The 57,671-nt window shown below is 43.8% G+C and carries 53 protein-coding genes and 1 tRNA gene (2 of these 54 cut by a window edge); 31 read left to right on the plus strand and 23 right to left on the minus strand.

All coding sequences use genetic code 11. The annotated features are described in order from the left end of the window. From MHN32_RS08345 to elbB, 3 genes are all read right to left on the minus strand, one after another. Positions 1 to 903, minus strand: partial view of a diguanylate cyclase gene (locus MHN32_RS08345; RefSeq protein WP_211867561.1) — the beginning only. 1,668 nt of this gene lie to the left of the window's left edge; the window shows 903 of its 2,571 coding nt (coding positions 1–903); its start codon is at positions 901 to 903; its stop codon lies beyond the left edge, outside the window. 222 nt (positions 904 to 1,125) lie between these two features. Further along, entirely contained in the window at positions 1,126 to 1,518 is a 393-nt protein-coding gene (locus tag MHN32_RS08350) for a cytochrome c5 family protein (protein ID WP_239421490.1), read from the minus strand. A 244-nt stretch (positions 1,519 to 1,762) separates the two neighbouring features. Further along, positions 1,763 to 2,413 (minus strand): isoprenoid biosynthesis glyoxalase ElbB, encoded by a 651-nt coding sequence (gene elbB / locus MHN32_RS08355; protein ID WP_239421491.1) that lies wholly within the window; start codon positions 2,411 to 2,413, stop codon positions 1,763 to 1,765. A 432-nt stretch (positions 2,414 to 2,845) separates the two neighbouring features. On the opposite strand from elbB, the gene polA reads away from it, so the two are divergent. From polA to MHN32_RS08370, 3 genes are all read left to right on the plus strand, one after another. Continuing rightward, positions 2,846 to 5,602, plus strand: coding sequence for a DNA polymerase I (polA, locus tag MHN32_RS08360; protein ID WP_239421492.1), 2,757 nt, complete (start codon positions 2,846 to 2,848; stop codon positions 5,600 to 5,602). A 658-nt stretch (positions 5,603 to 6,260) separates the two neighbouring features. After that, positions 6,261 to 6,830, plus strand: a complete 570-nt coding sequence (locus MHN32_RS08365; protein WP_010607779.1) for a YceI family protein — start codon at positions 6,261 to 6,263, stop codon at positions 6,828 to 6,830. Then, on the plus strand, positions 6,817 to 7,347 hold the full coding sequence (locus MHN32_RS08370) for a DUF1285 domain-containing protein (protein WP_010607780.1): 531 nt from the start codon (positions 6,817 to 6,819) through the stop codon (positions 7,345 to 7,347). Before MHN32_RS08365 ends, MHN32_RS08370 begins: the two co-directional genes overlap by 14 nt. 17 nt (positions 7,348 to 7,364) lie before the next feature. Here MHN32_RS08370 and yihA read toward each other — a convergent pair whose 3' ends face one another. After that, the gene (gene yihA / locus MHN32_RS08375; protein WP_239421493.1) at positions 7,365 to 8,003 is read right to left on the minus strand and encodes a ribosome biogenesis GTP-binding protein YihA/YsxC; all 639 of its coding nucleotides are present in this window, start codon (positions 8,001 to 8,003) and stop codon (positions 7,365 to 7,367) included. A gap of 453 nt (positions 8,004 to 8,456) precedes the next feature. Here yihA and MHN32_RS08380 point away from each other — a divergent pair, with 453 nt between their 5' ends. The 4 genes from MHN32_RS08380 (at position 8,457) to MHN32_RS08395 (ending at position 11,506) form a co-directional block, all read left to right on the plus strand. Further along, positions 8,457 to 9,089, plus strand: a complete 633-nt coding sequence (locus MHN32_RS08380) for a c-type cytochrome (RefSeq protein ID WP_010607782.1) — start codon at positions 8,457 to 8,459, stop codon at positions 9,087 to 9,089. 636 nt (positions 9,090 to 9,725) lie between these two features. Then, positions 9,726 to 10,379 (plus strand): class I SAM-dependent methyltransferase, encoded by a 654-nt coding sequence (locus MHN32_RS08385; RefSeq protein ID WP_102055924.1) that lies wholly within the window; start codon positions 9,726 to 9,728, stop codon positions 10,377 to 10,379. 24 nt (positions 10,380 to 10,403) lie between these two features. After that, positions 10,404 to 10,991, plus strand: coding sequence for a Der GTPase-activating protein YihI (gene yihI / locus MHN32_RS08390; RefSeq protein WP_239421494.1), 588 nt, complete (start codon positions 10,404 to 10,406; stop codon positions 10,989 to 10,991). Then, positions 10,991 to 11,506: a DUF2489 domain-containing protein gene (locus MHN32_RS08395; RefSeq protein WP_010376294.1), complete on the plus strand. Its 516-nt coding sequence runs from the start codon at positions 10,991 to 10,993 to the stop codon at positions 11,504 to 11,506. The genes yihI and MHN32_RS08395 overlap by 1 nt, the downstream gene beginning before the upstream one ends. A gap of 156 nt (positions 11,507 to 11,662) precedes the next feature. Here the strand turns inward: MHN32_RS08395 and MHN32_RS08400 are convergent, their stop codons facing one another. Further along, positions 11,663 to 12,349 carry a 4'-phosphopantetheinyl transferase superfamily protein gene (locus tag MHN32_RS08400; protein ID WP_239421495.1) on the minus strand — a complete coding sequence of 229 codons (687 nt, stop codon included), beginning with the start codon at positions 12,347 to 12,349 and terminating at the stop codon, positions 11,663 to 11,665. Between the two features lie 121 nt (positions 12,350 to 12,470). After that, positions 12,471 to 13,037 (minus strand): NAD(P)H-dependent oxidoreductase, encoded by a 567-nt coding sequence (locus MHN32_RS08405; protein WP_010607787.1) that lies wholly within the window; start codon positions 13,035 to 13,037, stop codon positions 12,471 to 12,473. A 107-nt stretch (positions 13,038 to 13,144) separates the two neighbouring features. Between MHN32_RS08405 and MHN32_RS08410 the strand changes: the two genes are divergently transcribed. After that, entirely contained in the window at positions 13,145 to 14,032 is an 888-nt protein-coding gene (locus MHN32_RS08410; protein WP_239421496.1) for a LysR family transcriptional regulator, read from the plus strand. Between the two features lie 23 nt (positions 14,033 to 14,055). Here MHN32_RS08410 and MHN32_RS08415 read toward each other — a convergent pair whose 3' ends face one another. The 4 genes from MHN32_RS08415 to MHN32_RS08430 all read right to left on the minus strand — a co-directional run bounded on the left by MHN32_RS08415 (position 14,056) and on the right by MHN32_RS08430 (position 17,514). Next, the gene (locus MHN32_RS08415; RefSeq protein ID WP_239421497.1) at positions 14,056 to 14,442 is read right to left on the minus strand and encodes a hypothetical protein; all 387 of its coding nucleotides are present in this window, start codon (positions 14,440 to 14,442) and stop codon (positions 14,056 to 14,058) included. Beyond that, a complete protein-coding gene (locus tag MHN32_RS08420) occupies positions 14,442 to 16,034 on the minus strand; it encodes a S41 family peptidase (RefSeq protein ID WP_239421498.1) in 1,593 nt (530 codons plus the stop codon). The genes MHN32_RS08415 and MHN32_RS08420 overlap by 1 nt, the downstream gene beginning before the upstream one ends. A gap of 63 nt (positions 16,035 to 16,097) precedes the next feature. Then, complete coding sequence (locus MHN32_RS08425) at positions 16,098 to 16,718, minus strand: endonuclease (RefSeq protein ID WP_239421499.1); 621 nt, start codon at positions 16,716 to 16,718, stop codon at positions 16,098 to 16,100. 85 nt (positions 16,719 to 16,803) lie between these two features. Further along, entirely contained in the window at positions 16,804 to 17,514 is a 711-nt protein-coding gene (locus MHN32_RS08430; protein WP_239421513.1) for a hypothetical protein, read from the minus strand. A gap of 155 nt (positions 17,515 to 17,669) precedes the next feature. Here MHN32_RS08430 and MHN32_RS08435 point away from each other — a divergent pair, with 155 nt between their 5' ends. Together MHN32_RS08435 and MHN32_RS08440 are read left to right on the plus strand one after the other, a co-directional pair. Next, complete coding sequence (locus tag MHN32_RS08435; protein ID WP_010376275.1) at positions 17,670 to 18,050, plus strand: hypothetical protein; 381 nt, start codon at positions 17,670 to 17,672, stop codon at positions 18,048 to 18,050. 118 nt (positions 18,051 to 18,168) lie between these two features. Then, complete coding sequence (locus MHN32_RS08440; protein WP_235368572.1) at positions 18,169 to 19,338, plus strand: DUF3103 family protein; 1,170 nt, start codon at positions 18,169 to 18,171, stop codon at positions 19,336 to 19,338. 67 nt (positions 19,339 to 19,405) lie between these two features. Here the strand turns inward: MHN32_RS08440 and MHN32_RS08445 are convergent, their stop codons facing one another. Beyond that, on the minus strand, positions 19,406 to 21,016 hold the full coding sequence (locus tag MHN32_RS08445; RefSeq protein WP_239421500.1) for an endonuclease: 1,611 nt from the start codon (positions 21,014 to 21,016) through the stop codon (positions 19,406 to 19,408). A 300-nt stretch (positions 21,017 to 21,316) separates the two neighbouring features. Between MHN32_RS08445 and MHN32_RS08450 the strand changes: the two genes are divergently transcribed. From MHN32_RS08450 to MHN32_RS08470, 5 genes are all read left to right on the plus strand, one after another. Continuing rightward, complete coding sequence (locus MHN32_RS08450) at positions 21,317 to 23,134, plus strand: assimilatory sulfite reductase (NADPH) flavoprotein subunit (protein WP_239421514.1); 1,818 nt, start codon at positions 21,317 to 21,319, stop codon at positions 23,132 to 23,134. 44 nt (positions 23,135 to 23,178) lie between these two features. Next, complete coding sequence (gene cysI, locus MHN32_RS08455) at positions 23,179 to 24,900, plus strand: assimilatory sulfite reductase (NADPH) hemoprotein subunit (protein ID WP_239421501.1); 1,722 nt, start codon at positions 23,179 to 23,181, stop codon at positions 24,898 to 24,900. Positions 24,901 to 24,938: 38 nt separating this feature from the next. Continuing rightward, the gene (locus tag MHN32_RS08460) at positions 24,939 to 25,679 is read left to right on the plus strand and encodes a phosphoadenylyl-sulfate reductase (RefSeq protein ID WP_010607797.1); all 741 of its coding nucleotides are present in this window, start codon (positions 24,939 to 24,941) and stop codon (positions 25,677 to 25,679) included. 104 nt (positions 25,680 to 25,783) lie between these two features. Then, a complete protein-coding gene (locus MHN32_RS08465; RefSeq protein ID WP_102055933.1) occupies positions 25,784 to 26,548 on the plus strand; it encodes an amino acid ABC transporter substrate-binding protein in 765 nt (254 codons plus the stop codon). A gap of 13 nt (positions 26,549 to 26,561) precedes the next feature. Beyond that, positions 26,562 to 27,101 (plus strand): DUF4124 domain-containing protein, encoded by a 540-nt coding sequence (locus MHN32_RS08470; RefSeq protein WP_239421502.1) that lies wholly within the window; start codon positions 26,562 to 26,564, stop codon positions 27,099 to 27,101. Here the strand turns inward: MHN32_RS08470 and MHN32_RS08475 are convergent. The 3 genes from MHN32_RS08475 to MHN32_RS08485 all read right to left on the minus strand — a co-directional run bounded on the left by MHN32_RS08475 (position 27,098) and on the right by MHN32_RS08485 (position 28,988). Next, positions 27,098 to 28,183: an NAD(P)/FAD-dependent oxidoreductase gene (locus MHN32_RS08475; RefSeq protein ID WP_239421503.1), complete on the minus strand. Its 1,086-nt coding sequence runs from the start codon at positions 28,181 to 28,183 to the stop codon at positions 27,098 to 27,100. The two genes, MHN32_RS08470 and MHN32_RS08475, sit on opposite strands and share 4 nt — an antisense overlap. A 71-nt stretch (positions 28,184 to 28,254) precedes the next feature. After that, positions 28,255 to 28,473, minus strand: a complete 219-nt coding sequence (locus tag MHN32_RS08480; protein ID WP_010607801.1) for a hypothetical protein — start codon at positions 28,471 to 28,473, stop codon at positions 28,255 to 28,257. A 77-nt stretch (positions 28,474 to 28,550) separates the two neighbouring features. Further along, positions 28,551 to 28,988, minus strand: coding sequence for a hotdog fold thioesterase (locus MHN32_RS08485; RefSeq protein WP_010607802.1), 438 nt, complete (start codon positions 28,986 to 28,988; stop codon positions 28,551 to 28,553). 95 nt (positions 28,989 to 29,083) lie between these two features. On the opposite strand from MHN32_RS08485, the gene MHN32_RS08490 reads away from it, so the two are divergent. Then, on the plus strand, positions 29,084 to 29,845 hold the full coding sequence (locus MHN32_RS08490; protein ID WP_239421504.1) for a hypothetical protein: 762 nt from the start codon (positions 29,084 to 29,086) through the stop codon (positions 29,843 to 29,845). A gap of 49 nt (positions 29,846 to 29,894) precedes the next feature. Here the strand turns inward: MHN32_RS08490 and acnA are convergent, their stop codons facing one another. Next, the gene (gene acnA, locus MHN32_RS08495) at positions 29,895 to 32,630 is read right to left on the minus strand and encodes an aconitate hydratase AcnA (protein WP_239421505.1); all 2,736 of its coding nucleotides are present in this window, start codon (positions 32,628 to 32,630) and stop codon (positions 29,895 to 29,897) included. Positions 32,631 to 32,898: 268 nt separating this feature from the next. Then, on the minus strand, positions 32,899 to 33,267 hold the full coding sequence (locus MHN32_RS08500; RefSeq protein ID WP_045962213.1) for an RNA-binding S4 domain-containing protein: 369 nt from the start codon (positions 33,265 to 33,267) through the stop codon (positions 32,899 to 32,901). Positions 33,268 to 33,465: 198 nt separating this feature from the next. Between MHN32_RS08500 and MHN32_RS08505 the strand changes: the two genes are divergently transcribed. Then, positions 33,466 to 33,735 carry a hypothetical protein gene (locus tag MHN32_RS08505; RefSeq protein ID WP_222242179.1) on the plus strand — a complete coding sequence of 90 codons (270 nt, stop codon included), beginning with the start codon at positions 33,466 to 33,468 and terminating at the stop codon, positions 33,733 to 33,735. An 84-nt stretch (positions 33,736 to 33,819) separates the two neighbouring features. Continuing rightward, on the plus strand, positions 33,820 to 34,482 hold the full coding sequence (locus MHN32_RS08510; RefSeq protein ID WP_239421506.1) for a hypothetical protein: 663 nt from the start codon (positions 33,820 to 33,822) through the stop codon (positions 34,480 to 34,482). On the opposite strand, the gene MHN32_RS08515 is transcribed toward MHN32_RS08510, so the two are convergent. Continuing rightward, positions 34,459 to 35,439, minus strand: coding sequence for an extracellular solute-binding protein (locus MHN32_RS08515; protein WP_239421507.1), 981 nt, complete (start codon positions 35,437 to 35,439; stop codon positions 34,459 to 34,461). The genes MHN32_RS08510 and MHN32_RS08515 overlap by 24 nt on opposite strands. Positions 35,440 to 35,595: 156 nt before the next feature. Here MHN32_RS08515 and MHN32_RS08520 point away from each other — a divergent pair, with 156 nt between their 5' ends. Together MHN32_RS08520 and MHN32_RS08525 are read left to right on the plus strand one after the other, a co-directional pair. Further along, complete coding sequence (locus MHN32_RS08520) at positions 35,596 to 38,253, plus strand: EAL domain-containing protein (RefSeq protein WP_239421508.1); 2,658 nt, start codon at positions 35,596 to 35,598, stop codon at positions 38,251 to 38,253. Positions 38,254 to 38,386: 133 nt separating this feature from the next. Further along, on the plus strand, positions 38,387 to 39,217 hold the full coding sequence (locus tag MHN32_RS08525; RefSeq protein ID WP_239421509.1) for an arylamine N-acetyltransferase: 831 nt from the start codon (positions 38,387 to 38,389) through the stop codon (positions 39,215 to 39,217). A 48-nt stretch (positions 39,218 to 39,265) separates the two neighbouring features. Here MHN32_RS08525 and cysQ read toward each other — a convergent pair whose 3' ends face one another. Genes cysQ through cysG form a run of 6 tightly spaced genes read right to left on the minus strand, consistent with a single transcriptional unit; the run spans position 39,266 to position 46,184 of the window. After that, positions 39,266 to 40,036: a 3'(2'),5'-bisphosphate nucleotidase CysQ gene (gene cysQ, locus MHN32_RS08530; protein WP_039494571.1), complete on the minus strand. Its 771-nt coding sequence runs from the start codon at positions 40,034 to 40,036 to the stop codon at positions 39,266 to 39,268. Positions 40,037 to 40,039: 3 nt separating this feature from the next. Then, positions 40,040 to 40,636: an adenylyl-sulfate kinase gene (gene cysC, locus MHN32_RS08535; protein ID WP_010607813.1), complete on the minus strand. Its 597-nt coding sequence runs from the start codon at positions 40,634 to 40,636 to the stop codon at positions 40,040 to 40,042. An 11-nt stretch (positions 40,637 to 40,647) separates the two neighbouring features. After that, positions 40,648 to 42,372 (minus strand): SLC13 family permease, encoded by a 1,725-nt coding sequence (locus MHN32_RS08540; RefSeq protein WP_029215936.1) that lies wholly within the window; start codon positions 42,370 to 42,372, stop codon positions 40,648 to 40,650. Positions 42,373 to 42,405: 33 nt separating this feature from the next. Beyond that, entirely contained in the window at positions 42,406 to 43,821 is a 1,416-nt protein-coding gene (gene cysN, locus MHN32_RS08545) for a sulfate adenylyltransferase subunit CysN (protein WP_239421510.1), read from the minus strand. Next, entirely contained in the window at positions 43,821 to 44,720 is a 900-nt protein-coding gene (gene cysD, locus MHN32_RS08550; RefSeq protein WP_010376235.1) for a sulfate adenylyltransferase subunit CysD, read from the minus strand. The genes cysN and cysD overlap by 1 nt, the downstream gene beginning before the upstream one ends. 42 nt (positions 44,721 to 44,762) lie before the next feature. Then, positions 44,763 to 46,184: a siroheme synthase CysG gene (gene cysG, locus MHN32_RS08555; RefSeq protein WP_239421511.1), complete on the minus strand. Its 1,422-nt coding sequence runs from the start codon at positions 46,182 to 46,184 to the stop codon at positions 44,763 to 44,765. 664 nt (positions 46,185 to 46,848) lie between these two features. On the opposite strand from cysG, the gene deoC reads away from it, so the two are divergent. The 11 genes from deoC to rpoC all read left to right on the plus strand — a co-directional run. Continuing rightward, entirely contained in the window at positions 46,849 to 47,598 is a 750-nt protein-coding gene (gene deoC / locus MHN32_RS08560) for a deoxyribose-phosphate aldolase (protein WP_010607817.1), read from the plus strand. Then, positions 47,582 to 48,082, plus strand: coding sequence for a hypothetical protein (locus MHN32_RS08565; protein WP_010607818.1), 501 nt, complete (start codon positions 47,582 to 47,584; stop codon positions 48,080 to 48,082). The genes deoC and MHN32_RS08565 overlap by 17 nt, the downstream gene beginning before the upstream one ends. Before the next feature lie 96 nt (positions 48,083 to 48,178). Then, positions 48,179 to 48,255, plus strand: a tRNA-Trp gene (locus tag MHN32_RS08570). Positions 48,256 to 48,388: 133 nt separating this feature from the next. Continuing rightward, complete coding sequence (gene secE / locus MHN32_RS08575) at positions 48,389 to 48,766, plus strand: preprotein translocase subunit SecE (RefSeq protein WP_010376231.1); 378 nt, start codon at positions 48,389 to 48,391, stop codon at positions 48,764 to 48,766. Positions 48,767 to 48,770: 4 nt separating this feature from the next. Continuing rightward, the gene (gene nusG, locus MHN32_RS08580) at positions 48,771 to 49,328 is read left to right on the plus strand and encodes a transcription termination/antitermination protein NusG (protein WP_010376230.1); all 558 of its coding nucleotides are present in this window, start codon (positions 48,771 to 48,773) and stop codon (positions 49,326 to 49,328) included. A 167-nt stretch (positions 49,329 to 49,495) separates the two neighbouring features. Continuing rightward, a complete protein-coding gene (gene rplK / locus MHN32_RS08585) occupies positions 49,496 to 49,924 on the plus strand; it encodes a 50S ribosomal protein L11 (RefSeq protein ID WP_010376229.1) in 429 nt (142 codons plus the stop codon). Positions 49,925 to 49,930: 6 nt separating this feature from the next. After that, a complete protein-coding gene (rplA, locus tag MHN32_RS08590) occupies positions 49,931 to 50,635 on the plus strand; it encodes a 50S ribosomal protein L1 (RefSeq protein ID WP_239421512.1) in 705 nt (234 codons plus the stop codon). 337 nt (positions 50,636 to 50,972) lie between these two features. Beyond that, positions 50,973 to 51,467 (plus strand): 50S ribosomal protein L10, encoded by a 495-nt coding sequence (gene rplJ, locus MHN32_RS08595; RefSeq protein ID WP_010376227.1) that lies wholly within the window; start codon positions 50,973 to 50,975, stop codon positions 51,465 to 51,467. A gap of 71 nt (positions 51,468 to 51,538) precedes the next feature. After that, positions 51,539 to 51,901 (plus strand): 50S ribosomal protein L7/L12, encoded by a 363-nt coding sequence (gene rplL, locus MHN32_RS08600; RefSeq protein WP_070982798.1) that lies wholly within the window; start codon positions 51,539 to 51,541, stop codon positions 51,899 to 51,901. A gap of 350 nt (positions 51,902 to 52,251) precedes the next feature. Continuing rightward, positions 52,252 to 56,277 (plus strand): DNA-directed RNA polymerase subunit beta, encoded by a 4,026-nt coding sequence (gene rpoB / locus MHN32_RS08605; protein ID WP_102055954.1) that lies wholly within the window; start codon positions 52,252 to 52,254, stop codon positions 56,275 to 56,277. A gap of 109 nt (positions 56,278 to 56,386) precedes the next feature. After that, positions 56,387 to 57,671, plus strand: partial view of a DNA-directed RNA polymerase subunit beta' gene (gene rpoC / locus MHN32_RS08610; RefSeq protein ID WP_039494556.1) — the 5' portion only. The gene runs 2,897 nt beyond the window's last position; 1,285 of the gene's 4,182 nt are visible here — the first part of the coding sequence; the start codon lies at positions 56,387 to 56,389; the stop codon falls past the right edge of the window.

Here is a 57,671-nt window from a genome sequence, read left to right on the forward strand (position 1 = left end):
CAGCTCACTATACCCTTTTGCAAATGGGCGAGGGTTGTAACTGGTTTTTTCATCAACGCTATACGGGAAGGTGAGCCAATTCGTCTCTTTATCGTAAAGCGCTATGTAGAGGTTGTCGGCAAAAGTAATAGAACGAATAATGTCGTGAACTTGTTGGTAAACATCGTCAATATCGGAGAACTGGGTTGCTAATTCAGAGATCTTGAATAAGATTTGCTGTCTTTCTAGCGCACGCTTACGGTTTTCTATTTCTTTATTAAGTGCTTCATTACTTTGCATTAGTGCCCGCGTGCGAATTTTCACTTCAGACTCTAGTAACTCACGCTTTTTAACGCGTTCAATCGCTGTGGCCAAATATAATGACATCACTTCAAGCAATTCAACTTGATGATCGCTATAGGATTGTTCCGCTTCGTAGCTTTGCGACACCATAACGCCAATGATTGCGCCATCGCGATAGATAGGTACACCTACCCAATGCTCTGCTTGACTACCCATTATCTTAAAATCGCCAGCATTGGCTCGCGATAGCATGTCGTCTTTGGTGAGGTAAACAGTTTCACCGGTTTTAAATACAAACCCAGTTACACCATCTTTGAAGTGATGTGCTTCATGAAGAGGGACAGAAATACCATCTTTCTCATCAACAAAATACGATAGCTCAAGCGCTTGAGTAAAGCGATTTTGCAGGACAACATAAAAGCTTTTGCTAGGTAAATATTGAGACAGAATATTGTGGATTGCGGGATACAACAAGGTAAGCTCAGCAACAGTACTAGCCTGTTCTGATAACTGAATTAGTGTGTATTGAAGTTGAGACTTTCTTTTATACTTTTTAAGTAAAGACTCTAATCTGGCGGTTCGCCGAGATAGTCTCCTAACCTGCTGTTGTGGCTCTTCCAATGACGAAACCAGTTCTTATTGTTGTTTAATTATTGAGCTTAATAGTTTCACTTTTAGCCGAAGCGGTCAAGTGTAAATTTCTCATTCCTGCTCGCTTTATAGAGCGATATCAAGCTAGGGTTAATCATGGCTTTTATGGCACTATATTGAGACGAAAATGCAGCGATAAACGCTGCACTGTCCAATAAGTCTTTTTACCCTAATATAGAGAAGTTGAAATATTTATTTGCTTGTCATGAAATCAATTGCTGCTGCAATCTCATCATCCGAGCAGTTCATACAAGTACCACGAGGAGGCATTGCATTGAAGCCATTGATCGCATGGTCTATTAATACGTCTTTACCTTTGGCAATGCGAGGCGCCCAATCGTCAGCTGTTTTTGGTGCACCTAGTGCGCCTGTGCCGTGACAAGCAAAACATGCTGCTTGATAAACCTGCTCACCTGAACGAGGTCCTGATGGCTCGGCTTCTGCAGCACTTTCAGCACCAGCTAAATATACTGAGCCGATAGGCTGAAGACGTTTCTTAATCGCTTCTTCAGTTAAAGAATTGTCGTATGGTTGCGCAACTGCGGCTGTTGATAGCAATAAAAGTGCTGCTGAAAGTTTTTTCATTTACCTTGCTCACTTCGTTTGAACGTGTTCAATCACGATAATGGATGACGGAATTATTGGGATTATAACGTCACCTGTTCATTTATAAAACGTAAACTTGAGTATAAATGGTTAAAACCATTAATTTATTGCGTTAGGGCAAGCTTTTTCGCCTAAATTTGCAATAACGTTAGGCCGAAATGTGAATCGATCGGCTCTAACGTTTTCCTTTACTATTACGAATGGGTAGGAGAAGCGATCGCTTTTATGCCATTTCGATTAGCTTCGTCACCGCCTTTTCGATACCTGTCGCGGCTTCAAGGATGGATGACGCCAGCATGTATGCCGGTGTACTAATCACTTTTTCATTATCATCAACGACGATCTCGGTCACTTCACAATCCACGTGCTTTGCACCAAGCGTATTAACTGCCGCTGCGGTATCAACATCATTACCTATGGTCGCGAGTGTACCCGGTGTATGGATATGGGCGATGAGTGCTGGTGCAATACATAAATAAGCAATAGGCTTTTGCTGATGATTGAACTCACGACATACGCGCTTTACGCTTTCAAGAATCGTAGAGTCTGCGCCTTTAAAAGCAAAATCGGAAAGGTTCTTTGCTACACCAAAACCTCCTGGTAATACCAAAGCATCGAATTCGTCAGCACTTAATGTTTCCAGATCTGCAATTTCTCCGCGTGCAATGCGGGCGGCTTCAACAAGAACATTACGACGTTCATCTTGTTCTTCACCGGTGATGTGATTGATCACATGGAATTGATCAATATTAGGTGCAAAGCACCGATAGCTTGCCCCTGCTTTTTCAAGATTGAGTAGTGTTAATACTGACTCGTGGATCTCGGCACCGTCGAATACACCACAGCCACTTAAAATTACCGCTACTTTTTTCATTCATTTCTCCCTTCAATGTCACATCATGCGCGCTATATGCATAAAAAGAATTATGCACGAATTAAAAAATTATAAAGGATCTTCTATGATCTTTGATCAATTGTGTTAGTATACTCCTCCGCTTGAGAAAATCAGGCTATTTTTTACTCACCTAGTTTGTTAAGCGTGACTAAAAAAATTCTTTATCCACAAAGCGGTAAAGATAATAACAATAAAAAAGGCACAAAAAACGCAAGTAAATCAAAGTTTTAATTTACACTCTGACTTTTAAAACAAAGTTCCGGAGCGATTTTTCGTGTTTGTCTACAAAGTTATCCACAGGTGCAGCACGATTTATCTAAATGATGAGATAACGCGAAACTCGTTTTATCTTGTGCCTTGTGGCATCCTTACATTCTACTCCACAAAAGACTAATTTAGGATCCAATATTTATGTCTCAGATCCCTCAAAATCCGTTGATCTTGGTTGATGGTTCTTCCTATTTATTTCGTGCTTATCATGCGCCACCACATTTAACAAATTCGAAAGGTGAAGCAACTGGTGCGATCTACGGTGTGATCAATATGCTTAAGAGTTTGCTTAAGCAATATCAACCAAGTCATATGGTAGTAGTCTTTGACGCTAAAGGGCCAACTTTCCGCAACGAAATGTATAGCGAGTATAAAGCGCATCGTCCGCCTATGCCGGATGATCTGAGAACGCAAATTGAGCCGATCCACGAAATAATTAAAGCAATGGGCCTGCCACTGGTAAGTATAAGTGGTGTCGAGGCCGATGACGTGATTGGTACATTCTCTAAAATAGCGTCAGAGCAAAGTCGCCATGTGCTAATCAGCACTGGTGATAAGGATATGGCGCAATTGGTCAATGAACATGTCACGTTGATCAACACAATGACGAATACGATCTTAGACCCTGAAGGGGTAGTGGATAAGTTTGGTATTGGTCCTGACTTGATCATCGACTATCTCGCGTTAATGGGAGATAAGGTCGATAATATTCCGGGCGTACCTGGCGTTGGTGAAAAAACGGCATTGGCGATGCTGCAGGGATTAGGCTCTATTGACTCGCTTTACGAAAACTTAGACAAAATTGCTGATTTAGGTTTTCGTGGCTCAAAAACCATGGCGAAAAAACTAGAGGAACACCAAGCGCAGCTAAAACTGTCGTATGAATTAGCCACCATTAAGCTGGATTGTGAAGTAGAGCAAGACTTAGAGCAATTTAAGATAGCTGAGATGGATAAAGATCGCTTAATCGAGCTATATGGTCAGTGTGAATTTAAGCGTTGGTTAGCTGAATTGCTGGATGGTCAGTCACAAGCTGATATCGTTGATGTGGAGGCTGAAGGGTCGGCGCCTGCGGCGGCGCAGGTCGACACCCAGTACGAGACCATTTTGACAAGAGCACAGCTTGATGACTGGGTAACTAAGTTAAAAGCAGCCCAGCTCATCGCTTTTGATACTGAAACCACCAGCGTTAACTATATGCAGGCGGATCTAGTTGGAATGAGCTTTGCGGTTGCACCGGGCGAAGCGGCTTACTTACCGATCAATCACGACTATGTGGGAGCACCTGAGCAGCTTTCTCAAGATATAGTGTTCGAGATCATGGCACCGCTACTTGCAGATCCTCAGCTCAAAAAAGTGGGTCAAAATTTAAAATATGATCAAAGTGTGCTTGCTCGTGCCGGGCTTGAACTGCAGGGGATCGCTTTTGATACCATGTTGGAGTCTTACGTATTTAACAGCGTAGGAACTCGCCACGATATGGACTCCTTGGCGCTAAAATATTTAGGCCATAAAACCATTAGCTTTGAAGACATCGCAGGCAAAGGTAAGAACCAACTGACCTTTAATCAAATTGAGCTAGAAAAGGCGGCACCTTATGCAGCGGAAGACGCAGACATTACGCTGAGATTGCATCAACATCTCTGGCCGTTAATTGAAAAAGAAAATCGCCTTAAGCAGGTATTTACAGAGATTGAATTACCGCTGCTGAGCGTACTTTCTCGCATTGAACGCACTGGTGTGCACATCGATGGCGATATGCTAGCGCAGCAAAGTATCGAGATTGAAAAACGCTTAGGTGAGCTTGAACAACAAGCCTTTGAAATTGCAGGTGAGGAGTTCAACCTGAGTTCAACAAAGCAACTACAAGCGATACTGTTCGACAAACTTGAGCTGCCAGTGATTAAGAAAACGCCAAAAGGCGCGCCTTCAACGGCCGAAGAAGTGCTACAAGAGTTGGCGCATGATTATCCACTGCCAAAACTTATTATTGAGCACCGTGGCTTGGCTAAGCTGAAATCAACCTATACCGACAAATTACCAAAATTGGTTAATGCGGATACCGGTCGCGTGCACACTTCTTATCATCAAGCCGTTACCGCAACGGGCCGTTTAAGCTCAAGTGATCCTAACTTGCAAAATATTCCGATCCGTAATGAAGCGGGACGTCGTATTCGTCAGGCATTTGTTGCCGACAATAATAAACAAATCGTTGCGGCGGATTACAGCCAAATCGAGCTTAGGATCATGGCACATTTGTCACAAGACAAAGGGTTGTTGAGTGCCTTTGCTGAAGGTAAAGATGTACACAGTGCGACGGCGTCTGAAGTGTTTTCCGTGCCGCTTGAGGAAGTGACTTCTGATATGCGCCGCAAAGCCAAAGCGGTTAACTTTGGTCTGATCTATGGCATGAGTGCGTTTGGTCTGTCACGTCAGTTAGATATTCCAAGAAATGAAGCGCAACATTATATGGATATGTACTTTGAACGCTTCCCTGGTGTATTAGAGTATATGGAGCGTACGCGTGAAGAGGCTGCTGATAAAGGGTATGTAGAAACCTTATTCGGTCGCCGCTTGTATCTTCCGGATATCAATGCGCGTAATGGCGCTCGCAGAAAAGCAGCAGAACGTGCAGCTATCAACGCTCCGATGCAGGGCACTGCGGCGGATATCATCAAAAAAGCGATGATTAAAGTGGATGAATGGCTACAAAGCTGTGATAGCAATGATATCCAGTTGCTCATGCAAGTGCACGATGAATTGGTGTTTGAAGTACACAGCGATAAAGTTGCTGAATACAGTGAAAAAATCTGTGAGTTGATGAGCGCTGCGGCAGTACTTGATGTACCGTTATTAGTTGAAGCTGACAGTGGTGACAACTGGGAACAAGCACACTAGTCGATATTAAAATCTACCCGAGTTGCACTATGCGTTTAGATTAGTGCAACTTCATTCATCTTTGTTTGCAAGTATACACTAGCAGCATAGCGTCTTAATTTTGTAGCTTCTGTTAATCCCTAGTAACAAAAAATAAATTAACGTTGAAAGTTTATCAAATTGGCTCAAGTTTTGCTTTTTGGTGTTTATTTCTGGACGTCTATTTGTTAGAGTTCGCGCCGTCCTCATCCTGTAGGACATCCTGTTGATGATGTATCTCTCGAAAGAGGATACAGTGTATTGATAGCTTCTCCCCAGATTGCTATAGCGGCTCGTAATTTTTACGGGCCGTCTTTTTCTTCTCTTATCAAAGATGATAGCAATTGATGTAATTCCCCAATCAATGTGAAGGTGAAATACCCTATTCTCTAAAAATTTTCGCCGTATTATTGGCAAAGTTTTATCGCCTAAAATTGATCATTTAATTAAGCGAATGGGTATAAATCACAAAATTTTTGCTTGGCTACTAAAGCTATTTTCCCGCTGTAAAATGATTACAATGAGCGTAAAAGTATTCCAACATAGCGACGAGTTTATGATTAAAGGTTTATTTAATTTGCACTGCGTTTTACACTGAGCGCTCAAATGCAATTCACTCTCATTTCATAAGGAAGTCGTCATGCTAAAGTACCTTCTTTTAGGTAGTGCACTTATTTCTTCTCAGGCGTTCGCTGCTTGGCAATTTAATCAACAACAAAGCGATGTTAGCTTTGTGTCTGTGAAACAGACTAGCGTTGCAGAAGTACATCATTTTAAAACGATAGATAGTACATTATCTGCTAAAGGCGAGCTTGAGGTTAATATTGACTTGGCAAGCGTTGAAACGATGATCCCGATCCGTAATGAACGCATGCAAAAGATGCTGTTCAATGTAGCGCAACACCCAAAGGCGAAAGTTAACGCTGATGTTTCTGAAGTGCTTGCTAAACTTAAAGCAGGTACACAAAAAATCAATGATGTAACAGCAACATTGACACTGCATGGTCAGATCCAAAAGATCAGCCTAGACTTATTGGTAACGAAAAGTGCTAATGGCTTGGTGGTTACACCGGTAAATGCATTTATTCTCGATTCTAAGCAGTTTGGGTTAGATAAGGGGATTGAAGCACTACGAGAAATTGCGGGCCTGAAGACTATCGCGACTAGCGTGCCTGTTAGCTTCAACTTGGTTTTCGATGAACAAAATTGATTCGTTAATCAAACAGTATGTTACGACTCATGCGCCGACCGAAAATTGGTCGGCGCCGTCGTGCGGTTTTTCTGACATAAAAATTGCTGCGGATGGTCGTTGGTTTCATCAAGGGCGTGAAATTAAACGGCAATCACTTGTTGCCTTGTTTGCTAGTGTTTTAACCTTTGATGGTCAACAGTATTGGTTAAAAACACCAGCAGAAAGTTGTGAGATTGAGGTGCTTGCTCATCCTTTTATTATCGAGCAATGGCGTTATTGTGATGAAGCATCGGCTTTGGAGTTATCACCTTGTATTATCGCGATAGATAATTTAGGCCGTGAGTGGCCCATTTGTGATGTGTTTCCACTAGCCCTTGAGCATGTTAATGGAGGAGATATTCCATTTCTCACACTCAATTATGGTTTAACCGCTAGAATTTCACGAAATGTCTATTATCAGTGGGCTGAATTGCTCGAGGAAGATGAAAAAGGTCTTTATCTGATGTCGGCAAAGACGCGCTTTTATCTTAGCTAAGCGCGCCCTACGTTTGATTATTCGCTCGCTTCTTCTTGAGCTTCTTTCACAAACGGACCTAAGTACCAATCATCCAGTTTCCACGCCAATTCGTTCAATCCGATACCTTTCAAAGAAGAAAACGCGTGAACGGTGATATCACCGTCTATTTCAGCTAGCGCTCGACGTACTTGTAGTACTTCTGCTTTGCGCTTACCTTGTTTTAGCTTATCGGCTTTGGTCAACAACGCTAATACCGGTATATTGCTGCCAGTCGCCCAGTTGATGAGATCCATATCGAGGTCTTTAAGAGGGTGACGAATATCCATTAATACCACAATCCCTTTAAGACATTTGCGGCGTTGTAAATATTCACCTAATGCTTTTTGCCATTTCTTTTTCATCTCTAATGGGACTTTCGCAAAGCCATAGCCAGGTAAATCAATCAAACGCTGATTTTCACCTAGAGAAAAAGTATTAATAAGCTGAGTCCGGCCAGGTGTTTTACTGGTGCGTGCCAGCTTTTGGTCTGTAAGCGTATTGAGCGCGCTCGACTTACCAGCGTTAGAACGACCCGCAAAAGCAACTTCAATTCCAGTGTCTGGTGGCAGTTTACTGATATCTGGGGCACTTGTGATAAATTGTGCCTGATTGTATTTAACGCGAGATTTTAGCACGCTGACTCCTAACTGATTAAACTTTCGCGGATGGAATTGCGTATTTTATAACAGTATGACGGAAACCAAAAGCATTGTGAGATTTGTTCTAAACGCCGCTTTTGTCGCTAATTGACCAAACCGTCGTCCCAATATTAATTAATCTAGGTCAAGTCCCTATAAATTATAAGCTTAATATGGGCAGAAAACGTGCCAGAGAAAGTAATATCGTGTAGAATGTAGAAATTGCAATGTCAATCTAAAGTGTATACCTATCAGTAGTCACTACTGAGCAAGGCGTATTTAGATGGATCGGTGCTGTTTGGCGTTATATTTGCTAAGTTTGCATGTATGATTCATCTGATTAACATAACAACCTAATTAGTACTGATTGGTATTATTTGCCCGAGCAATAAAGAGAGCGACTTTGTTCGCGAGGGTACAAATTACAGGGTCGGAAACAGAGAATTTACCATGAAAAAAATAGCATTAACTTTAACAATGTTGCTTGGTACGTTGTCAGCAAGCAACGCATCGGCATTCGATGGTGACGCGGAAGCAGGTAAAGCAAAGTCTGCAACGTGTGCAGCATGTCACGGTCCAGATGGCAATGCCCCTGTGACTATGTATCCTAAAATCGCAGGTCAGCATGCAGATTATATCTATAAGCAGCTACAAGAGTTTAAGCTAGGTATGACGTCTGGTGGTAAAGAAGGGCGTATGGATCCTGTGATGAGTGGTATGGCTATGCCGCTGTCAGATCAAGATATGAAAGATTTAGCTGTATATTTCTCTTCTTTACCTATGTCTGCGGGTTCAACGCCTGAAGATGTTGTTGCTTTAGGTCAAAAGCTATACAAAGCGGGTGATGCTGAGCGTGGTATTCCAGCTTGTGCTGCGTGTCACGGTCCTCGTGGTAATGGTACTTCTTTAGCTAAGTTCCCGAAAGTGTCATTCCAGCACCCTGAGTACATCAAATCACAGCTTGAGAAGTTCCGTGATGGCACTCGTAACAATGACATGAATGGTATGATGCGTGATATCGCGAAGAAGCTTACGGATAAAGACATCGAAGTATTATCTAAGTACTTAGGTGGTCTACACTAAAGTCGTATAGTGAGTTTACCTCTCTCAGTGTAAACTCCTACTATTGAAAAAAGGGCAGCATAGGCTGCCTTTTTTTGTTGTTGAAGTTGTGAGACATATCTCACTTTTAATGTGAGATATTTGCTCGTGCAACATGTGAGTTTTAGCTTATTTTTAAGCTGTTGTTCAGTGTAAGTTTATGTAATTCATCTTTTTTCTGTTTAATTAAAAAAATTAAGGTAAGAAATTTGTTATTAAACAGTTGTAACTCAAGCTCAGGAGCGTAGATTATTCGTTGTCGCCAAGCAATACAAAAAAAGGGACAATTCGATACGGAAGCGTAGGTGGCAAAGTTATGTATCTAGTTAGATACGAAGGACTATCAAGAAAGCGTCAGGAAGGCCGAGAATAAGAAAATCACGGAAGTCTCATAATAAAAACAATATGGAAAGTGTCACGGAAGTCTAAAATAAAAACAATACGGACGACAATAAAATAAAAAGAATAATAATAAGACTTAAAAGTCGAAGGGAGAAGTGTCCAGTTGTGACGCTCAGATTAGTAGGCGGTAGAGAGTGATCTCTGCCGCCTTTTTATTTGGTTGCCTCTATTATACCTGATACAATAGCCGCCTTATTAAGCAATCACTGTTGACCATTGCAAGATTCAACTCTATTCAGTTGTGGCCTGTGCCAAGGTAATCAGCTTGAAGCCTACCATCAAGACAAGTATCGACTGTACTGGCAATGTCAAACCTGCCAGTTGGTGATGGTTGATCCCAAGTCGAGATTAACACCAGCTCAAGAAAAGGCCATTTATGATAGCCATGAAAACGATCTGGCTGATGAAGGCTATCGTCGCTTTCTAGCACGAGTGGCGGATCCACTGTTGGCACGTTTGGTGATACCAAGCCAAGGCTTAGATTTTGGCTGTGGGCCAGGGCCGCTGCTTGCGAAAATGCTTGAAGAAGCTGGGCATCAAGTTGCTTTGTTTGACCTGTACTATGCTAATGATGCCAGTGTACTGACTCGTCAGTACGACTTTATCGTCAGTACAGAAGTGGTGGAACATTTAGCAGAACCTGCAAAAGTATTAACGCAATTGTTAGCATGCTTAAAAGTGGGAAAGCCGCTAGCCTTGATGACCAAGCTCGTCATTGATAAAGCACGCTTTGCGAATTGGCACTATAAAAATGACCTGACACATATTTCATTTTTTAGTCGGGAAAGCTTTGCGTATTTTGCCGCGCAGCAGGATTGTGAATTAGAATTTATTGGGAATGATGTCATCATTCTCACCAAGCGTAGTTAACGCGAGAATTTTGGATAACCAATTATGACCAGAAAGAAAAAGACACGTAAAGTTGCAGCCAATGGAACACCAAGGCTGAGTAAAGAAAAGCTACAAGCGTTACGAGCACTCAAAGAGCAGCGTAGCAAAAAAACCAAAGGTAAAAAGCCGGGTTCTAGAAATGCACCAGAGATCCTAGTGAAAGAGCAATCAAAAACGACGACCAATAAAGATCCGCGTGTTGGTAGCAAAAAGCCCATTTCTTTGGTTGCAGAGCCACAACCGACTAAGTCGAATACACAACCAGAGATGAAGCGTCATCTACAGCCGCAAGTTAAGTTAACTACAGCGGTTGAGACGTTAACTCCAGAGCAAGAACTTGAGCAGTTAGAAAATGATGAACGCTTGATGGCGCTACTTGAACGCCATGAGCGCGGTGAACTGCTAACAGGTAAAGATGCGAAATACTTCAATCTCGGCATTGCACGTCATCAGGAGCTATGTGAGATCTTAGGAATTGATGATGAGTTTGAAGAAGGTGATATGCTAGAAGATGATCCAATGGATCAGTTTATGAGTAATGATCTAGCAAATGAATGGTTAGACGACGACTTTGAGGAAGATGATAAGTAATGAATACTGCATGGATCATCGCAATCATTATTGGTGCCCTGATTATTGCTGGACTGGCGTTTTACGCGGGTAAATTACTATGGCAGCTGAAGGTACAAAAAGAGCAGATTGCCAAACATCGCGAGCAAAAGGCTGCTGAGCTTGAAAAGTCACGGCAGCAGCGCAATGGAAAAATTGCGGATAGCGTTAACTTGATCGCGCGTGCGATGAAGGAAAAACAATGTGAATATTCTGAAGGGTGTTTACGAGTTTGGGTACTCATCTCGCAATATAGCTTTGACGAGGAAGTTGACTTACAACAGAGCTATCCTGGTGTTTATCAGATGTATGATGAAGTCAAAGAAATGCCAACTCATGACGCGCGTAAGAAGTATTCTAAAAAAGAGATTTTCAAAATGGATAGCCAGCGTTGGCGTGCTGAAGAGCGCCTAGAAGCGGAGATCTTACAGGACTGTGAAAAGCTGATAGCGCGCTTTAAAGCGGCTGCTGGCAGTGAAAATGTTGTGTTTCAGTAAGTTGGCTTTGGAAAACGGCTGAGTGAATCTTTATCCAAACTTCAGATTAAACGCCCCAAGTGGGCGTTTTTAGTTCCAAATGAGAAATTCTTAACTCACCTTGGGTCAGGTTTACTCCTTCAAGTTGAGTAAGTATTAAGTCAAATAGGCATGATTTTACTGTGCGATGTATTCACACTCGGTCAGCACTAAGGCGTCTTTGCATTGGTAATATACTTCCACTTGTTGTCCTTTGCTTAAATTCTTGTGTAGTGTTTCCATCAAAGTGAAAATAAGTTTCTTGTCATCAAACTGAGTCAGCTTGACAGCATCAAAACCAAAGAACTTTTGCACCGTGCTATAAAGTGCCTTAAATATGCTCTCTTTGGCCGAGAAAATAACAGTCAACGGGCAGTGCACTTGCTCGCCGAATAGTGTAAAAATTTCAGCTTCTTCAGGATGTAGAATTTGTCGTTGTAGTTCGACTTCTTGCTTCGGTTTCATATCTCTTTCGATATCAATGCCTAAGCCTTTCACGGCGATATCATCTGTAGCAATTGCAGCCGCGATCCCTCGAGTATGCGTGATACTGGCAACAATATTAGCAGGCCAGATAGGCGCCCGATCAGAGCCGTTAAGCAGTGTAAAGTCACCTTGTCCAAAATGCGCTAGGCAAGTCTTGGCACATATTCGTCCCGCTAAAAACTCGGCTCGCCTTTTCGCTACCGCTTTATCAAGTGAAGCGGGCAGGAGTATATTTTGCTGTTCAAAGGAATGCGCGCCAAAGCTGTCAGGGTCAAACTGAATGCAATGAAAATGGTGTGAGAGATAGGGGGTAAATAGGTGACTCTGAGTGCTTTGCAAAGCTGACTCCCGTTATTCGTATCCATTATTACAAGGCTGATATTGCGCCTCTAATTCGCTTTGGACGCTTAGTGTGCATGAGCTAAGCGTCCATAGCAAGATATGAACGAGAGATTGAAAGTTATTTTAACTTACTTGCAACTGACACCAGTTGCAGAGCTAGGCTTGATACTTTTTCAGCAAGCTCTGGGTCTTTAATTTTACCTTGGTCATCAAATACATTAAATGCGCTAGGTACAGCCAATTGGTCTGCGAGGACTAAACTGCCAATGCCAGATAACACATCGCGGACATGGTTTAGACCGCGTAATCCACCTAAGCCGCCTGGTGAGGCCGCATAGAGTGCCACTACTTTGTTTCTAAATGCTGGCACTGCACCTTGTTCTGTTCTAGAGGCCCAGTCTATTGCGTTCTTGAGCACCGCAGTGAAAGAACCATTGTATTCTGGGCTTGCTAATAGAATACCATCGGCATCGCGCAGCTTGTCTTTTAAAAGTTGAGCACCTTTTGGTGTGCCTTGCGCTTCAAGATCTTCATCGAACATTGGAATATCTAAATCTTGTAACTTGATCACTTCTACTTCTGCGCCACTTTCTAGTGCAAAGTTTGCCGCGGCTTGGATGAGTAATTGGTTGTAGCTGTCTTTTCTTAAACTGCCTGCGAGTGCGATAATTTTTGCTGTAGTCATCTTGCTGATACCTTATTTTGTTTCGTTAAAGTGATAGTAGCAAAATTTTACTTGCACAAAACCGAAATAAACGCAAAGCTTATGTGCATATATGCACAGAGGTGGTTATGGATAAATTCACAGATTGGCAGGATCTTAAGGTCGCTTATACGGTTGCCAAGCTTGGTACCTTATCAGCGGCGGCAGAGCATTTAGAGATCCACCACAGTACGGTACTGAGGCGAATAAATAGCTTAGAAGAAGCACTGGGAACGCGGTTATTTCACCGTCATGCCCGAGGTTATCAGGTAACACAGGCAGGAGAAAAGTTACTTGCGACGGCGAGTCAAATAGACGAGCGCTTGATGGAGTTGAGTACTTCTATTGTTGCTTCGGACAGCCAGCTTAGAGGTAAGCTTTTGGTGACAACGGTCAGTGGTTTTATGGATATGCTGTCGGAGCCTTGTTTGACTTTTCAGCAATTACACCCACAGGTACAACTTGAAGTCATTCTCGACCAAAAGCGTTTACGCTTAGATCATGGACAGGCGCATGTTGCGGTGAGGGCAGGACCAAAGCCCGATGAGCCCGACTACATAGTGCAGCATCTAAATACTTTAGAAGCAGGCTTGTATGCGTCTTCAAGCTATATCAAGCGTATGGGGATCCCCAAAACACTTGAAGCGTTACAGACGCATTACTTTGTCTCTGGTGTGGCCGGGTTTAATGCAAGAGTGCCATATTTCGCTTGGGTAGATGAACATATCCCTGAGACACAAGTGACACTTAGGGTATCTGAAACGTCAGACGCGTCGCGTGCCATTGTTAACGGTTTAGGTATTGGTGGGCTACAGCATGATGTGGCAAAACGTTATCCAGATTTACAGCCGGTGTTGCATGATGAGTTAAAATGGTTAAGCCAAGTTTGGCTAGTTACCCATGTACTGGTTCACCGAACTGCAAAAGTACAGGCATTGTGTGACGTGTTAAAGCGCCATTTTGCTAATTTGAGGTGAGGCTAATAGATTGAGATCAGGCGCTATTTTTCCAGCTTTTTGCAGCTAACTTTACTGAGCAGGACATAAGTATCCTTTTTCGGATAGTAGAGTACACACTGGGTGTCACGAAGCTGCAAGATGAAACTCTCATAAGCGAGATTATGGGCACCTAAAATTGGACTGCCATTGCCATCTAGGCTTTGGCCATGCTCAAGCAGTAGTGTTGGACTACGTTGAAAAACGGTGCTTGCGAGCGTCGGTGGTACGCCGCCTTTGAGTTTTACTATAGCTTGCTTGAGTTGTGATAACACCTCGGGCGTAGAAGCTGAGAGTACAGCCTCATTAACCGAAGTTGATGCAGGCGCGCTATTGCATGCTTGCATCAATAAAGCCAAAGCGATGATTTTCACCGCTTTTAGCGGCGCCATTATTGCGGATCCTTAGGCTTCATTAAAATTGCATTTTCCCGCATTGGATAGACTGGAAGCGTAACCGCATGCTCCTTATTTTGATACTGTGGCAGAGCAGTAGGCGCAAATTGCGCTACATTTGGGCAACGACCGGTATCTATATGTGTCAGTGCTGCGGCGAAAAGATCTTCCTCTTGACTGCCTAGAGGTGCAGAGAAGTCATCTGCGACAATACAGCCTGGCACTTGTGCGCTTAGGCCAATTTCACCACTGCTTGACGCTCCTGAAGGGGTAAAGCCATCGGCATAAGCATCAAAGCCCTTCGCATTTTCCGAACCAAACTGAATGGTATAGTAAACCGTGCCGCAGTTTTGCGCGGGCACAAAGCCATAGGGCTTACCTCGAGTGGTACCACCGATCAAAAAGACTTCAACATCAATGCCGCGCAGGCCATTAATTACATTTTCACTGGCAGAGGCCGTGCCTCGTGTCGAGAGGATATAAACTCTAGGTAAAGTTACGGTGGGTAAAGAGGTGGTTGTAAACTTGTTTTCAGCCCAGTTAATTGCTCTAGACTCAAAAGCGGTGCGCTCTTCTTCAGCAGTACGCTTGTCATTTAAGGTGCTATAAGTGAAGGTTTTGTTTAGGCTGCTGTTGCCCGCAACCATATAGCCTAGTTGCGCTGCCATAATGACGCGACCACCACCGTTGTAACGCATGTCGAGTACCAGGTCGTCTATTTGCCGTGTTTTAAATAGATTAAATGCTTCAATTAATCCTTCTTGGGCTGTTGGAATAAATTGATTGAACTGCACATACCCAACCTGCTTGCCGCCATAGCTAATGACTTTAGCGTTTTGCACCGGTGAGGTTTCAATATCGACTGAAGTCAGGGTGACGGATTTTTCGTTGCCTGATTTATCTTCAAATACAAAGTTATGTGGCTCGCTTTGCTCTGGTGACAGGCCTGCATTCAGCGCAGCGGTATTATCACTTGAAATAAAGTCGACGCCATCTATCGAGAGGATCTTATCTCCACGTACGATCCCAGCATTCGCGGCTGGTGAATTAGGCTCTACTGCAGCGACAGTAAAGTTACGTGGTGGTGATGTGGATATGGCCGCCCAACGAATGCCATAACCGGTTGCAACACCCGATTGCGCTTCTTTTTGGAAGCTTTCATAAGATTCGTAGAAATGAAATTGATCTTTGGCATTGCCCGACGCCGTCGTTTGGTTTGTCTTTAATTGCTCGAAGTAATCAATAACAGTATCGAATTGTGTTGGGTCGTTATCTAGTACTTCGTCGTACCAAAGGTAGGTTTCGTTGGTAAAAGAGCGGAGCCACATTTTTTCATGCATCGCCGTACCAACCTTATCGGGATAAGGTTGGTCGTTGTTATATTTGTCTGTACCCGTTCTTGGGGAGGCGCAATAGTTAATAAACTGACTTGACGCAGGAAATTGATTAAACGTCCAAGTTGGCGGCTCGGTTTGTCCCGTGTTATTACCAGGGTTATCGGTGCCTAATGAATCGCTGCCACCGCCACCACAAGCGGCTAATAACAAGCTCATTGCTGTTGATGCGAAAACTAGAGTAATACGTTGCATCGTATTCACGTTCCTGTTTTAGTTGTATGACTAAAAACTAGCACTGCTTGGGTTATCTCGCAATCACTGTTTCTGCCAAGCCGTGAATAATTTCCGCTGCTGTGAGGAGATTTTTAGCCCGTAGGTTTTTTCCATATAAAAATACGCCTCAGCGATGCGTTTTCTAGCGTACTCTGGTGGTTCAATTCGGCGTAACTTAAAGTCAATCTTTACTGGACACGCGCCATAGTTTGCTTCAGTACTTGGTAACATGCCAAAACGAAAATTAGACCGATCCCCATTGATTTCACCAATCGCTGGAGCAAGGTTGTGAATATCTGCTTCCATCTTCCTGAATTGCTCACTGACTTTACGGCAGTGCTTTCTGCCGCCATCTTGCCAGCACTGCAACTGATGTCCAAATTCCCACGCGGGTACGATATGCTCCCACTCAATGCGCTGAGCACGGGCGTTTTCTTTGCCATTGCGAGTGTAAGGTAACCTCGGGGTATAACCACAACTTGCGGGATCAGGCACCAGCTTTTTGCCTTGCTTTTTGATATTACAATTACAATAAAGCGTGCGGGTATTGTCGGTAACTTGTTGTGATAAATGTTTCTTTGCTTTTGAGAAAGACGTGAACTCTTGAGCGTTAGCTGTTAATACAAATAAGCTAAGCGCTAAGATATAGCAATATCGTGACATAACCTCTCACCAAATGGTGGAATACAGGGAATGTCACTATATCAAAAAAATCATCAATACCAACAAGCGTATACGGTAAACCCCTTTATTTAATCAGTGCAGGGCGACGTTTTCGCCAAGGTGGAGATTGCAATAATAACAATATCCCTGTTAGACAAAAGAGCACACTCGTAGCGGCGAAAGAAATGAGCAAGGGGTTATTAAAATCCTCACGTTCGTCGTAATCCATAATGTGTAACATCCAAAAAAAATCAAAGATGCGCCACAACGTGCTACGCACCGTCACAACTTCACCGCTAGTTGCACTTAGATACAGCGTGGTGGAGAGGATATCGTTATATTCGACTCGCCAAACATCTTCCTTGTAACCTGCTTCTCTGGGGGCTGTGGCAAGTCGTTCAATATGGCTCACATCCGCTGCAATTAATAGGTGTTGGTTGGCCTGTTGTATTATTTGCTGTTGATTTGGAGTGGTAAAAGGTGCGCCTGTTATTCCGTTGAAAATGAGCTTTTCATCTTGGTTTAGCTTGATGATGGGAGTATCGAGAAAATGGCCGAACTGGATTTGGCGCACTTGCACCGTGCTTTGTACTAACTGATTGAGATCAGCTTGGTACGCGGCGGTGGGAAAGGGGTTGTCTAAGCTTCTATGCGCTAAGTGTTTACCATGGATCTTTGCCAATGGGATCGCGCTCATGACCAGCCCGCCTAATAGCCAAGCAAAGATCTGTAAAAACAATAAATAGCCAAGGTACTTGTGGAGTTTACGTGCGGGTTTTAGCAGTTTTTTAATCATCACAATATGTTATTCTAGTTGCTCGTGAGTATGATAACTATAATGCACGGTGCTTAGAATGTGACAAATTGTCGCATTGTCCAATAAGTAATGTCCTTATCACACTGATAAATAAGTCATTACTAGATTTAGCTTTACAAGGTAGCTTTTAATACATGTCTGAAATTCAATTTTTAAATGTCGATTTGGAACTGGAGTCAAAGCAGGATATCAGTGCGCTAGTTTCGGATTTAAAGAAAAATGCTATCGTGCTGCATTACGATCAAGATGACTATCGTCAATTGGCTCGCATCGAAGCAAATACCAATGAATTAACCCCTGATAAAGCGATTAACCAACTGTGTGAGTTAATTGAGTCTTGCTCTAAAGCGGCACTTAAGCAATGGCTAGGTTGTACCAAGCGAACTTTTGACATTGGTTTTAACTCAGGCAAGTCGCCAAAGTGCTTTTCGCAAGCACTACAGGCAGATACGTTGCTTAGGATCTCTGCAATAGGTGCCGGTATAGAAATTACTATCTACCCAGTAGAAGAATAAAAACTCTAAAAGCTAGATTAAATTGTTTTGTATGTTAACTATGTTAATGTGTTGATAATTTATTTTTGTTGTTTTATCTTGTTTATTCCACAACACGGATTATTTCTAGGAACGCAAGATGAAACAACATGTAACCCTCTCTACCCTAATGATAGCCATGCTCGGCGGAATGTCTTTCGCAAGTTCTGCGGCAGACAAGGTTAATCTTAATACCTACAGTTCACTTAAGCAGCTTGATAAATTTAACGCTGCACCAGTTCAAGTTGCTGATATAAAAAAGCAAATTGCGAAAAAATTAGCGCTATCACTTAATCACTTAGGTCCCCAAGTTCAAACTCAACTTAGCCAGTATCAGGATGCAGTTTCACTGGAGCAGCTACAAGTTCAGGGGTCAACTAAGCAGCTCATGACAGAAGCGAGCCAGTACACTCGCTCATTAAAAGGCCTGACTGACTATAGCTCTAATCTATACCAGCTGCGTATTGCTTCTAGCGAAATGCTAACAAAGTGGCAACAAGGTGAAGCGCCATTAATTGCTTTTGCGCCTAAAGGTGATGATAAGCACTGGCAATATGTAGAGGCTTTTGATGAGCACGGTCAATTGCATTTACTTGACGCACATACAATGCCAGAGCGACCTGTGCTAATCGTTGAACTTGATAGTGATAAGGTAAAACAAGAAGGCATTCAGGTAATGAAGCAAGTGTTTGCCAAGCAAGGCTTGGCAATGCCATCAACAGCTGTGCAGAGCAACGATGATGCTGAGCCGATTTCAACCAGTGTATTGAAGAAAATCAGACTAAATGACGATGAAGAGCCTTGGGTATCTGGGGCTGCGGAAGTTTACGGCATTGTAACAGGCGTCAACCCATCCCGAGATGAGCCTGTTCTAGATATTGTGGATATGCCATATTTGGACCACGATGGTACGGACTATACGCCTAACCAAATTATCATTCATTGGGAGCGATATCGTTGGCAAGCGGCAGATTTATTGCTGATGGAGCAAGACGACAATACTAACTATCAAGACTTAGCAACAACACTTTTGGATATTGTGACGCAAGTGATGCGCGCTATTCCTGATCCTAATGTTCAAGGCTATGCGATTATCCCGCAACTGACGAATCAATTGATCAAAGCGATGCCAAGCCATTGGTTTACTAACGATGATGACTACGTTGATGTGTTTTACACCTTGTTTGAAGGACAAACTTACAACGGGCATATGGGCGCAAGTGGTAATGCGAAAGTGACGATTGAGCCACTTACAATTAACCCTCGCTAAATATTAGCCAAATATGTTATTGAAAAAAGGCCAGTTACTGGCCTTTTTTATTTCTTTTTATTTATAGTTACCAAATTGCTTCGACAAACTCTGGATGGTCTACAAATGGATTTCGGTTACCCTGAAATTCATAAGCAGCTTGGTTGCGCGCTTGCTCTAGGGCATCGACAGGATCTTCGTTATGCCATCTTTTTAGCATGTTGACGACCCAAGTTTCGAAGACTTGCTGTTGGGTGCCATTGAGTACCGCATTGCTGTAGCTGGTATTATTTTGCCAATTTGCAATCACATCTTGATAACGCGTTGCCATATAGAAGTAGGCACGAGCAAAATCTCCTTTGAAACTATCAATAGGCTCAAATACGGTACCGCTGTAGTTAATACCAGATGCTGAACCTAAGCGACTACCATTACTTGAGGTATAAGAAGCGCTTCCTACTTCACCAAATGGATAGTTACTACGCTTAGAATTTACATAACCATCGGAAGCAAAAATATGATGAATATCTGAATTCATCGGTTCTACTTGGCCACCAAACCAAGATTTGGGGAATGAGTGTTCACGATTATAGCAATCACCCTCGCCGCTGTAACTGCCGCATTGTGATCCGGTAGAGACATAAGTAACACTATCATTTGCTGTTGGCTTTTCAGAGTAGCGATCTAATATACTGTTATCTTTCTCAAAATAGCGGTCGCGCTCGTTCTGATCGATAAAGCTCCAAATAGCAGAATATCCTTGTGATTGGTGGTTACGAATAATCTGGTGTAACTCTGTTTTTAGCGCATAACCGCTCAGTCCAGCAGCAGAGGCATAGTAACCATCACCTGAAGGGGGAGGCGTGGTTGTGCCAAGCGTAAAGGTATGATCTTGACGATTGCTGAACTGGCCGCCGGAAGCGAGCGTTGTACCCGCGTGCGTTAAGGTATATTGGCCACTACCATTGGTGCAACAAATTCCGTCGCCATAGCTGTCTAAAATCGTAAAGGTATAGCTACCGTCGTTAAGGCATAAGTTTTCATTTACCGATTGATTATTGCTATAGCCACTACCACTAGCAACGGTTGTGTTTGCTGTATTAGTGATTTGCCAGCTTGTTTCGCTACCATAATTATCGGTCATCAAAGCGAGAGTGACGCTATTATTTTGACAGCTCTGAGGTGGCTCTGGTGTGGTAGAAGTTGGACCAAAGCCGTCAACGTAGACAGTTTCATTACCGTCAAAACCACTGCCATCGTAAAAACGTAAGCCAACATTAATCGCAGTGGTTGCGGTTGCGGTATAGCTATAGCTAAGTTGTTGCCACTGCCCGACATTAAACTGATCTGAATAACCATGATAGCCGTCCACCACTAGTCGTGCTTTGACGCCACCTTCCGTGTGATAGACCCAAGTGCTAAATTGATAGCTTTTACCTGCTTCAACGTTTACTTGCTGTTGTAAGTCTGTGCTACTTTGTGTTGCAGTAGTTACCTGCACCGCTGCGGCAAGATTACCGTCTTTTATTGGTGTCGTAACCGAGCTAAGTGTGATGCCCGAGTCTATCGTCGTCCATCCACTAGGGACTTGACCGCTCCAGCTCTCGAAACTGCCATTTGTAACTTCTGCAGCAGCGCTTAAGCTGAATATTGAGCAATAAGAACTGAGTATTAGGTTTATATATTTCCCGTGTTTCATTTTTAGTCTCATTATTATGATTATCTGTATTATTGATTTGTCTGTGTATGACAGTTTGATTTTGCATCAAAACTGTTACGGCAATGTTAAACTTTTTAACGGTTAAATATCGAACTTCTTTTAATCTGTTTTCTTTGGACTTTTCAATCTTCAATAACTAAAAGGAATATAAAAGCAGATTCTATTCTTTTTGATCTCTCAATTTGCCACGTATGCTTCACGCTAATAAAAGTAGGCTACGCTGCGTGCGAGCCAGTTATGCAATGAGCAAGCAAAACCTTTTGGGTACGGGGATCCATGATGTTGTTAAGTCAACTTAATGCTGCAGCAAGTCCGCTGACACATGAACAACTGCAAAAACTACAAGGCTTAGTTGGAGAGTTAAATCCAATCCAACAGGCATGGGTAAGTGGCTATTTAGCTGCAACCGCAAATTCAGCTGCATTATCAGGTATTGCTGGACAAGCAACAGCGGGCGCTGACGAGTCTGCACCTCTGACTATTTTATTTGGTTCACAAACCGGTAACGCAAAAGGGGTTGCAAACCAAATTAAAGCTCAGGCGGAAGCGCGTGGCTTGACGACTAAGTTGGTCAATATGGCTGACTACAAACCTGCCAACCTGAAGAAAGAGAAGTTCTTAGTGATTGCTGTCTCTACTTACGGTGAGGGTGAGCCACCAGAAGATGCAGAAGCATTGCATGAATTCTTAGCTGGTAAGAAGGCGCCTAAACTGGAAGGTGTAAAGCAAGCTGTGATTGGCCTTGGTGATTCAAGTTATGAATTCTTCTGCCAAACGGCAAAGGATTTTGAAGCGCGCTTGGCTGCCCTTGGTGCTGAAATTGTTGTGCCGCGAGCTGACTTAGATGTGGATTATGAAGCTGAAGCCGAGGCGTGGATCGCACAGGCGCTAGATGCATTAGAGCCTGCGCTTAAAGCTCAGCAGCAAGCAGGTGGTGGTAACGTTATCAGCATGCCGTTTGGCGTTCCTCAGGCAGCAGTAAGTCAATATACAAAGCAAAACCCATTTGCGGCTGAGCTGAGTGTGGTACAAAAGATCACTGGCAGAAACTCAAGCAAAGATGTGCGTCACATTGAAATTTCCCTTGAAGGTTCCGATATCACTTATCAGCCGGGTGATTCACTTGGCGTGTATTTCTTAAATGACCCACAAGAAGTGGCGGCGGTGATCGATGCCTTAAAACTCGACAAAGCACAAACTGTAAAAATAGGTGAACTCACCGTTTCATTAGAAACGGCGTTAATTGAACATCTTGAGCTAACACAGTCGTATCCTGGCTTTGTTGAAAAGTATGCGATTGCGACTGGGAATGAGGAGCTAAGCGCACTTGCAAACGATAAAGCGGCATTGCGTGCTTATATCGAAGAACGTCAAATCTTTGATGTGATAAAGCAAAACCCTGCCAACATTGAGGCGCAAGCGCTAGTTGATTGTTGTCGCAAATTACAAGCGCGCTTGTACTCTATCGCGTCAAGCCAAGCTGAGGTGGAAGAAGAGGTGCATTTAACCGTAGGTTTAGTTGAATTTGATACCTTTGGTGAAAAGCATTTTGGCGGCTGCTCAGGTTATTTAGCGAATCGTGCTGAAGAGGGCACGAAAGTGAAAGTATTCAGTGAGCACAACGATAACTTTAGATTACCTGTGGACAATGCTACACCTGTGATCATGGTTGGCCCAGGTACAGGTATCGCACCGTTCAGAGCCTTCTTGCAAGAGCGTGAGGCGCGTGACGCTGAGGGTGAAAACTGGCTGTTCTTTGGTAATCCACACTTTACAGAAGATTTCCTTTATCAAGTAGAAATTCAAAATTACGTAAAGTCGGGTTTATTAACACATGTAGATTTGGCATTTAGTCGTGATCAGGCAGAAAAGATTTACGTGCAAGATAGACTGCGCGAGAAGGGCGAAGCTGTATTTGCATGGCTTGAAAAGGGCGCCCATTTTTATGTCTGTGGTGACGCTAGCAGAATGGCCAAAGATGTACACCAAGCACTTATCGACATCATTAAAACCCATGGAGGGAAAGATGATGAACAAGCTGAGCAATATCTTAAAGCATTGCGTAGCGCAAACCGTTATCAGAAAGACGTTTACTAACGCGTCTTGTTATACCGTCAGCCAATTTTAATGTAGGAAAGACAATGAGCAACTCTGAAATCAAACCGAATAGTAAGCTCGATGCAAGCGCAAAGTTTTCTGATAATGAGCGTTTGAAGTCACAAAGTGCCCACTTACGTGGCACAATTTCAACGGATCTGACCGATCAACTAACCGGCGGCTTTACTGCGGATAACTTCCAATTGATCCGTTTCCACGGTATGTATCAGCAAGACGACCGCGATATCCGCCCAGAGCGCACTAAGCAACGGCTTGAGCCACTGCATAACGTGATGCTTCGTGCTCGTATGCCTGGTGGTATCATTAAACCACATCAGTGGTTGGCGATTGACGAGTTTGCAGCGGATAAAACCATGTATGGCAGCATTCGTCTGACAACACGTCAAACTTTCCAGTTCCACGGTGTACTGAAGCCAAACATCAAAGGGATGCATCAGCTGCTGAATAGCGTAGGTATCGATTCTATTGCGACGGCGGGGGATGTAAACCGCAACGTGTTATGTACAACTAACCCGGTCGAGTCTGAGTTACACCAAGAAGCGTACGAGTGGGCGGCTAAAATTTCAGAGCACTTGCTGCCAAAAACTAAAGCTTACGCTGAGATCTGGCTGAACGGTGAAAAAACCGAGACAACGGCAGAGCCGATTTTGGGTGATACGTATTTACCACGTAAGTTCAAAACTACTGTGACTATCCCTCCGAACAATGAAGTCGATGTGCATGCCAATGACCTCAACTTTGTTGCTATTGCAGATGAGGGCAAGCTAGTTGGCTTTAATGTGCTAGTGGGTGGTGGTTTGGCGATGACCCATGGTGACGTTAATACCTATCCACGTAAAGCAGATGAGCTTGGCTTTATTCCGCTTGAGCATACACTTGCCGTTGCTGAGCATGTGGTTTCTGTGCAACGTGACTGGGGTAACCGAGTAAACCGTAAAAATGCAAAAACCAAATATACGCTAGATACATTTGGTACTGAGGTGTTTAAAGCGGAAGTTGAAAACCGTGCCGGTATGACGTTTGAGCCAAGCCGTCCTTATGAATTCACTCACCGTGGCGACCGCTTTGGTTGGGTTGAAGGTATTGATGGTAAGCATCACTTAACAGTGTTTATCGAAAATGGCCGTATTTTAGATTTCCCAGATAAACCACTTAAAACAGGTTGTCGCAAAATTGCAGAAATCCACAAAGGGGATTTCCGCATGACTGCAAACCAAAACTTAATTATTGCTGGAGTTGCAGCTGAGGATAAAGCGCAAATCGAACAAATTGCCCGCGAGCATGGTTTGATAGATAGCGAGCATTCAGAGCAGCGTAAAAACTCGATGGCGTGTGTATCGCTACCGACGTGTCCACTTGCGATGGCAGAGGCGGAGCGTTATTTACCTGAGCTTGTGACAAAGGTAGAAGGGTTGCTCGCCAAGCATGAGGTTGCTGAAGAGAATATTATCCTTCGTGTAGTTGGCTGCCCTAACGGCTGTGGTCGAGCGATGCTAGCCGAGGTTGGATTCGTGGGTAAAGGACCTGGTAAATACAATATGTATTTAGGTGGTAACCGTGCTGGTACTCGCATTCCTAAGCTGTACTTGGAGAATGTCGGCGAAGACGTCTTCCTGCCAGCGCTAGATGAGTTGATTGGTCAGTGGGTCAGTGAGCGCAACGAAGATGAATGTTTTGGTGACTATGTCATCCGCAAAGAAATCGTTGCGGAAGTCAAAGTGTCAAAAACTGATTTCCACGCTTGATTTAGAACGGGCAGCTAGGCTGCCCATTGGATGAGAAAATGAGTGATTTTAAGCAAATATTGACTCTGGACAGCGCAACTCAGCGGATGCTACTCGCGGATGCTAATGCCCTACTGAGTGATAAAACTGCCGAGCAGAGAGTGGCTTGGGCACTGGAAAACTTACCGGATACTCACTTTTTGTCTTCTAGTTTCGGTATTCAAGCTGCGGTTATGTTACATCTTTTGACTCAGCAGCAGCCTGATATCCCCGTGGTACTTACCGATACGGGCTATTTGTTTCCTGAGACGTATCAATTTATTGAATCACTGTCAGAGCGTTTGGCACTCAATCTTAAGATATACCGTGCTAAGCAGAGTCCTGCTTGGCAAGAGGCGGTGTATGGTAAGTTATGGGAGCAAGGCGAAGAAGGGATTAAAAAATACAATACCCTAAACAAAGTTGAGCCGATGACTCAAGCGTTACGGGAACTTGGCGCAGGCACTTGGTTCAGTGGCTTACGTCGTCAGCAGTCTTCAACGCGTGCGGATAAGCCAATCGTTGAGCTCAGTCGCGGCACGGTCAAGTTTTACCCTATTATTGACTGGCATAATCGTGATGTGTATCAATATCTTACAAAGTTTGATTTGCCTTATCACCCGCTCTGGGAACAAGGTTATGTTTCTATGGGGGATGTTCACACCACCCGTAAGCTTGAACCTGGAATGACTGAGGAAGAAACACGTTTCTTCGGTCTGAATCGTGAGTGTGGGTTGCATATTGATGGTGATGGTATTTAGATCCGTAATGTTCATTTAGTAGATTTGAGTGTGGCTGGCTTTTTGACTTGGAAATTCCCAGCGATCGGTCATACTTAGTCTATTATTCGTTCAAGGTCTTGGAGGTGGCTTTGATCTACTTTCCAAAGACGATATTATTGCTATTTAGTTGTACTCTATCTTTTGTCGGACATGCCAAGACTGCGGAAGAAAGTAAAACGTTTGTCAACTTTGCAGTACAGTATTATCCTCCGTTCATTATCGAACATGCCCAAGAACGGGGTGTGCTCATTGATATTTTTGAGCTGTTTGCAGCACAATATCATTACCAACCAAACTACCCTGTTTATCCCGAAAAACGTTCGACTGTAGAAATCGAACGAGGAAATGTCGATGTGCGGATGGAGTCAGAGCATTGGTATCGTGGCACTATGCAAATGTGTTGGAGTGCGCCAATTTACACAATTGAAGACGTATTTGTTACACACAAGCAGGCTGAGCAATTTGATGTAAATGGCTTAAACGAGCATTTATTTTTAGGTCGATTTGGTTATACCTATCCTCAGCTAGAGCCGTATTTTGATAGTAATATGCTGCAGCGCAAAGACTATTACTCAGAATTTGATATTTTGTCCGTGCTTGCGGGCGGAAGTGACAAAAGTCTCGCTTTTTCTATTGTTGGCGAACCAACACTGCGTTGGTTACAGCTGAAATATCCAGTATTAAAAAGTACTATCAGCGTGCGCGGCGTTTCGGATGTCGCGCCGTTGCAATTGCAGTTTGGCCGCACTCAAAGAGCGAAAAAATTGTGTGATGACTTTAATCACTTTTATGCTGACTTTAAAAAAACGGAGCAATTTAAGCAGATACTGTTAAAGTATGGGCTCTAAGGAAAGTCAGAGTATGAAGATGAAAGCCGCAAGTTACTTAATGATTATGATAATGCTGGTGGCGTTAGCCAGTTTGTTTGTATTGAAGCGCCCTGATGGCAAGCCATGGTTAAATGTAAATTCGTTGACCAACAAGGTTGAGCAGCAGGTAACAGCATTAACGGATCAAGGTGTGACAGCGTTTGATAAAGTGAAAACACACACGAAGGAATTTGTGAGTGACGACACTCAGCAACCTACATCTGGGGTACAAGTGTATCGTTGGCAGGATGCTAAAGGACAATGGCATTACTCTGATAAACCCAATCCAAACGGCGAGTCGCAGTACTATCAATTAGATGAGCGTAAAATTACCGTGGTAGTAGCTGAAGACACAAGTATTCTGAATAAACAACCAGCGCAAGCTGTAAGTAAAGAAACCGCTTCGGCATTACCAACTGCATTAAATCCAAAAGCGGTAAAACAGGTGATGGAAGATGCGAAAAACATCCAACAGCTGATGGACGATAGAACGAAACAGCTTGAAAAGGCGTTGGAGGAAAACCAGCGCTAAAGTCGTTGTTCAATATATTCTGCAATGGCGAGACTTGCGGTCAATCCCGGTGACTCAATCGCCATTAAGTTAACAAAGCCTGATATTCCATGTGTTGCCTCGAACTGAATTACAAAGTCACTTTGCTTTTCTTTGCTTAGTTTGGGTCTTATCCCAGTGTAATCCGCTGTAAGCCTACTCTCATCCAGACTTGGCCAGTACCGCTTTATTGCGGCGACAAAGTGCGCTTTTTGGGAGTCATCAAACTGGTAATCAATATTTTCAATATATTCGGTATCAGGGCCAAACTTGAGTTGCCCAGCTAAATCTACTGTCGCGTGTACGCCTAATCCATGCGTGTTAGGGAGAGGGTAGATGAGCTGTTGAAATGGGTGCTTACCATGATAGCGATAGTAACGGCCACGACAATAATAGGCGATGGCTTTGTCGCTATCGCCGGTAATTTTATTGAATACATCTGGGGCATTCAGCCCCGCGCTGTTTATCAGCTGGTCACAGCCCATTTCGAACTGCTCGCCATTGCAGCGCATCGCAACAATAAAATCACTGTCTAATTGCTGTGCGTGAATAAACTCACTTTGCGTTGCGACAATCCCCCCATTACTTTCAATCTCAGCGATGAGTGACAACATAAATTGGTGACTATCTAAAATACCGGTGGAGGGGGAGAATAGTGCGCTATGTATTTTCAAATAGCTAAGCTGTTGCTTGATTAGTTTGGATGAAGCAAAGTCAATATCCGTGACAGAGTTAGCATGGGCACGAGTCTTAATTTGTTCTAGGTTTTTCGCTTCCTCTGCGTTTGTCGCAACAATGAATTTGCCGAGTCGCTGAAAGGGAATGTTTAGCTGCTCACAGTGTGTATAAAGAAGCGCTTTCCCTCTAACGCATAGCTGGTGTTTTAAACTACCATGGGGGTAGTAAATGCCTGCGTGGATCACTTCACTATTTCGGCTACTCGTATGCTCACCAACGCGAGATTCTTTATCTATAACAATAACGCTGCGGCTATGGCTGAGCTTTGCCGCTATTGCTAAACCTACAACGCCAGCGCCAATAATTAGGGTGTCGACCTTTTCCACAAACTGAGTACCTTCATAAACGTAGACGCTCAGGGTGCAGTAAAACCAACCCAATATCAAGCTGGTATACGCTAATCTCGGTGCTCTCGACGCATTAGCAAAATGGTCAGATATATTTTAGTCGGTAAAGAACAAATGAGACCGAGCGCGACACAGCTCGCACCAATTATAAAACCGCTCGGACCAAGATCATTCAGCCAGTTGGTCGTTAACATGGTGTGGCCTGTGAAAATTAAAATCAATCCCGCTACGATGAGCATATGCAGAGGCCAAAGCTTTTGAGTTGACACAGTATCACCTCACTATTTTGTGTGTTGCAATAATAATGAGGTGGATTTGGTTTTTTGTAGTTGTGATAGATCAAGTTTTAGCGTGATACTACTGCGGCGGTCATTCTGGAAATGCAGCATAGTTCATTGCGACTGTTAGTGATGCGGATCTCCCATACAGATGAACGTTTTCCTAGGTGCACTGGCTTAGCTATAGCTGTGAGCATGCCTGTTCTCGATGCTTTTAAGTGATTAGCATTGATCTCTTGCCCTACACAGTAGAATTGTTCGGTATCTACAACAAAGTTTGCTGCGTAACTTGCAACGGTTTCCGCTAAAGCAACGTTTGCGCCGCCATGGACCATACCCATGGGGTTATGATGTTCAGGAATCGCAGGCATAGTAGCAACTAAGTAGTCGTCACCCACCTCGCTGATTTCTATCCCTAACGTTTTCATAAGCGTACCTTTACCTGTCATGCCATCTTCCAGCTTTTTGCATAACTCTACACTTACGGGTTTAAACCAGATTGCCATGCTTGTCTCTCTTTTGAATACATATGCTTACATTTTTTTACTATGGCGATTTTTTTTCGTAGTTACAATCGTTTCATTAACATAAAGGGGAAAGTATGAAAGCATTATCACTGATAGGACTGTTATTTTATTCAGGTTTCAGTATGGCCAACTCTCACGAAGTAAGTGTTGGTTTCGGAGAGTTTTTAGAGATTGAGGATGGATTCTTAGGTGTTCAGTATCGACACTACCTTACTGAGTTAGAGAATGATGGTACACCCTATGGTTTACAGGGGTATCTGCAAAAGAGTAATAACTTCTCTGTAGGTGGTTTTAAAAATGATGATTGGCATCTTTATCAAGCTGATGCTGAGTTCTTTATTGGACGAGACTGGCGAGTTGCCGTTGATGTAACTCAATTTAGAGATGACTCTGCACTTTTTACTGCGACGCGAGATACGATAGCGCTGGTACAAGTGGGACGTTTTGTTAGTGAGAATATGCAGCTTGGTGTTACGCTCATTGGTGATCGCTCAGAATTTGATAACTACGGAGTGGATGAACGAGATACAGAAACGGCAATAGCGCCATTTTTTCGTTATACAGAGATTGATAATGGCGTTGGATGGGATGTAAAAATGCAAAAAGTCGCAGCCGACATCGACTTTTGGCAGATCCATGCTGGCTATTATTTGGCTAAGAATTGGCAGATCTCTGCATCAGCTCGATTACGTGAAGATGATTTTGATCAATCCGTAGTGGAGTTACAGACTGATTATTGGTTTAGTTCACAATCGGCGCTGAAGTTTGGAATTGGCAGTGCGCTTGATGATGGTGGCATCAATACAATTACGCTGATTTACACTCAAAGGTTTTAAAAAAGACGGCCGGTGCCGTCTTTTCCATTAAAGTATTGCCAAATGAGGCCTATAGCATTTGTCTTAAGACGTACTGTAAAATCCCGCCATGTTGGTAGTACTCCCACTCTTTAGGGGTATCGATCCGGATATCCGCCGAAAACTTGATTTCTTTGCCATCCGCATTTGTTGCCGTGACTACCACTTCGGTTGATGTGTCGTATATCCCTTCAATTTCAAACTCTTCTTCGCCAGTTAGTCCCAGTTCTTCGTGGCCATCATCTGGTTTAAATTGTAGCGGTAATACCCCCATACCAATGAGGTTAGAACGGTGAATACGCTCGTAGCTTTTAGCAAGTACGGCTTTAATCCCAAGTAGTAAAGACCCTTTAGCAGCCCAGTCTCGTGATGAACCCGTGCCGTACTCACTGCCCGCGAGCACAACGAGTGGCGTATTACGCTGCTGATAATGCTCCGCAGCATCGAAAATACTCATAAGTTCGCCCTCAGGCAATAGGCGAGTAATACCACCTTCGGTACCTGGAGCCAATTGATTGCGTAAGCGCACGTTTGCAAATGTACCTCGCATCATAACTTCGTGGTTACCACGACGCGAACCGTAAGAGTTAAAATCAGCTTGTTTCACTCCTTGCGCTTGTAAATACTCCCCAGCTGGGGCCGAGGCCTTGATATTACCTGCTGGAGAAATGTGGTCAGTCGTTACTGAGTCACCCAGTTTAGCGAGACAGCGTGCGCCTTTGATACTTGGGATCCCTGGTGGCTCTTTACTCATATTATCAAAGAAAGGGGCTTTTCGAATATAAGTAGAGCTATCTTGCCAATCATAACGCTCACTCTGATTTACCGCGATTTGTTGCCAATGTTGGTCGCCTTGGTAAACGTCTGCATAGTTCTTCTCAAACATGGCTTGTGTGACTGTCTGAGACACAAGTTCACTGACTTCTGAGACCGATGGCCAAATGTCTTTTAAGAACACATCCTGGCCATCATCGGTTTGGCACAATGGCTCATTGTAGACATCGATATCAGTGCGGCCTGCAAGTGCATAGGCAACAACAAGTGGCGGCGAGGCGAGAAAGTTCATTTTTACATCTTGGTGGATCCGCCCCTCAAAGTTGCGGTTTCCTGATAAGATGGAACTGACAACCAGCTGATGTTTAACGATGGCTTCGTTAATTTCTTTCGGTAAGGGACCTGAGTTGCCGATACAAGTCGTACAACCATAGCCAACTAAATCAAAACCTAGTTCAGCAAGCGGTTCCAATAGCTCGGCTTGTTTTAGGTAATCGGTAACTACTTTTGAGCCAGGAGCCAATGAGGTTTTTACCCAAGGCTTAGGCTTTAAGCCAAGTGTCTTTGCTTTTTGTGCAACAAGGCCTGCGGCAAGAATAACACTTGGATTAGAGGTGTTTGTGCAACTTGTGATGGCGGCAATTACGCAGGCGCCATCGACTAATTCAAACTCTTGATCTTTAAATGTAACCTTACCGACGCCAAGCGTCGCGGGCTCATCTTGATCAACTCGAGAAGTCCCGCCTTCACCAACAGTGCGAGCTTCATCTTGATCTGACACGGCATTTTTTTCACTGCGCTCATGTTGGAATTCACCTAAATGGGCTTGAATTGTTTTGCCTGCGTCATTGAGAGGAATTCTATCTTGTGGGCGCTTTGGACCTGCAAGGCTTGGAACCACTGTCGCTAAGTCTAGTGTCAGTACGTTGGTGTAAAGTGGTTCATCTCCTGGTTCTCGCCACATGCCTTGATGTTTGGCATAACCTTCGATTAATGCAATTTTTTCTTCATCACGATTGGTTAGTCGTAGATACTCCAAGGTTTCGTTATCAATGGGGAAAATACCGCAGGTTGCCCCATATTCAGGTGCCATGTTGGCGATGGTGGCACGATCGGCAAGTGGTAAGTCTGCTAAGCCATCACCAAAGAATTCGACAAACTTACCCACTACGCCGTGTTCACGTAGCATTTGTGTCACGGTGAGTACCAAATCAGTTGCGGTTGTGCCTTCAGGCAACTGTCCTTCCAGTTTAAAACCAACGACCTGAGGAATGAGCAGCGAAATTGGCTGACCAAGCATGGCGGCTTCGGCCTCAATGCCGCCTACGCCCCAACCTAAAATGCCAAGACCGTTGATCATTGTGGTATGAGAGTCAGTTCCCACTAATGTATCAGGGTAGGCGAATGGCATACCATCGATTTCTTTTTCGAATACGACACGTGCTAAATACTCTAGGTTAACTTGGTGCACGATCCCGGTTGCGGGTGGCACCACTTTTAGATTGTCAAACGCGCCTTGCCCCCAGCGCAAAAATTCATAGCGCTCTTTGTTGCGTTGGTACTCTAACTTTGCATTAAGATCAAAGGCGCCATCGTGGCCATATTCGTCTACTTGTACAGAGTGGTCTATGACCATTTCAGCGGGTGATAAGGGATTGATTTTATTTGGATCGCCACCGAGTTTTGCCATAGCGTCACGCATTGCTGCAAGATCCACGATGGCTGGTACGCCTGTAAAATCTTGCATCACGACACGCGCGGGCGTAAATGCAACTTCTTTACTGGGTTTATCTTCCGGCTTCCAGTTGAGTAAGGCATCGATGTCTTGAGCAGTCACGTTCTTGCCATCTTCATGACGCAGTAAATTTTCTAATAAAATTTTAAGCGAAAACGGTAATCTTCTTGCCCTATCGCTTAAAGCTGGAAGTGAGTGAATATGGACCTGACGCTCGCCGACGGTAAGCTGAGTCAGGGTGTTATATGAATTATTCATGCTTGACCCTTTCCTTATACCAACTGCACTTAAGATTTGCTCTATATAAGAGGGAAGTAGAGCATCCAATTAAATGAATTGGTTTTGTTCTAAAAATGCATAACAAGGTGCATAGAATGTACCAGTTGCAGACTTGCCGTTTTTTTGTACTGCTATAGTCCTAGTGTTGATTGGACACTTTTTCAAGGGGGAAGTGCACTTTCGCGAAGCATCGGTGCACTAAAAAGGTGAGCATTTTTGTAATTAAATACGTCAGCGTGTGAGATTGCTAGCCAAAGGAAATGGGTTTTCGGCCTGTATTTTTGTCTACTTGTGTGTAAGATTTTCCTGACTTTTGTCGTTTTTTCTTACTCGGCGTTGGTGCCGTTTCGGCGCGTGGAGTGGCAACTGCACGCGGTTGCGGCGTTGCATCAGGTGCTAAGGTTAAATGAAATTCATCACCATCAAAATGCAGAATATCGCCTGAATAAATCTTTTTACGTTTTTGCGTACATATTTCATCGTTGACTGCTACATAACCTTCAGTGATCAATAACTTAGCATGTCCACCAGTTTCTGCTAAGTCGAGCACTTTCAAAAGGTTACACAATTCTATCGGCTCTTCTTCGAGCTCAATTTCAATAAACCCATCTTGCATTTTCATAACCCCAACATGCCGTATTTATCTAACACAGCCAGTGTCTTATTGCCTTATACGACAGTATATAAAATTACTGCGGTGAATGACGAAACTTTTTCGTTAAATCCGGGGTCTTTAACATTACTGAAGCATTTGGTGTGTATCTTGCACGCCGTCCACGCGATTTGTTTTTATCAGTATTTTATGGAGGCAACGATGGGTATTCGCACAGCATTAAGAAAAGAGCTTATGAATGTAGATAAGACAGATCTAATGACCGCGGATGATGTACGTCACTATGTCAATGAGTCTCTCACACAAGCCAAGGATAAGCTTTCTGTCATCTCCCGATTTAATGAGCATCATAGTCAGGTGCAAGCCGGGCTGCCAAGTCAGGAGCGGCATCTACGTCATCAACAGCATCGATTGTTTAAAGATATTCTCTACCCAAAAACATCTGTTGAAAATTGGTTGTCTAGGTGTTAATTTGAAGCATTAATAAGACTGAGGTTGAAGTGTACTTCCCAGATAAGGTGCATTTCAAACCGAGGCGTAACACCAAGGATGACAATGCAACGTATTTTCGCAATTGCTACTTTATTGTTGAGTGGCTGTAGCACCCAAACCTTACATATCTTTGAATCCGGTCTTGATGAAGGTACTAGAGCTAACTTAGTTCAAGCGTTAGAAAAGCGAGATATTCATTATCGTTTTACCGAGCTTCCCGTACCGCTACAATATGAGAGCGCACAATTAAATATTCCACCGATGACTTCAGGCGACAATTGGCTTAGGGAAATTGAATATGTAGTGAAAGAGATTGGTTTTGATACGCTGACAATTTCAGAATTTAATATGGAAGGGCACCGTTATACACCGAATAACGCGGGGTTGTATCTGGTGCAAAACAGAGCTGCTCAAGCATTGCCAGACCTATTGTTTGCCCACCAATGTAAAGATGATTCTATCCAATTGCAGCTGAAACCCAATGGTCATTGGCAGCAGGTTGGTACTGAGTATCGGGGGCGTTGGATCTATAAAAGTAATTCTCTTACGCTCACGTGGCATGAGAAATCCGAGCAGCACCCCTACCAGCAAGTGTATGCCGAGCGTGAACATACAGTGCAGACATTACAGGGACCCAAGCCTGCAAAAACATTTACCCGCCAGCAGCTTTTTGATGGGCCTGTGCCAGTATTTAACTGTGACTTACAAGTGATCTTTGCTGAGTGAGTTAATAACTCGTTGGGCTCGTGACACTTGCTGCAGGCCGAGTTTCACCTGTTTCGTGGCGGGGACAAATGGAGTAGGAGCCGTTTGCGAGCTCTGAATCACAGGATATTCATGAAGCAAATTAGCATACATGGATTGAGTACTCGGTTTCAGCAAGAAATCAATAAATAGCTCGGCATTGTGTGCATTGGGTGAATGCTTTGCTATCGCAACCGTGGTGGTAGAAATAGGCGTTTTTCCCGAGTGCATTTTCAGAAAGTGGATCTCTAGCTGTTCGGCAAGTGCCTTATCGCGCTTATTCTCGGAGTGCTGCATCATGCTCCAGTAATAGTGATTCGCCAGCGCAAATTCACATTGGCCTTGTGCAAGCGCTCGCAGTTGATCTCTATCTCCTCCAGCAGGACGCTTTGCTAATAGCGTATTAGCGTGGTTGAGCCATGAGGAGTCATTGCTATTTGAAGAAGCATAGAGACTCGATGCTAACGTCAAGTTATAACTATGAGACCACTGGCGAATGCAAAATTTACCCTTGTAAAGCGATTTATCTAAATCCGAAAAGTGCTCGGGTAAGGGTGTAGAAACACCTTTTTTACGGAATAATGCGCGTGTCCTTATCGAAACACTGAGCCAACGCTTATCATCATCCTTGAGTTCATGATTTACTGCTTGCCAATTTGTGATCTTGTCGATAGGACGCAGTAGTGCTTTGTAATCATGCAGCTGAATTAGATCGGAGGTGAGCAACACATCGGCCTTTGAGTCCGCGCCATCGCTTTTGAGACGCTCAAGCAGTTGTGCTGATTTACCATTTACGAGGTTTACGGTGATCCCAGTCTCTTTTTCAAATGCCTGGAGGACAGGTTGAATTAATTCATATTTTCTAAATGAATAGACGTTTACTTGCGAGGTGTGGGGTTGCTTCGCAACCGCTTGACCAAAATGTACCCAAAAGAGCAAAAAAAGAAAAAGTTTACTTTTATTCATTGCAAATAAGAATTATTATCGAATAGGTGTAGCATACAATGTTCGATGAAGATGTCCAGATTTAAACGACGCGTTTTTACAAATGCTATTCTCCATAGTGCTCAACAGGTTTTTAAGCAAAGATTTCCTGTGTTGGTGTTCATATTGTTGTTTGCTTGTTTGATATATGTTGGCTTGATAGCGAATATTTACTACCAGAACCAATCAGAAAACAAAAGCGCGCAGGAGTTAACGCGGTTAGAGTACTTACTGGATAGTAAGTTGCAACACGTTGCCCACCTACTGTATTCGATAGATGCCTACCTCAACACCCATCAAGATGCAGATTTTTATGAGATAGCGCAATCACAGCTCACCACGGCGAACTTAGGGTTGAGTATGGAAACATACGCAGTGGTTTCACCTGAGCAATTCTCTACATTAGAGAAAGTGCAGCGAGAAAGAGGGTATTTTGACTTTAAAATTAGAGGCAATGTAGATGATCAGGCTAACCAATGGCTGGTGGTTACCCGTGCCGCACCTGTGTCTGAAGTTGGCCAGACAGTCGGGCAGGCGGAGGTACTTGAGAGAGATATTTTTGCAGAGCGGGATGAGAATGACTTAACGACCTATGTCCGGCCAAATAGGCAAAAACTCAGTGTATTGATAGAGCAACCGCGTTTTGGAGAGTTTAAAACGCTACTGGGATTAAGTTTTGAGTTACCTTTTTTATTGGATTCACTATTTGGCCAATTATATCAGCAGCGTAAGCAACACTTATTGGTCTCTTCAAAAAAAGAAATTATTTATAGCTCCGATTGGCAGACACGTTTCGACCTTCAGAATTTAACGCCAAGTGCGGTACACACCATTAATTTTTATGGTTTGCCCATTACCATGCAGTTGTATGATGAGGCGTGTTTACATCCAAGTTGGTTAAATAACCATAGCGTACTGATTATACTCTTTTTAGGTATTTTGGCCGCCTGTATTTTATTGGTGTGGATCCAGCTAAGACAACTGAAAAACCGCAATGAAACTGTCAATAATTTAGTTGTTGAAAGAACTAAAAGCCTAGAGGTGTCTAACCACAGGTTACAAGTCGAATCTAATAAGCGCTTAGGGGCTTTGCAGCAACAGGTCGCTGCAGAGCGTAAGTATAAGAGTTTATTCGTTAATAGCCATGAAGGTTTATTTGTACTAGACCGCGAGGGCTATATCATTGACTCCAACCCCGCTTTCAATGCGTTACTTTTTGGTGGGCGTATTCCTTCGCCAAATACAGACTTTAGTGCGCTTATGCGAGACTCTGAGTGTCATGAGCAGTGGAACCAGATTGTTGCCACGAAGCAAGCTCACCAAGAAATGGAGTGGTTAGCAAAAGCAGAATCGGGAGAGCATATCTGGCTTAGACATTCAGGGCATTGGCTGCATCAACCGGATAGTTGCCTGTATGAGGGGAGAGTGACGGATATTACTCAGGCTAAACTGTTCCAAGAGCAATTGCGATATAAAGCGCAACATGACAGCTTGACCGATCTGCTAAATCGTCAGAGCTTTGTGTCTTTGGTTGATAAGCTTCGTGAGCGTAAACGCGCCAAGTTTACTTTGCTATATATTGACTTAGACCGCTTTAAGCTAATAAACGATACCTTAGGCCATCAAGCCGGCGATAAGCTGCTTATTGAATTTGCAACAAGAATGCGTATGCTGCTTAGTAGCTATGCCGATATTGCCCGGCTTGGTGGTGATGAATTCGCCGTCCTTATTTACGATGAGCATCTACTTGAACCAATTGAGGGGGTGCTTGAAGATATTCTTGCGCGGATCCGAGCGCCATTTCTGTATCAGGGTAACAGTCATTGTGTAAGTGGTAGCGTTGGCGTACGTCACTTTACCGCTCCGTGTCTACATTGCGATGCAGAGAAACTACTACATGATGCCGATATTGCAATGTATGAGGCAAAGAAGCGAGGTAAGAACACTTATCATATATTCACTAATGCTATCGCTTGCGAAGCGGGTCGAAAGATCCAGATTGAGCAAGCGCTACAGGCAATAGTCATGTCTCGCGAATTAAGCCTGAATTTGCAACCCGTTTATTGTCAAAAAGGGCAGAATTTAAAAGGGTTTGAAGCGCTACTACGCTGGAATAGCCCAACGCTCGGAGAAGTAAGTCCTGCGGAATTTATTCCCATCGCAGAACAATGCGCGAAGATTTCAGAGCTTGGTCGCTGGGTATTTGATCAGGCGATTAAGTTTATCAATGCCATAGGAGACAGCACCCTTTTTGTCGCGGTTAATGTTTCTCCGTTGCAACTCCAGTCGCAGGAATTTATCGATTGGTTAGTGTCTCGCTGTGAGGATGAAAATGTTGCGATGAAACAAATTAAGCTTGAGTTGACAGAATCCGCCATGATGGCAGAGGAAAACATGCTTATAGGGCCGCTGGAGCAACTTCATCAGGCGGGATTTGGCATCTATATTGATGACTTTGGCACAGGTTATAGCAGCCTTTCCCGGCTCAATCATCTTCCTGTGGATGGCATTAAAATAGATAGGGCTTTTATGTCCGGCATTGAGCTGGGCGGTAAGGCGACGCAACTCATTGAAGCAATTTGTGCGATTGCGCACAGCTTTAACCTTGTCGTGACAGCCGAGGGCATTGAAACGGCAGCGCAGCTTGATACGTTATCAAGGCTTTATTGTCATCAAACGCAAGGCTATTTTATGTCGAAGCCGCTGGTTGTGGCAGAAGCTAAACGCCTCGCTTTGCCGAGCAAAAAAGTGCATCAGTTATTTGCCTAGTTAACCTGAGGTTTGGATAACAAAGTGACATCTTATGAGGTAATAGAAACAATGGTTGAAAAAGTAAAAATACCTATTGACCTTAACATGGGTTGAGGTTTTAACCTGCCTTCATCAACTTTTGGAGTCAGTCATGGAATTAGAAGCGAATATCAATCAATATCTTAGCAGCTTATCGTTACAGCACTTTGCTGGGATTGAGCTGGTCACCGAGTTACAACAAAAACACCTCTCTCGTTACGCCTTCTCAAGTATTAATGCCATGTATGGTGAGCGTATGTTGCTTGACCCATTACCACTATTTAACCGCTTAGTGATCAACAAACAAGGAGGCTACTGCTTTGAGCATAACAAGGTGGCATTTTTAGCGTTGCAACAGCTTGGGTTTACGGTAAGGCCGGTTCTTGCGAGAGTAATGCTAAATGGTAACCTCTCCAATCCTCGTTCTCATCGGATGACATTGTTAAATTTGGACGGCGAGCAGTATTTGGTTGATGTGGGGTTTGGAGTGAAGTCTCCTCGTGTACCGATTAACATCAATCAGGCCTTAACTATCCAAGGTCGGCAGACTTATCAGGTACAAAAAACAGCAGACACAGTTAAAGTTACTTTGTTAGAGGAAGGAGAAGCACCGCTCACTTTATATCATGTCGACCTTGCTGAAGTGTTCGAATCCGATTGTGAAGTGGCACACTTTTATTCCCATCAACATCCTGAAGCGGCGTTTGTGAATAACTTAGTGGTTTCTCGAATTACAGATTGCCATCGTTATTTACTGCGTAATCAGAGTTATTTTGAATGGCATGAATGTGATGGCAGTGTTACTGAAACTGCAGTTGAGAGCTTTGCTCAGCTGGAGCAGTTGGTAAAAGAGACATTTTTGCTTGAAACGCCAAGAGCAGTTTTAAAAAGCGTATACGATAAAGTCCTAACTCGCGCCGCAAATAAACCAGTCGAACGTTAATTCGACTGGTTTTATGTGAATTAGTTTACGGTATTATCACCTTCTAGCTTAGTCTTCCAACCTAGAAACCACAAAATAGGGGTTAAGATACTCGGCTTTTTGATTATAGCGCAGAGGCTCGCCATTCACTTGGCTGACCTTTGCCCCTGCGATACTCGCCACCGCGTGTCCGGCCCCGGTATCCCACTCTGAAGTTGGGCCAAGACGAGGGTAAACATCGGCTTTACTTTCTGCCACTAAGCATAACTTAAGTGAACTGCCTTTAGGCACCATGTCGACTTGCTCGAAGCGGGTAAGGTACTCAGCTAAATCTGGTGAAGGATGTGAGCGCGAGCCAACTACTTTGATTAAACCTTGATTGGGCTTGGTGGTGACTTTGAGCTCTATGCGAGCTTCACCCGTTTGCTTGAACGCGCCAATACTTTTTTCTGCAAGGTAGCTTTCATTAAGTGCTGGAGCATGAACAACACCAAGAATGGGTTCACCGTTATTGATAAGTGCAATATTTACCGTAAATTCGCCATTTTTCTTGATGAATTCCTTGGTGCCATCAATGGGGTCAACCAGCCAATACTCTTGCCATTGTTGGCGTTCTTGCCAATCTATACCCGCGCTTTCCTCGCTTAATATCGGCATTTCGGGAGTTAGAGTCTTTAGGCCTGCAACAATAATTTGATGTGCAGCGAGATCTGCCTCAGTGACGGGACTTTCATCTTCTTTATATTCAACATTAAAGTCCTTGGCATAAATCTCCATAATCGCTTCACCAGCGCGAATACTTAGATTTAATACTTCTTCCAGCAGATCCGTATGATTCATGACTTACCCTATTAAATTTTTTGACAGTAGATAGTGTATTAGCTGCTGGACAGATTCTTCCAGCGACTGCTCGGAAGTATTTAAACATATTTCTGGACTGATTGGGGGCTCATACGCCGAATCAATGCCAGTAAAGTGTTTTATTTCTCCAGCACGCGCTTTTTTATACAAACCTTTAGGGTCTCGTTGCTCGCAAACTGCAAGCGGCGTATCTAGGTATACTTCAATAAACTCGCCGCTTGCGACTAAGTTACGCACCATATCTCGTTCTGCTTGAAAAGGAGAGATAAAAGCGGTGAGTACCATTAGTCCCGCATCGACCATGAGTTTGCTGAGTTCACCCACTCGACGAATGTTTTCGACTCGGTCTTCATCGCTGAACCCTAAGTCTTTACACAGTCCATGCCTGACATTATCTCCATCAAGGAGGTAGGTATGTATGCCTTTTGCTTGCAGTGCATGCTCAAGAGCATTGGCCACGGTGCTTTTACCTGAGCCTGAAAAGCCTGTAAACCAAAGCACGCAAGGCTTATGACCTTTTAATTCGCTACGTTTTGTTTTATCTACGGCATAGTTATGCCAAACAATATTTTCGTCCATACTTTGCTCTATTAAAATGGAAAGACAAATGGAATAACAGTCAGTACCGTCGCTGAATAAATCAACGACAAGGGCAGTCCCATGGTGACGTAATCACGAATTCGATAGTTGCCTGCGCTATACACCATGAGGTTAGTTTGATAGCCAAAAGGTGAGATAAAGCTCGCGGATGCGCCAAAGGCTACCGCCATTACAAATGGCAATGGACTTACATCAAAGCCACTTGCCAGCGCATAAGCTACTGGGAATGAAAGTGCAGCCGCGGCATTGTTAGTGATGAGTTCGGTAAATATCACAGTCATCACAAAAATGGCGATAAATGCACCGTAAGGACCAAAATCCCCTAACAACCACAATAAGCTCGAAGAAATCTCGGCTGCCAGCCCGGTTTCAATCATTAACTTCGCCAGTCCTATCGCACTGCCAACAATAGCGACAAGCTCAATAGGAAAACGGCGTTTCATCTCTGGGACTTTAATTGTACCGAGCACCACAAGGGCAGCGAGTAACACGATTAACCCTTTTACCAGCGGTACAACTCCAAAGATGCTAAGGCCAACCACTGTCGCAAAACTCGCAAGTACGGTGTTGGACTTATTGCGAGATAGATGTGTTTGTAAATCTAGGCCCGAGATATACACAAATTCGCGTTTGAGATTGGGGAGTGCATAAAAATCGCTGCTTGGTGCTAGTATTAAAGAGTCACCCGCTTGTAATTCGACCTGACCGATTCCACCTTGTAGGCGATCATGACCACGACGTATCGCAATAATAGCAGCATGAAACTGCTCTCTAAAGCGGATCTCTTTAATGGTTTTTCCAAGAAAGCGTGAAGACTGACTGACGACCACTTCCACCAAGTGCTCAACGTCTTTCTCGTGTTTATCATGGACTATCTTTAATCCATCGAAACGCTGTAACAGTGGCACTGAGTTGATGTCGCCCACAAATAGCAGAACATCACCAGCAAGAATTTCTTGTTGTGGCGTAACGGCGCAGATCCGTCGTTCACCACGAATGATTTCAGCAAGAAATAAGTCTTTGAGGTCGCGCAGGCCGTTTTCTTCAACCGTGCGGCCAACTAGCTTGGAGCTTGGCTCAACTTTCCCTTCTAAATAAAACGGCACGACCTCATCATTATTTTTGCCGTTGTCGGGCAAATATTTGAGCATAATCGTGATGGTCAATAAACCAACACTCAGGACGGCAAGACCAACTAAGGTAAAGTCAAAAAAGCCCAGCGGTGCCATCCCTGCTTCTACGGCAAAGCCATTAACAATAAGGTTGGTAGAAGTACCTATTAGCGTTAACGTACCACCTAAAATAGCGGTATAAGAAAGCGGTAATAGCAGCTTAGAAGGCGCGTGTGTTTTGCTCTCTTTAACGGTGGTGATCAGCGAAGCAACCACCGCAGTGTTATTGGTAAAAGAAGACAAAAAGGCGGTGGATAAACCCAGTTTAATCACCGCTTTTGCGAGACTACCTTGTGCCATTGAGTGGGCGAGTTTTTTGACTAAGGTTGTTTTTTCAATCGCAATAGAAACTAGGATAAGTAGCACAAGCGTGATTAAAGACGGGTTCGCATAATTCACCAACATCGATTCAAGATCGATGAGGCCAGTCAAATAACTAGTGGCGATTGCGCCTGTGAATAGCCATGCAGCGTTAATGCGTGTGGCAAAAAGACACACGACTAACGCTAGCATAATGCCTGTTAAAATGACTTGTTCCATAATGACGTCATACCTCGTCTAACAGGCTAAATTGCATTATTTTAGCTTCGAAATATCAAGCGCTTGCCAATGAGGGAAGTGCTTGCGAACTAATGCATTAAACTCAATCTCAAATTCACTAAACTGACTTGAGGACGTTGCTGTTGCGGCTTGAAGCGTTTCCACCATACCTGCACCTATGGTTAGGTTAGATAGGCGATCAATTAAGATAAACGAGCCGGTTTCACGATTATTTAAATACTCATCCGCAACGACATTTTCTGTCAGCTCGATGGTTACGATAGCAATTTCATTTAATGACAATGAATCGGCTTGGCCGTGCTCAAGTGTATTCACATCGATAGTGTGCTCGATATTTTTCACGATTGCCGCGGTTTTCTTGCTACCCAATTTAAGGTTATAACTTTTACCCAATTGTAGTGGTGTTTCGTGCATCCATACCAGCTTAGCAGTGATCTGATTCGTCACCTGAGCAGTGGACTCAGCAGGCACAATCACATCACCACGACTCACATCGACTTCGTCTGCTAATGTGATAGTGAATGCTTGTCCAGTTTCCACTTGAGTTAGATTGCCATCAAAAGTCACGAGTTCTTTAATGGTTGAAGTCTTACCTGATGGCAATACTTTAACCGCTTGGCCAATGCTTAAGCTACCAGAGGTTAATGTGCCTTGGAAACCACGAAAGTCTAGATTAGGACGCACAACATATTGCACCGGGAAGCGCGCTTCAAAACCATGATTAGGCTCTGCCGCAGGAGAGTCTTCCAGCAGTTCCAGCAATGGTTTGTCTTGATAATAAGGCGTTTTGTCTGAGCGATTTACAACATTGTCGCCTTTAAGTGCTGACATTGGCACAAAGCGAATATCTCGTACGTTCAGTTGTTCAGCAAATTTCAAATAGTCGGCCTTTATGCGCTCAAATACGGCCTCATCAAAATCAACAATATCCATCTTGTTTATCGCGACAACGAACTGTTTGATACCCAGTGAATCACAAATAAAGCTATGGCGTTTAGTCTGAACTTGGACACCATAACGGGCATCGACAAGAATAATGGCCAAATCACTGGTCGAAGCACCCGTAACCATATTACGGGTGTACTGCTCGTGTCCTGGCGTATCGGCAATAATAAATTTACGCTTCGCAGTTGAGAAATAGCGGTAAGCCACATCAATGGTAATACCTTGCTCACGCTCTGCTTGTAAGCCATCAACAAGTAACGCTAAATCTAGATCTTCACCCGCATTGCCGACTTTTTCATTGTCTTTGTGTAGCGCAGCTAATTGGTCTTCATAGATTTGATGGCTATCGTGCAGCAAACGGCCGATCAGCGTTGATTTACCGTCATCTACGCTGCCGCAGGTCATCATGCGCAACAAACTCTTGTCTTGCTGACGTGCTAAGTAGGTTTCAATGCCTAATTCTTTCACTTCATTTGCTGTTGACATTAGAAATACCCCTCGCGCTTTTTCTTCTCCATTGACCCTGACGAATCGTGATCAATCACTCGCCCTTCACGTTCTGACGACGTAGATAACAACATTTCTTCGATAATTCCGGTAAGTGTATCGGCTTCTGATTCAACAGCCCCCGTTAGTGGGTAACAGCCTAGCGTTCTGAAGCGTACTGATTTCATTTCAGGCACTTCACCTTCTGCAAGTGGCATACGGTCATCATCGACCATAATTAACGTTCCGTTACGCTCGACAACCGGTCTTGGCTTAGATAGGTAAAGTGGCACTATCTCAATACCTTCTTGGTAGATATATTGCCAAATATCGAGCTCTGTCCAGTTTGATAATGGGAAAACTCGAATGCTTTCGCCAGGGTTCACTTGGCCGTTATACGTATTCCATAACTCCGGACGTTGGTTTTTAGGATCCCAGCGATGGTGTTTATCTCTAAATGAGTAAACTCGTTCTTTTGCGCGAGATTTTTCTTCATCACGGCGCGCACCACCAAAAGCCGCATCAAAGCCATATTGATCTAGCGCTTGCTTAAGGCCTTGTGTTTTCATGATATCGGTATGCTTAGATGAACCATGAACAAATGGACTTATATTCATCTCTAGCCCTTCTGGGTTTTTGTGCACAAGCAGTTCAAATCCATACTCTTTTGCTAATCTATCGCGAAACTCGATCATTTCTCTAAATTTCCAATTGGTATCAACGTGGAGTAGAGGAAAAGGGATCTTCGCAGGGTAGAAAGCCTTACGAGCAAGATGAAGCAGTACCGACGAGTCTTTACCAATCGAGTACAGCATTACTGGGTTTTCAAACTCTGCGGCAACCTCTCGGATGATCTTTATGCTCTCAGCTTCGAGTTGCTGGAGATGGGTTAAAGCCATGATTAATGTCCTACTTATAAATTTAACTATCTGTTACGGTTATTACGCGACTTGCGTAATGGGTTGAGCAAAGCTACTGATTTGATTGTTCTTATTAAACCAAGCTAATTGCTCATGTAATGCTGCTACTTCACCAATAATCAATAGTGCTGGCGACTGAATATCATGCGCAGTAATAGTCTGTGCAAGTTGATCTAATTGTGTTCTTACTACACGCTGAGATTTACGCGTGCCATTCTCAACAATTGCTACAGGTGTATTCGGCGAGCGGCCATAAGCGAGTAATTGTGCCTGAATGTGTGGAGATTTTATCACTCCCATGTATACGGCAAGCGTTTGATTCGCCTTAGCTAAGCCTTCCCAGTCGAGTTCTTGTCCATCTTGCTTGCAATGCCCAGTCACAAATTGAATAGCTTGAGCATGATCTCTATGAGTTAATGGAATACCAGCGTATGCGCTACATCCTGCAGCAGCAGTAATGCCCGGAACAATTTGATATTTAACGCTATTTTCGGCCAACACTTGCACTTCTTCGCCACCGCGACCATAAATAAATGGGTCGCCGCCTTTTATCCTACAAACCTTTTTACCTTGTTTGGCTAAATCAACCAAAATCTCATTGGTGTGTTCTTGTTTAACACTATGATTACCGGCTTTTTTGCCCACGCAGATTAAATCAGCGTCACGACGTACAAGATCCATTATTTCGTCAGATACCAGATAATCATACACTACCACATCGGCTTGTTGCATTAGTTGTAATGCCTTAAGCGTCAGTAGCTCAGGGTCGCCAGGACCCGCACCGACGACATAAACTTCGCCTTCAGGGGAGGGAGTGCTTTCTAGCATGGCTTCAAGTTGAATTTGTGCATTTTCATTGTTACCAGCTTGTACTTCACTTACCACATTTGAATCAAAGACAGATTCCCAAAACTGACGGCGGTCAGCAAAGTGTTTAAAGTGCGCTTTCACTTTATGTCTGAATTGACCGACAAGTGTTGCCAGCGGACCTATATGCTGTGGAATAAGGGTTTCTAACTTCTCTCGTAATCGTCTTGCAAGGACGGGCGCAGTTCCAGCACTGGATATGGCAATCGTTATAGGGTTTCTATCCACGATTGAAGGAAAAATAAAATTACACTTTGGTTGGTCGTCGACTACGTTAACGAAAAGGTTACGGGCTTCAGCAAGCTCTGCTACCTCTGCATTTACGGCCTCAATATCCGTTGCCGCAACGACTAACATGGCATTATCTAGGTCTGATGCATCAAATGGCTTATGTCGAAGTGCAACGCTTGCATCCGCTGCTAGTGATAAAAGCTCAGTGCAAAACTCAGGTGAAACCAAAGTGACTGCTGCATTGGCTTTTAAAAAGGCGCGGCACTTTCTCAGCGCAACCTCACCACCACCTACAATCAATACAGGTTTATTTTCTAGTTTGGTAAAAATTGGCAAGTATTGCACGATAACCTCTGCTAAACATCACGACGGTTGATATCAATATTGATTGATATCAGTAATAGAGCGCAGCATATAGAGTTGCAAATGTGGGAAAAAATAATTTAAACCGACTCCATATAACCAAAAGTTATAAAAAAACCAGTTAAATGTAATTTTCTTTTTATTTCATGTGGTTAACTTAAGTTTCCGCTGTGATTTGACGATTATAGTGTTTGGTTATGAGATATTCATTTAATGAACAATAGTAAAAACCGCGTCCGACAGCTAATTGTATGCGGACATTTGTCCTATTGCTGGTCCTGCTGTATGCATTTAACTAGGGTCTGTTGACCTTTGCTGTTTGATTTTTGTTCTTCTGAGAGGGTTTTGGTCGCGGCGCTCAATTTGCCGCCTAGTAATCTAGGCAAAAGTTGAGCAACAATGAACAAAGCGCACTCAGGTGAACCCAAAGGGCAGCGCTTGATTGGCATTTCTTCTGTGTTGCCCCACAAGGATGTGGGGTAAGGTGACTTTGCAGGAGCACAAAGTCTTTATCGCCTAACTCACATAGAGCAACTATGCTACGCAGGCTCTGCCTTGTATAAATACCAATCAAGTTGCTGCAAAAACAAACTTGAAAGATGAACAGGCCCTAGGCTTATTACATAGAATGAAAAGGAACACGGTAATGACTTTACAATCTGATGCTCGGTTGTCGCTGAGTTTAATGGATTTGACCTCTTTGAAAGAGGACGATACGCCGGCAAGTATTCTCGCGTTATTGAATAGCATTAACCCTGATATTGGACTACCAGCGGCTATTTGTGTGTATCCGCAGTTTGTGACGTTAGTAAAAGAAGAGTTGGAAAAGCGAGAGTGGTCGCAGATAAAAGTAGCAACGGTGACCAACTTCCCCTCTGGAGAGCAAAAACTCCAGCAGGTCGTTGCACAAACTCATTCAGCAATCGCAGATGGTGCAGACGAAATTGATCTCGTGCTTCCTTATCAGCAGCTGATGGCGGGTGACCCAGATACACCTTGGCAATATGTGCATTCAAGCAAGCTTGCTTGCCAAGGTAAAGCAAAGCTCAAGGTAATCATCGAAAGTGGCGTATTGGCTAAGCCAAAGCTCATTGCGGAAGCCGCGCAGCTTGCCATAATGGCGGGCGCGGACTTTGTTAAAACAAGTACAGGAAAGGTTGCTGTCAATGCTACACCAGAAGCGGCAGAAGTTATCCTTAAGACAATCAAAAGCAGCGGTAAATCGGTTGGATTTAAAGCGGCCGGTGGAGTAAAGTCAGTAGTAGAAGCGCAGCGATATTTACGATTGGCTGAAGAAATTATGGGGGCCGAGTGGCTCAATGCCAATAATTTTAGATTTGGTGCTTCAAGCCTATTGAGTGATGTAGCAGTGGTTGTGAATGGACAGAGCGAGTGAAGCAGAAAAAATAAAACTTGAGCATGACGCGGCTAAACTGTTTTTACGCAGTTATGAAAAGCAGTTTGCAGTGCATATGCGCCATATTTGGCACAATGAGCCAAATAAACCAGACGTCAGTTGTTATCAAGGAAAAACACAGCTTGATATAGAAATAGCCCATTTTTATGCCAGTGAGAATGAAGCGATGGCTGTGCTTGGGCGTCCGCTGTCTCTCTCCACGCAAAGAGAGCTGGCAGCAATGAGCCAAGCCGCTGACTCCGATCAACTGAGTATCGGTTTACAGCGGTTGCTCAATCAAAAAGCCAAAAAATACTATGATTCACAACGCGTTTGGTTGTTAATTCGAAATGCTAGCCCCATTTATCATCTTGACGATTTTAAGCGCTTAAAAGCCACTTGGGAGATCCCTGATTGTCACCCATTTGAGCAAGTTTGGGTGCTTTGTGATTTTTATCACGGAGATTTATTGCGTCTTTTCTGAAGACCTCGCAAAACCAAGTTTAGATTAAATGTTACTTTGCATATCTTTTACACTTGTTTTCGTTTGCTTCGTCAGTATAATGGGCATCCACTTTGCAGGGGCGTAGTTCCAATTGGTAGAACAGCGGTCTCCAAAACCGATGGTTGCGGGTTCGAGTCCTGCCGCCCCTGCCAATTCAGCAACAAGTCCACATTTAAAATAACGTGACCCAAAACCACTTAAGTCGCTTATTTGTAAATTTGGATTGAATGGATTTACCCTGTTCTATGCAGGGTTGTTGTGTCTGTATTTAAGGTAAAATTGATTATGAGCACTAATGTTGAAAACTCGTCAAGCTCGATGGACACGGTAAAGTGGCTAGCTGCTATTGCACTTCTAACTGGTGCCGTAGTTGGTAATTATCTATATGCCGATTTATCTGTTTTAGTACGCGCTGTTGGCGTGGTTGCAGCTATCGCTGCGGCCTTGGGCATTTTGGTAACGACTGAAAAAGGCCGTACCTTTATCGCTTTTGCTAAAGAATCACGTATTGAAGTACGTAAAGTTATCTGGCCAACGCGTCAGGAAGCGACTCACACTACTTTCATCGTGATCATTGCAACGGTGATTATGGCATTAATCCTATGGGGATTAGATGGTATACTTTTCCGTGCAGTAGGCTTTTTAACTGGATTGGAGATCTGATCCCATGTCGGATGAGAACAAAGAAAAGAAATTACGTTGGTACGTGATCCAAGCGTTTTCGGGTTTTGAAAAACGCGTAGCACAAACCATTATCGAGCATATTAAAATCGAAGGGTTAGAAGACCTATTCGGTGAGATCCTTGTGCCGACTGAAGAAGTGGTTGAAATGCGTGCAGGTCAGAAACGTAAATCTGAGCGTAAATTCTTCCCTGGCTATGTATTAGTTCAAATGGTAATGGACGATGCGTCTTGGCACTTGGTGAATAGTACACCGCGTGTAATGGGCTTTGTTGGTGGTACGTCAGACCGTCCTGCACCAATCAGTCAAAAAGAAGCGGATCGTATTCTTAACCGTCTGCAAGAAAATGCTGAAGCACCGAAACCTGCTACTTTATTTGAGCCGGGTGAAGTGGTTCGTGTTACAGATGGTCCATTTGCTGACTTCAACGGTGTGGTTGAAGAAGTGGATTACGAAAAGAGTCGCCTGAAAGTTTCGGTACTTATTTTCGGTCGTTCAACGCCTGTAGACCTAGAATTTGGTCAGGTTGAGAAAGACAAATAAATTCTAACTTGAAAAAGTTGTCAAAGGCCGCTGATTAATCTATAATCAGCGGCCTTTTTGTTGTACGCAAAAATATGCGGCAAAAAGACTGAATTTTTTAACTGGGAAGCCGTTTGAGTACGCGTCCTCGCGCGCACGAGGCAAAGACCCACAATTGAGGTATTATCATGGCTAAGAAAGTTGAAGCTCTAATCAAGCTACAAGTTGCTGCTGGTATGGCTAACCCTAGTCCTCCAGTAGGTCCTGCACTAGGTCAACACGGTGTAAACATCATGGAATTCTGTAAAGCGTTCAACGCACGTACAGAGTCTATCGAAAAAGGCGCACCTGTTCCTGTTGTTATTTCTGTTTACAGTGACCGTTCTTTCACTTTTGAAATGAAGACTCCACCTGCGGCTTACCTTCTTAAGAAGGCTGCTGGTATCAAGTCTGGTTCTGGTCGTCCTAACACTGAAAAAGTTGGTACAGTTACTCGTGCTCAACTTGAAGAGATCGTTGAGACGAAACGTCCAGATCTTACTGCTGCTGATATGGACGCAGCTGTACGCACGATTGCAGGTTCTGCACGTGCAATGGGCTTGAACGTAGAGGAGTAATTGAGAATGGCTAAATTAACTAAGCGTATGCGTACTATTCGCGAGAAAGTGGATGCGACTAAAGAGTACGAAATCAACGAAGCTGTTGCTCTTCTAAAAGAACTTGCTACTGCTAAGTTCGTTGAAAGTGTTGACGTTGCTGTAAACCTAGGTATTGATGCTCGTAAATCTGACCAAAACGTACGTGGTGCAACTGTACTACCTCACGGTACTGGTCGTGATGTACGCGTAGCGGTATTCACTCAAGGTGCAAATGCTGACGCTGCTAAAGAAGCTGGTGCTGATTTAGTAGGTATGGAAGACCTTGCAGAGCAAGTTAAGAAAGGCGAAATGAACTTTGACGTTGTTGTTGCTTCTCCAGATGCAATGCGCGTTGTTGGTCAGCTAGGTCAAATCCTAGGTCCACGTGGTCTTATGCCTAACCCTAAGACAGGTACTGTAACGCCTAACGTTGCAGAAGCTGTTAAGAACGCTAAAGCTGGTCAGGTTCGTTACCGTAACGATAAGAACGGTATCATCCACACTACTATCGGTAAAGTAGACTTTGACGCTAACCAACTTCAAGAAAACCTTGAAGCGCTAATCATCGCGCTTAAGAAGGCTAAGCCTTCTACTGCAAAAGGTACTTTCGTGAAGAAAGTAAGCATCTCTACTACGATGGGTGCTGGTGTTGCTTTAGACCAAGCTACTCTAAATACTCAAGTAGTATAATTTAGAGTTTAGCGTTTACATGGCGTAAAAATTAGACTATAATTTTGCGCCATTTTGTAGAGAAGTGTGCTTCTTTACAAAGCAAAGAATTCGGGTTGAAGCGTATAATTTCGAAAATTGTTTCCATCATGGTCTACAATGAATCGATAAATTGCGCTTCCGTCCAAGACCGTAGGTGGCTTCGGCCTTAATCGTCCTACGTAGACGGTGTGAATCCCAGCTAGATTTTCCTAATCTTCTGGCTCTCGCCGTAAAAAGCATCTCTGCTAAAGTTTTTAGCAGGGTAGAGTAGAACTGAAAAACATGTTTGTTTTTCTATAAACCAGGAGTAACACCCATGGCTTTAAATCTTCAAGACAAAAAAGCAATTGTTGCTGAAGTCAACGAAGCTGCCAAAGGTGCTCTTTCAGCAGTTGTTGCTGATTCTCGTGGTGTAACAGTAGGTGCAATCACTGCTCTTCGTAAAGAAGCTCGTGAAGCTGGTGTATGGATGAAAGTTGTTCGTAACACCCTAGCTAGACGTGCGGTTGAAGGCACTGATTACGAATGCCTAAATGAATCACTAGTTGGTCCAAGCCTAATCGCTTTCTCTTCAGAGCACCCTGGTGCTGCTGCGCGTATCTTTGCAGATTTCGCGAAAAAGAACGAAGCATTTGAGCTTAAAACTGCTGCATTCGAAGGCAAAATCGTTGACGTAGATATGCTTGCTAAGCTACCTACTTACGACGAAGCTGTTGCACGCTTAATGAGCGCTATGAAAGAAGCGTCTGCTGGCAAATTGTGTAAAACAATTGAAGCGGTACGTGTACAGAAAGCTGAGCAAGCTGCTTAATTTAAGCAACGCTCCTTTCTTTAATAAATTTTTTGAACCGCATGGGTTCGTAAATAATTAGGAAATTTGAAATGTCTGTAACTAAAGACCAAATCCTTGACGCTATTGCTGAAATGTCAGTAATGGAAGTTGTTGAACTAGTAGAAGCTATGGAAGAGAAGTTCGGTGTAACTGCAGCTGCTGCTGTTGTTGCTGCTGGTCCTGCTGAAGCTGCTGAAGAAAAGACTGAGTTCGACGTAATCCTAGCTGCTGCTGGCGGTAACAAAGTTGCTGCAATCAAAGCGGTACGTGGCGCAACAGGTCTAGGCCTTAAAGAAGCTAAAGCGCTAGTTGAGTCTGCTCCTGCACCTATCAAAGAAGGTGTATCTAAGGAAGAAGCTGAAGCGCTTAAGAAAGATCTTGAAGAAGCTGGTGCTGAAGTTGAGATCAAGTAATCTAGCTCCCGCTAGGTTCGCTGCCTGAGAAATCAGGCAAGGGCTGGTGATTATTTAATCACCGGCCCTTTTGCGCTATAGAGATATGCATTTCTATCGTGCATAAATCTTCGAATTTCACTGTAATTTTCAATAACTTAGAAGTTTTTGTTGAAAATCGCAATGGCATTTGAAGTAACACTGATTTGATGGCATTAACGATTTGAATATAGCCTGAATTGTGCTCATTTAAGCCGTTAGTTAAGCAAGTTAGTGTGACAATTTAGATGTTGTTATCATGGCTTAGATGCCAGTGAAGTCTGTTCAATTTTGGACAGGTTGGGTCAAAGATCAGCAAGCTGAGGAACCCCATGGCTTACTCTTATTCTGAAAAGAAACGTATCCGTAAGGATTTTGGTAAACGTCCACAGGTTTTGGACATACCTTTCCTACTGCAAATGCAGTTGGAATCGTTCGATAAGTTCATTGCGCCTGATGCCGATGGCGATACTGGATTGGAAGCTGCTTTCCGTTCTGTATTCCCTATCAAGAGCTACTCGGGCAACTCTGAACTTCAATACGTCAGTTATCGTATTGGCGAGCCAGTATTTGACGTTAAAGAATGTCAAATTCGCGGTGTGACATATTCTGCTCCACTTCGCGTTAAACTACGTCTTGTGCTAATGGACAAAGATGCACCTGGCACAGTCAAAGACATAAAAGAGCAAGAAGTTTACATGGGCGAAATCCCGCTCATGACAGACACCGGTACTTTTGTAATCAATGGTACTGAGCGTGTTATCGTTTCTCAGCTACACCGTTCACCTGGTGTATTCTTTGATAACGACCGTGGTAAATCACACTCATCTGGTAAAGTGTTATATAACGCACGTGTGATCCCTTACCGTGGTTCATGGCTTGACTTTGAATTCGACGTTAAAGATAACCTTTACGTTCGTATTGACCGTCGCCGTAAACTACCAGCATCTATCATCTTACGTGCGCTAGAGTTCACTTCAGACGAAATCTTGGCACTATTTTTTGAAACGACAAGTTTCGAAGTAAAAGATGGCAAAGTGTTGATGGAACTTGTGCCTTCACGCCTACGTGGTGAAACCGCTGCATTTGATATTAAAGATGCAAACGGTGACGTATTGGTTGAAAAAGGCCGTCGTATTACTGCACGCCACATTAAGAGCATCGAAAAGCAAGGCATCGACACTCTTGAAGTACCGCATGAGTACATCATCGGTCGTGTTGTTGCTAAAAACTATATCGACGAATCAACAGGCGAAGTGATTGCAGAAGCGAACTCTGAACTATCACTAGAGCTTATGGCTGAATTGGTGAAGGCAGGTCACTCAAAGATCGATACGCTTTACATCAACGAAGTAGACAGCGGTGCGTACATGTCAGAGACATTACGTGTTGATTCTACTAACAATCGCCTAGAAGCATTGGTAGAAATCTATCGCATGATGCGCCCTGGTGAGCCACCAACAAAAGAAGCTGCAGAAGCGTTATTTGATAACCTATTCTTCTCTGAAGAGCGCTACGACCTTTCAACCGTTGGTCGTATGAAGTTCAATAGCCGTGTTGGTTATGATTCAGACGAAGGTGACGGTACGCTATCTAAAGAAGATATCGTGAGCGTGATGAAGGTATTGATCGACATCCGTAACGGTAAAGGCGATGTTGATGATATCGACCACTTAGGTAACCGTCGTATCCGTTCTGTAGGTGAAATGGCTGAAAACCAATTCCGTGTAGGTCTTGTACGTGTTGAGCGTGCGGTACGTGAGCGTCTAAGTCTTGGTGACCTAGATAACGTTATGCCACAGGATTTGATCAACGCTAAGCCAATCTCTGCAGCAGTAAAAGAATTCTTTGGTTCTTCACAGCTTTCACAGTTTATGGACCAGAACAACCCGCTTTCAGAAGTAACGCACAAGCGTCGTATTTCTGCATTAGGTCCGGGTGGTCTAACTCGTGAGCGTGCTGGCTTCGAAGTACGTGACGTACACGTAACGCACTACGGTCGTGTTTGTCCTATCGAAACGCCTGAAGGTCCAAACATCGGTCTAATCAACTCGCTATCTACTTACGCGCGTACAAACGACTATGGTTTCTTAGAGACTCCATACCGCAAAGTAGTAGACGGTATCGTTACTGACGATGTTGATTACCTATCAGCAATTGAAGAAGGTCAGTTCGTTATCGCACAGGCGAATACAACGCTAACCGATGACAACCAATTTGCTGAAGAATTGATTCCATGTCGTTTTAAAGGTGAATCAACCTTTATGCCAAGCGACAGCATCCAGTATATGGACGTATCTCCACAGCAGGTAATCTCTGTGGCTGCAGCGCTTATCCCATTCCTAGAACACGATGACGCGAACCGCGCATTGATGGGATCGAACATGCAACGTCAAGCTGTACCTACACTACGTGCTGATAAGCCGCTAGTTGGTACTGGTATTGAGCGTACACTAGCGAAAGACTCTGGTGTAACAATCGTTGCTAAGCGTGGCGGTATCGTTAAGTATGCTGATGCAAGCCGTATTGTTGTTAACGTTAATGAAGATGAGCGCATCCAAGGTGAAGCGGGCATCGACATCTATAACTTAACTAAGTACACACGTTCAAACCAAAACACTTGTATCAACCAGAAACCAACTTGTATGGTTGGTGAGCCGGTGGTACGTGGTGACGTGCTTGCTGATGGTCCTTCAACAGACCTAGGTGATTTAGCACTTGGTCAGAACCTACGTGTAGCGTTCATGCCTTGGAATGGTTACAACTTCGAGGATTCAATCCTACTTTCAGAGAATGTTGTAAAAGAAGATCGTCTAACGACTATCCACATTCAAGAGCTTCAGTGTATTGCTCGTGATACTAAGCTTGGTCCAGAAGAAATCACTGCGGATATTCCAAACGTAGGTGAATCTGCACTAGGTAAGCTTGACGAATCAGGCGTTGTATATATCGGTGCTGAAGTGAAAGGCGGCGACATCCTTGTAGGTAAAGTAACGCCTAAAGGTGAAACGCAGCTAACACCTGAAGAAAAGCTACTACGCGCTATCTTCGGTGAAAAAGCGTCTGACGTTAAAGACAGCTCACTACGTGTACCAAACTCTGTATCTGGTACGGTTATCGACGTACAAGTGTTTACGCGTGACGGTGTTGAAAAAGACAAACGTGCACTAGAAGTTGAAGATATGCAGCTTCGCGAAGCGAAGAAAGACTTCAACGAAGAGTTCAGAATCCTTGAAGGCGGTATCCTGACTCACGCTCGTAACCTACTGATTAAATCAGGTATGAGTGAAGAGCAGCTTGCTGGCTTTAACACTGAGAAGCTACTAACGCAAAGTCTTGCTGATGAAGAGCACCAAGCAGAGCTTGAGCAACTAGCTGCACAGTATGACGAGCTTAAAGCTGACTACGATAAGCGTTTCGAGAACAAGCGTCGTAAGATCACTCAAGGTGATGACCTAGCGCCTGGCGTACTTAAGATTGTTAAAGTATACCTAGCTGTTAAACGTCGTATCCAACCTGGTGATAAGATGGCGGGTCGTCACGGTAACAAGGGTGTAATCTCAACTATCGTTCCTGTTGAAGACATGCCTTACGATGATAAAGGTCGTACTGTAGATATCGTACTTAACCCGCTGGGTGTACCATCTCGTATGAACATCGGTCAGATCCTAGAAACTCACATGGGTCTAGCTGCTCGTGGTATCGGTGAACGTCTTGAAGAAATGATGAAAGAGCAACGTGAAATTCACGAGCTACGCGAATTCATCAAAAAAGCTTACGAAATCGGTGACTGCCGTCAGAAAGTAGATATTGCTAACTTCTCTGATGATGAAATCCGTCGCTTGGCAGATAACCTTAAAGGTGGTCTTCCAATCGCAACACCAGCATTTGATGGTGCACGTGAAGCTGAAATCAAAGACATGCTAGAGCTTGGTGGTTATCCAAGAAGTGGTCAGGTAACGTTATATGATGGTCGTACTGGTGATGCATTTGAGCGTCAAGTAACAGTAGGCTACATGTACATGCTGAAACTGAACCACCTTGTTGATGACAAGATGCACGCGCGTTCAACAGGTTCTTACAGCCTAGTTACTCAGCAGCCGCTGGGTGGTAAGGCACAGTTCGGTGGTCAGCGTTTCGGTGAGATGGAGGTATGGGCACTAGAAGCATACGGTGCTGCCTACACGCTACAAGAAATGTTGACAGTGAAGTCGGATGACGTTAACGGTCGTACTAAGATGTATAAGAACATCGTAGACGGTAACCACAAGATGGAACCGGGTATGCCTGAGTCGTTCAACGTACTGTTGAAAGAAATCCGCTCGCTAGGTATCAACATCGAGTTGGAAGAAATTTAATCCGACCGCCGCAGTGCGCTGCGGCGTTGCATAACTGCAACCGGACTGAAAAGAATGTAGGGGTGAGCGTGGCTTGCCCTCAAGATTAACCTCCGACAGGAGAGCTAAGGTGAAAGACTTACTTAAGTTTCTGAAGCAACAAAATAAGACCGAAGAATTCGATGCAATTCGCATTGGTCTTGCTTCGCCAGACATGGTGCGTTCATGGTCTTACGGTGAAGTAAAGAAACCTGAGACAATCAACTACCGTACTTTCAAGCCTGAGCGTGATGGCTTATTCTGTGCCCGTATCTTCGGCCCAGTAAAAGATTACGAGTGTTTGTGTGGTAAATACAAGCGCTTGAAGCACCGTGGTGTTATCTGTGAAAAGTGTGGCGTTGAAGTAACGCTAACAAAAGTACGTCGTGACCGTATGGGTCACATCGAGCTGGCTAGCCCAGTTGCGCATATTTGGTTCTTGAAATCACTTCCGTCACGTATCGGCCTAATGCTAGATATGACGCTTCGTGATATCGAGCGCGTACTTTATTTCGAATCATTCGTGGTAACTGAGCCAGGTATGACTACGCTTGAGCGCGGTCAACTACTAGGTGAAGAAGAATACCTAGATGCACTTGAAGAGCACGGTGATGAGTTTGAAGCGAAGATGGGTGCAGAAGCTGTACTTGATCTACTTCGTGACCTAGACCTTGGTCAGTTAATCGCTGAAATGCGTGAAGAGTTGCCAACAATCAACTCTGAAACTAAGCGTAAGAAAATCACTAAGCGTCTTAAACTAATGGAAGCGTTCCACCAATCAGGTAACAACCCTGAGTGGATGGTAATGAGCGTGCTACCGGTTCTTCCACCAGATCTACGTCCTCTAGTACCACTAGACGGCGGTCGTTTTGCGACTTCAGATCTGAACGACCTTTACCGTCGTGTGATCAACCGTAACAACCGTTTGAAGCGTCTTCTAGACCTAGCTGCACCAGACATCATCGTACGTAACGAAAAGCGTATGCTTCAAGAAGCGGTTGATGCGCTACTTGATAATGGTCGTCGTGGCCGTGCAATTACGGGTTCTAACAAGCGTCCACTGAAGTCGCTTGCTGACATGATCAAAGGTAAGCAAGGTCGTTTCCGTCAAAACCTTCTAGGTAAGCGTGTTGACTACTCAGGCCGTTCTGTTATCACCGTTGGTCCTACGCTGAAACTACATCAGTGTGGTCTACCTAAGAAGATGGCACTTGAGCTATTCAAGCCATTTATCTACGGTAAACTAGAGCGCCGTGGTATGGCGACAACCATCAAAGCTGCGAAGAAGATGGTTGAGCGTGAAGTACCAGAAGTTTGGGACGTACTAGACGAAGTTATCCGTGAGCACCCGGTTTTACTTAACCGTGCGCCAACAC

Source organism: Pseudoalteromonas sp. Of11M-6 (genome assembly GCF_022347905.1).
Taxonomy (GTDB): Bacteria; Pseudomonadota; Gammaproteobacteria; order Enterobacterales; family Alteromonadaceae; genus Pseudoalteromonas.

Coding starts and splice junctions, on each gene's coding strand:
- MHN32_RS08350 (WP_239421490.1), bottom strand. CDS start 1,518: ATGAAAAAACTTTCAGCAGCACTTTTATTGCTATCAACAGCCGCAGTT.
- elbB (WP_239421491.1), bottom strand. CDS start 2,413: ATGAAAAAAGTAGCGGTAATTTTAAGTGGCTGTGGTGTATTCGACGGT.
- polA (WP_239421492.1), top strand. CDS start 2,846: ATGTCTCAGATCCCTCAAAATCCGTTGATCTTGGTTGATGGTTCTTCC.
- MHN32_RS08365 (WP_010607779.1), top strand. CDS start 6,261: ATGCTAAAGTACCTTCTTTTAGGTAGTGCACTTATTTCTTCTCAGGCG.
- MHN32_RS08370 (WP_010607780.1), top strand. CDS start 6,817: ATGAACAAAATTGATTCGTTAATCAAACAGTATGTTACGACTCATGCG.
- MHN32_RS08380 (WP_010607782.1), top strand. CDS start 8,457: ATGAAAAAAATAGCATTAACTTTAACAATGTTGCTTGGTACGTTGTCA.
- yihI (WP_239421494.1), top strand. CDS start 10,404: ATGACCAGAAAGAAAAAGACACGTAAAGTTGCAGCCAATGGAACACCA.
- MHN32_RS08395 (WP_010376294.1), top strand. CDS start 10,991: ATGAATACTGCATGGATCATCGCAATCATTATTGGTGCCCTGATTATT.
- MHN32_RS08405 (WP_010607787.1), bottom strand. CDS start 13,037: ATGACTACAGCAAAAATTATCGCACTCGCAGGCAGTTTAAGAAAAGAC.
- MHN32_RS08410 (WP_239421496.1), top strand. CDS start 13,145: ATGGATAAATTCACAGATTGGCAGGATCTTAAGGTCGCTTATACGGTT.
- MHN32_RS08415 (WP_239421497.1), bottom strand. CDS start 14,442: ATGGCGCCGCTAAAAGCGGTGAAAATCATCGCTTTGGCTTTATTGATG.
- MHN32_RS08420 (WP_239421498.1), bottom strand. CDS start 16,034: ATGCAACGTATTACTCTAGTTTTCGCATCAACAGCAATGAGCTTGTTA.
- MHN32_RS08425 (WP_239421499.1), bottom strand. CDS start 16,718: ATGTCACGATATTGCTATATCTTAGCGCTTAGCTTATTTGTATTAACA.
- MHN32_RS08430 (WP_239421513.1), bottom strand. CDS start 17,514: ATGATTAAAAAACTGCTAAAACCCGCACGTAAACTCCACAAGTACCTT.
- MHN32_RS08435 (WP_010376275.1), top strand. CDS start 17,670: ATGTCTGAAATTCAATTTTTAAATGTCGATTTGGAACTGGAGTCAAAG.
- MHN32_RS08440 (WP_235368572.1), top strand. CDS start 18,169: ATGAAACAACATGTAACCCTCTCTACCCTAATGATAGCCATGCTCGGC.
- MHN32_RS08445 (WP_239421500.1), bottom strand. CDS start 21,016: ATGAAACACGGGAAATATATAAACCTAATACTCAGTTCTTATTGCTCA.
- MHN32_RS08450 (WP_239421514.1), top strand. CDS start 21,317: ATGTTGTTAAGTCAACTTAATGCTGCAGCAAGTCCGCTGACACATGAA.
- cysI (WP_239421501.1), top strand. CDS start 23,179: ATGAGCAACTCTGAAATCAAACCGAATAGTAAGCTCGATGCAAGCGCA.
- MHN32_RS08460 (WP_010607797.1), top strand. CDS start 24,939: ATGAGTGATTTTAAGCAAATATTGACTCTGGACAGCGCAACTCAGCGG.
- MHN32_RS08470 (WP_239421502.1), top strand. CDS start 26,562: ATGAAGATGAAAGCCGCAAGTTACTTAATGATTATGATAATGCTGGTG.
- MHN32_RS08485 (WP_010607802.1), bottom strand. CDS start 28,988: ATGGCAATCTGGTTTAAACCCGTAAGTGTAGAGTTATGCAAAAAGCTG.
- MHN32_RS08490 (WP_239421504.1), top strand. CDS start 29,084: ATGAAAGCATTATCACTGATAGGACTGTTATTTTATTCAGGTTTCAGT.
- acnA (WP_239421505.1), bottom strand. CDS start 32,630: ATGAATAATTCATATAACACCCTGACTCAGCTTACCGTCGGCGAGCGT.
- MHN32_RS08500 (WP_045962213.1), bottom strand. CDS start 33,267: ATGCAAGATGGGTTTATTGAAATTGAGCTCGAAGAAGAGCCGATAGAA.
- MHN32_RS08505 (WP_222242179.1), top strand. CDS start 33,466: ATGGGTATTCGCACAGCATTAAGAAAAGAGCTTATGAATGTAGATAAG.
- MHN32_RS08510 (WP_239421506.1), top strand. CDS start 33,820: ATGCAACGTATTTTCGCAATTGCTACTTTATTGTTGAGTGGCTGTAGC.
- MHN32_RS08525 (WP_239421509.1), top strand. CDS start 38,387: ATGGAATTAGAAGCGAATATCAATCAATATCTTAGCAGCTTATCGTTA.
- cysQ (WP_039494571.1), bottom strand. CDS start 40,036: ATGAATCATACGGATCTGCTGGAAGAAGTATTAAATCTAAGTATTCGC.
- cysC (WP_010607813.1), bottom strand. CDS start 40,636: ATGGACGAAAATATTGTTTGGCATAACTATGCCGTAGATAAAACAAAA.
- cysN (WP_239421510.1), bottom strand. CDS start 43,821: ATGTCAACAGCAAATGAAGTGAAAGAATTAGGCATTGAAACCTACTTA.
- cysD (WP_010376235.1), bottom strand. CDS start 44,720: ATGGCTTTAACCCATCTCCAGCAACTCGAAGCTGAGAGCATAAAGATC.
- deoC (WP_010607817.1), top strand. CDS start 46,849: ATGACTTTACAATCTGATGCTCGGTTGTCGCTGAGTTTAATGGATTTG.
- MHN32_RS08565 (WP_010607818.1), top strand. CDS start 47,582: ATGGACAGAGCGAGTGAAGCAGAAAAAATAAAACTTGAGCATGACGCG.
- secE (WP_010376231.1), top strand. CDS start 48,389: ATGAGCACTAATGTTGAAAACTCGTCAAGCTCGATGGACACGGTAAAG.
- nusG (WP_010376230.1), top strand. CDS start 48,771: ATGTCGGATGAGAACAAAGAAAAGAAATTACGTTGGTACGTGATCCAA.
- rplK (WP_010376229.1), top strand. CDS start 49,496: ATGGCTAAGAAAGTTGAAGCTCTAATCAAGCTACAAGTTGCTGCTGGT.
- rplA (WP_239421512.1), top strand. CDS start 49,931: ATGGCTAAATTAACTAAGCGTATGCGTACTATTCGCGAGAAAGTGGAT.
- rplJ (WP_010376227.1), top strand. CDS start 50,973: ATGGCTTTAAATCTTCAAGACAAAAAAGCAATTGTTGCTGAAGTCAAC.
- rplL (WP_070982798.1), top strand. CDS start 51,539: ATGTCTGTAACTAAAGACCAAATCCTTGACGCTATTGCTGAAATGTCA.
- rpoB (WP_102055954.1), top strand. CDS start 52,252: ATGGCTTACTCTTATTCTGAAAAGAAACGTATCCGTAAGGATTTTGGT.